Source organism: Lacimicrobium sp. SS2-24 (genome assembly GCF_002201535.1).
Classification (GTDB): Bacteria; Pseudomonadota; Gammaproteobacteria; order Enterobacterales; family Alteromonadaceae; genus Lacimicrobium.
This window is the reverse complement of the sequence record NZ_NIWW01000009.1, coordinates 115,343-168,268: the sequence shown is the minus strand read 5'-3', so window position 1 is coordinate 168,268 and position 52,926 is coordinate 115,343. Positions and strand designations below refer to the sequence as shown.

General features: G+C 50.6%; 49 protein-coding genes, 2 tRNA genes and 1 riboswitch (1 of these 52 running past the window's edge). Of the genes, 31 read left to right on the top strand and 20 right to left on the bottom strand.

Going from position 1 to position 52,926, the window contains the following annotated elements; translation table 11 throughout:
• Positions 1 to 371: 371 nt before the first annotated feature.
• The 11 genes from CCY32_RS14950 (at position 372) to CCY32_RS14905 (ending at position 11,608) form a co-directional block, all read left to right on the top strand.
• Complete coding sequence (locus tag CCY32_RS14950) at positions 372 to 1,211, top strand: DUF692 domain-containing protein (protein WP_088332077.1); 840 nt, start codon at positions 372 to 374, stop codon at positions 1,209 to 1,211.
• Positions 1,211 to 1,966 (top strand): putative DNA-binding domain-containing protein, encoded by a 756-nt coding sequence (locus CCY32_RS14945; RefSeq protein WP_088332075.1) that lies wholly within the window; start codon positions 1,211 to 1,213, stop codon positions 1,964 to 1,966. Before CCY32_RS14950 ends, CCY32_RS14945 begins: the two co-directional genes overlap by 1 nt.
• Positions 1,967 to 2,050: 84 nt before the next feature.
• On the top strand, positions 2,051 to 2,173 hold the full coding sequence (locus CCY32_RS17475) for a hypothetical protein (RefSeq protein ID WP_281492518.1): 123 nt from the start codon (positions 2,051 to 2,053) through the stop codon (positions 2,171 to 2,173).
• A gap of 33 nt (positions 2,174 to 2,206) precedes the next feature.
• A complete protein-coding gene (gene apt, locus CCY32_RS14940) occupies positions 2,207 to 2,743 on the top strand; it encodes an adenine phosphoribosyltransferase (RefSeq protein ID WP_088332073.1) in 537 nt (178 codons plus the stop codon).
• Between the two features lie 7 nt (positions 2,744 to 2,750).
• On the top strand, positions 2,751 to 5,141 hold the full coding sequence (gene dnaX / locus CCY32_RS14935) for a DNA polymerase III subunit gamma/tau (protein ID WP_088332071.1): 2,391 nt from the start codon (positions 2,751 to 2,753) through the stop codon (positions 5,139 to 5,141).
• 20 nt (positions 5,142 to 5,161) lie between these two features.
• A complete protein-coding gene (locus CCY32_RS14930; protein ID WP_088332069.1) occupies positions 5,162 to 5,488 on the top strand; it encodes a YbaB/EbfC family nucleoid-associated protein in 327 nt (108 codons plus the stop codon).
• A 76-nt stretch (positions 5,489 to 5,564) separates the two neighbouring features.
• Positions 5,565 to 6,164, top strand: a complete 600-nt coding sequence (recR, locus tag CCY32_RS14925) for a recombination mediator RecR (protein WP_088332067.1) — start codon at positions 5,565 to 5,567, stop codon at positions 6,162 to 6,164.
• 123 nt (positions 6,165 to 6,287) lie between these two features.
• The gene (gene htpG, locus CCY32_RS14920) at positions 6,288 to 8,210 is read left to right on the top strand and encodes a molecular chaperone HtpG (RefSeq protein ID WP_088332065.1); all 1,923 of its coding nucleotides are present in this window, start codon (positions 6,288 to 6,290) and stop codon (positions 8,208 to 8,210) included.
• A 188-nt stretch (positions 8,211 to 8,398) separates the two neighbouring features.
• Positions 8,399 to 9,043, top strand: a complete 645-nt coding sequence (gene adk, locus CCY32_RS14915; protein WP_088332063.1) for an adenylate kinase — start codon at positions 8,399 to 8,401, stop codon at positions 9,041 to 9,043.
• A 109-nt stretch (positions 9,044 to 9,152) separates the two neighbouring features.
• Positions 9,153 to 9,929, top strand: a complete 777-nt coding sequence (locus tag CCY32_RS14910) for an alpha/beta hydrolase (protein WP_088332061.1) — start codon at positions 9,153 to 9,155, stop codon at positions 9,927 to 9,929.
• A gap of 305 nt (positions 9,930 to 10,234) precedes the next feature.
• Entirely contained in the window at positions 10,235 to 11,608 is a 1,374-nt protein-coding gene (locus tag CCY32_RS14905; protein ID WP_088332059.1) for a Type 1 glutamine amidotransferase-like domain-containing protein, read from the top strand.
• Between the two features lie 69 nt (positions 11,609 to 11,677).
• On the opposite strand, the gene CCY32_RS14900 is transcribed toward CCY32_RS14905, so the two are convergent.
• Positions 11,678 to 12,121 (bottom strand): Hsp20 family protein, encoded by a 444-nt coding sequence (locus CCY32_RS14900; RefSeq protein WP_088332057.1) that lies wholly within the window; start codon positions 12,119 to 12,121, stop codon positions 11,678 to 11,680.
• Positions 12,122 to 12,278: 157 nt separating this feature from the next.
• On the opposite strand from CCY32_RS14900, the gene CCY32_RS14895 reads away from it, so the two are divergent.
• Together CCY32_RS14895 and CCY32_RS14890 are read left to right on the top strand one after the other, a co-directional pair.
• Entirely contained in the window at positions 12,279 to 12,890 is a 612-nt protein-coding gene (locus CCY32_RS14895) for a DUF924 family protein (protein WP_088332055.1), read from the top strand.
• A gap of 72 nt (positions 12,891 to 12,962) precedes the next feature.
• Entirely contained in the window at positions 12,963 to 14,039 is a 1,077-nt protein-coding gene (locus tag CCY32_RS14890; protein ID WP_088332053.1) for a putative zinc-binding metallopeptidase, read from the top strand.
• On the opposite strand, the gene CCY32_RS14885 is transcribed toward CCY32_RS14890, so the two are convergent.
• Positions 14,036 to 14,776, bottom strand: a complete 741-nt coding sequence (locus tag CCY32_RS14885; RefSeq protein ID WP_088332051.1) for a peptidase — start codon at positions 14,774 to 14,776, stop codon at positions 14,036 to 14,038. The two genes, CCY32_RS14890 and CCY32_RS14885, sit on opposite strands and share 4 nt — an antisense overlap.
• A gap of 143 nt (positions 14,777 to 14,919) precedes the next feature.
• Here CCY32_RS14885 and CCY32_RS14880 point away from each other — a divergent pair, with 143 nt between their 5' ends.
• Together CCY32_RS14880 and CCY32_RS14875 are read left to right on the top strand one after the other, a co-directional pair.
• Complete coding sequence (locus CCY32_RS14880; RefSeq protein WP_088332049.1) at positions 14,920 to 16,371, top strand: circularly permuted type 2 ATP-grasp protein; 1,452 nt, start codon at positions 14,920 to 14,922, stop codon at positions 16,369 to 16,371.
• 5 nt (positions 16,372 to 16,376) lie between these two features.
• On the top strand, positions 16,377 to 17,297 hold the full coding sequence (locus tag CCY32_RS14875; RefSeq protein WP_088332047.1) for an alpha-E domain-containing protein: 921 nt from the start codon (positions 16,377 to 16,379) through the stop codon (positions 17,295 to 17,297).
• Between the two features lie 94 nt (positions 17,298 to 17,391).
• On the opposite strand, the gene CCY32_RS14870 is transcribed toward CCY32_RS14875, so the two are convergent.
• Positions 17,392 to 18,051 (bottom strand): 2OG-Fe(II) oxygenase, encoded by a 660-nt coding sequence (locus CCY32_RS14870; protein WP_246840640.1) that lies wholly within the window; start codon positions 18,049 to 18,051, stop codon positions 17,392 to 17,394.
• Between the two features lie 32 nt (positions 18,052 to 18,083).
• Positions 18,084 to 20,228, bottom strand: coding sequence for a GNAT family N-acetyltransferase (locus tag CCY32_RS14865; protein WP_088332045.1), 2,145 nt, complete (start codon positions 20,226 to 20,228; stop codon positions 18,084 to 18,086).
• A gap of 65 nt (positions 20,229 to 20,293) precedes the next feature.
• Here CCY32_RS14865 and CCY32_RS14860 point away from each other — a divergent pair, with 65 nt between their 5' ends.
• Positions 20,294 to 20,710 (top strand): hotdog domain-containing protein, encoded by a 417-nt coding sequence (locus tag CCY32_RS14860; RefSeq protein ID WP_088332043.1) that lies wholly within the window; start codon positions 20,294 to 20,296, stop codon positions 20,708 to 20,710.
• Here CCY32_RS14860 and CCY32_RS14855 read toward each other — a convergent pair.
• The 7 genes from CCY32_RS14855 to CCY32_RS14825 all read right to left on the bottom strand — a co-directional run bounded on the left by CCY32_RS14855 (position 20,707) and on the right by CCY32_RS14825 (position 27,212).
• A complete protein-coding gene (locus CCY32_RS14855; RefSeq protein WP_246840639.1) occupies positions 20,707 to 21,009 on the bottom strand; it encodes a metalloregulator ArsR/SmtB family transcription factor in 303 nt (100 codons plus the stop codon). The two genes, CCY32_RS14860 and CCY32_RS14855, sit on opposite strands and share 4 nt — an antisense overlap.
• A gap of 21 nt (positions 21,010 to 21,030) precedes the next feature.
• Entirely contained in the window at positions 21,031 to 21,246 is a 216-nt protein-coding gene (locus CCY32_RS14850; protein ID WP_088332039.1) for a DUF2892 domain-containing protein, read from the bottom strand.
• Positions 21,247 to 21,319: 73 nt separating this feature from the next.
• Positions 21,320 to 22,603: a hypothetical protein gene (locus CCY32_RS14845; RefSeq protein WP_088332037.1), complete on the bottom strand. Its 1,284-nt coding sequence runs from the start codon at positions 22,601 to 22,603 to the stop codon at positions 21,320 to 21,322.
• 2 nt (positions 22,604 to 22,605) lie between these two features.
• On the bottom strand, positions 22,606 to 23,403 hold the full coding sequence (locus CCY32_RS14840) for an outer membrane lipoprotein-sorting protein (protein WP_088332035.1): 798 nt from the start codon (positions 23,401 to 23,403) through the stop codon (positions 22,606 to 22,608).
• An 11-nt stretch (positions 23,404 to 23,414) separates the two neighbouring features.
• A complete protein-coding gene (locus CCY32_RS14835) occupies positions 23,415 to 25,946 on the bottom strand; it encodes an MMPL family transporter (RefSeq protein WP_088332033.1) in 2,532 nt (843 codons plus the stop codon).
• A 120-nt stretch (positions 25,947 to 26,066) separates the two neighbouring features.
• Complete coding sequence (locus CCY32_RS14830) at positions 26,067 to 26,456, bottom strand: rhodanese-like domain-containing protein (RefSeq protein ID WP_246840638.1); 390 nt, start codon at positions 26,454 to 26,456, stop codon at positions 26,067 to 26,069.
• 12 nt (positions 26,457 to 26,468) lie between these two features.
• A complete protein-coding gene (locus CCY32_RS14825) occupies positions 26,469 to 27,212 on the bottom strand; it encodes a sulfite exporter TauE/SafE family protein (RefSeq protein WP_168171539.1) in 744 nt (247 codons plus the stop codon).
• A gap of 95 nt (positions 27,213 to 27,307) precedes the next feature.
• Here CCY32_RS14825 and CCY32_RS14820 point away from each other — a divergent pair, with 95 nt between their 5' ends.
• From CCY32_RS14820 to argS, 15 genes are all read left to right on the top strand, one after another.
• Positions 27,308 to 28,180, top strand: coding sequence for an MBL fold metallo-hydrolase (locus CCY32_RS14820; RefSeq protein ID WP_088332029.1), 873 nt, complete (start codon positions 27,308 to 27,310; stop codon positions 28,178 to 28,180).
• Positions 28,181 to 28,411: 231 nt separating this feature from the next.
• Positions 28,412 to 28,488 (top strand) — tRNA-Arg (locus CCY32_RS14815).
• A gap of 935 nt (positions 28,489 to 29,423) precedes the next feature.
• Entirely contained in the window at positions 29,424 to 30,587 is a 1,164-nt protein-coding gene (locus CCY32_RS14810) for a trypsin-like serine protease (RefSeq protein ID WP_088332107.1), read from the top strand.
• 181 nt (positions 30,588 to 30,768) lie between these two features.
• Complete coding sequence (locus CCY32_RS14805; RefSeq protein ID WP_088332027.1) at positions 30,769 to 31,047, top strand: energy transducer TonB; 279 nt, start codon at positions 30,769 to 30,771, stop codon at positions 31,045 to 31,047.
• Positions 31,048 to 31,119: 72 nt separating this feature from the next.
• Complete coding sequence (gene prsT / locus CCY32_RS14800; protein WP_168171538.1) at positions 31,120 to 33,882, top strand: XrtA/PEP-CTERM system TPR-repeat protein PrsT; 2,763 nt, start codon at positions 31,120 to 31,122, stop codon at positions 33,880 to 33,882.
• 107 nt (positions 33,883 to 33,989) lie between these two features.
• Positions 33,990 to 34,583 carry a DUF502 domain-containing protein gene (locus CCY32_RS14795; protein WP_168171537.1) on the top strand — a complete coding sequence of 198 codons (594 nt, stop codon included), beginning with the start codon at positions 33,990 to 33,992 and terminating at the stop codon, positions 34,581 to 34,583.
• A 78-nt stretch (positions 34,584 to 34,661) separates the two neighbouring features.
• Positions 34,662 to 34,776: riboswitch (TPP riboswitch) on the top strand.
• Positions 34,777 to 34,841: 65 nt separating this feature from the next.
• A complete protein-coding gene (locus tag CCY32_RS14790; protein ID WP_088332021.1) occupies positions 34,842 to 36,914 on the top strand; it encodes a TonB-dependent receptor in 2,073 nt (690 codons plus the stop codon).
• 10 nt (positions 36,915 to 36,924) lie between these two features.
• The gene (locus CCY32_RS14785) at positions 36,925 to 37,200 is read left to right on the top strand and encodes a hypothetical protein (RefSeq protein ID WP_088332019.1); all 276 of its coding nucleotides are present in this window, start codon (positions 36,925 to 36,927) and stop codon (positions 37,198 to 37,200) included.
• Positions 37,197 to 37,823 (top strand): nicotinamide riboside transporter PnuC, encoded by a 627-nt coding sequence (pnuC, locus tag CCY32_RS14780; RefSeq protein WP_088332017.1) that lies wholly within the window; start codon positions 37,197 to 37,199, stop codon positions 37,821 to 37,823. The genes CCY32_RS14785 and pnuC overlap by 4 nt, the downstream gene beginning before the upstream one ends.
• Complete coding sequence (locus tag CCY32_RS14775) at positions 37,813 to 38,604, top strand: phosphotransferase (protein WP_088332015.1); 792 nt, start codon at positions 37,813 to 37,815, stop codon at positions 38,602 to 38,604. Before pnuC ends, CCY32_RS14775 begins: the two co-directional genes overlap by 11 nt.
• A gap of 78 nt (positions 38,605 to 38,682) precedes the next feature.
• Positions 38,683 to 38,759, top strand: a tRNA-Trp gene (locus CCY32_RS14770).
• A 222-nt stretch (positions 38,760 to 38,981) separates the two neighbouring features.
• Positions 38,982 to 39,539: a hypothetical protein gene (locus tag CCY32_RS14760; RefSeq protein ID WP_141096242.1), complete on the top strand. Its 558-nt coding sequence runs from the start codon at positions 38,982 to 38,984 to the stop codon at positions 39,537 to 39,539.
• Positions 39,515 to 39,976 (top strand): ribosomal protein S18-alanine N-acetyltransferase, encoded by a 462-nt coding sequence (gene rimI / locus CCY32_RS14755; protein ID WP_088332009.1) that lies wholly within the window; start codon positions 39,515 to 39,517, stop codon positions 39,974 to 39,976. Before CCY32_RS14760 ends, rimI begins: the two co-directional genes overlap by 25 nt.
• A gap of 235 nt (positions 39,977 to 40,211) precedes the next feature.
• Positions 40,212 to 41,798: a peptide chain release factor 3 gene (prfC, locus tag CCY32_RS14750; RefSeq protein ID WP_246840637.1), complete on the top strand. Its 1,587-nt coding sequence runs from the start codon at positions 40,212 to 40,214 to the stop codon at positions 41,796 to 41,798.
• Between the two features lie 84 nt (positions 41,799 to 41,882).
• Complete coding sequence (argS, locus tag CCY32_RS14745; RefSeq protein ID WP_088332105.1) at positions 41,883 to 43,619, top strand: arginine--tRNA ligase; 1,737 nt, start codon at positions 41,883 to 41,885, stop codon at positions 43,617 to 43,619.
• 47 nt (positions 43,620 to 43,666) lie between these two features.
• Here argS and CCY32_RS14740 read toward each other — a convergent pair whose 3' ends face one another.
• The 9 genes from CCY32_RS14740 to CCY32_RS14700 all read right to left on the bottom strand — a co-directional run.
• Positions 43,667 to 44,368 (bottom strand): DUF3379 domain-containing protein, encoded by a 702-nt coding sequence (locus CCY32_RS14740; RefSeq protein ID WP_088332005.1) that lies wholly within the window; start codon positions 44,366 to 44,368, stop codon positions 43,667 to 43,669.
• A complete protein-coding gene (locus tag CCY32_RS14735; protein ID WP_088332103.1) occupies positions 44,361 to 44,918 on the bottom strand; it encodes a sigma-70 family RNA polymerase sigma factor in 558 nt (185 codons plus the stop codon). Before CCY32_RS14735 ends, CCY32_RS14740 begins: the two co-directional genes overlap by 8 nt.
• A 93-nt stretch (positions 44,919 to 45,011) precedes the next feature.
• On the bottom strand, positions 45,012 to 46,850 hold the full coding sequence (locus CCY32_RS14730; RefSeq protein WP_088332003.1) for a DUF885 domain-containing protein: 1,839 nt from the start codon (positions 46,848 to 46,850) through the stop codon (positions 45,012 to 45,014).
• A 29-nt stretch (positions 46,851 to 46,879) separates the two neighbouring features.
• Positions 46,880 to 48,625, bottom strand: a complete 1,746-nt coding sequence (locus CCY32_RS14725; protein WP_088332001.1) for a BatD family protein — start codon at positions 48,623 to 48,625, stop codon at positions 46,880 to 46,882.
• The gene (locus CCY32_RS14720) at positions 48,625 to 50,457 is read right to left on the bottom strand and encodes a VWA domain-containing protein (RefSeq protein ID WP_088331999.1); all 1,833 of its coding nucleotides are present in this window, start codon (positions 50,455 to 50,457) and stop codon (positions 48,625 to 48,627) included. The genes CCY32_RS14725 and CCY32_RS14720 overlap by 1 nt, the downstream gene beginning before the upstream one ends.
• Positions 50,454 to 51,455, bottom strand: coding sequence for a VWA domain-containing protein (locus CCY32_RS14715; RefSeq protein ID WP_088331997.1), 1,002 nt, complete (start codon positions 51,453 to 51,455; stop codon positions 50,454 to 50,456). Before CCY32_RS14715 ends, CCY32_RS14720 begins: the two co-directional genes overlap by 4 nt.
• Positions 51,448 to 51,939 carry a DUF4381 domain-containing protein gene (locus tag CCY32_RS14710; RefSeq protein WP_088331995.1) on the bottom strand — a complete coding sequence of 164 codons (492 nt, stop codon included), beginning with the start codon at positions 51,937 to 51,939 and terminating at the stop codon, positions 51,448 to 51,450. Before CCY32_RS14710 ends, CCY32_RS14715 begins: the two co-directional genes overlap by 8 nt.
• Positions 51,936 to 52,868, bottom strand: a complete 933-nt coding sequence (locus CCY32_RS14705) for a DUF58 domain-containing protein (protein WP_088331993.1) — start codon at positions 52,866 to 52,868, stop codon at positions 51,936 to 51,938. Before CCY32_RS14705 ends, CCY32_RS14710 begins: the two co-directional genes overlap by 4 nt.
• Positions 52,869 to 52,877: 9 nt before the next feature.
• Positions 52,878 to 52,926, bottom strand: the 3' end of a protein-coding gene (locus tag CCY32_RS14700) for a MoxR family ATPase (protein ID WP_088331991.1). Its footprint extends 908 nt past the window's final position; 49 of the gene's 957 nt are visible here — the last part of the coding sequence; its start codon lies off the right edge, out of view — the gene reads right to left on this strand; its stop codon occupies positions 52,878 to 52,880.

Here is a 52,926-nt window from a genome sequence, read left to right as displayed (position 1 = left end):
GACAAAGCCCACAAAGAAGGCAAGTGTGGCGAAGGTAAATGTGGCGGCGACAAAGCCCACAAAGAAGGCAAGTGTGGCGAAGGTAAATGCGGCGGCGATAAAGCTCACAAAGAGGGAAAATGTGGCGGCGATAAAGCTAAGAAAGAAGGCAAGTGCGGCTCAAAGTAATCGCGTTTAGCCGGTGGAGTCATAAAGGCCGGTTTTTACCGGCCTTTTCTATGACATCGTTGTGCAGTCAGATGTCGAAATAGCAACGGTTGCCACACTGTAAAACGAAGGTTCTGAACGTGGTGTCGGTCGGGTAGTGCTGATACATGCATGAGACATGGGTTCTAATAGAATGCAGGGTGCGACAGAGTGATGGAGATGGCATGGGTAATGAGAAGAATTTGGTAGGCTTGGGGCTGCGTCGTGAAATGCTGGATGAGCTGACTGAATCGGTTCCCGAGCAAGTTGATTTTTGGGAAGTGGCGCCGGAGAACTGGATTCCCATCGGTGGTCGATATGGTCGGCTTTTCAACGCATTGACGGCAAAACACCATTTCAAGACCCACGGATTATCTTTGTCTATTGGTAGTCCGGACCCGCTGGACATTGAATTTGTTAAATCGGTAAAGGGTTTTCTGGACCAACACGGTATCCAGCATTACAGCGAACATTTGAGTTATTGTTCAGCACAGGGGCATTTGTATGATCTGATGCCGATTCCGTTTACTGAAGAAGCCGTAAAGCATGTGGCTGAACGGGTAAAACGGGTACAGGATGTTATTGAGCGGCCACTGATACTGGAAAATGTCTCTTATTATGCTGCCCCCGGACAAGAACTCAGTGAATTGGAGTTTACGCTTGCAGTGTTGCAAGAGGCAGATTGTAAGTTGCTATTGGATATTAATAACATCTATGTCAACTCCGTTAATCACGGCTACGATGCAGAGGCATTTATGCGTTCACTTCCTACAAAACGCATTGCCTATGCGCACATTGCCGGTCATTACAATGAAGCCGAAGATTTGATTGTGGATACCCATGGTGCAGATGTTATTGAGCCAGTTTGGGACCTGCTGGAAAAAGCCTATGCCTGTCATGGCGTTTTTCCAACATTATTAGAAAGAGACTTTAATATTCCTCCGATGCAATCGCTGTTGCAGGAGGTCGATCGGATTCATCAGTTGCAACAACAATACAGTGCAACCCTTGGGAAGAGTGCATAATGCAGAAGTTTTCCGCGTTGCAGCAACAATTCGCAAAACATCTTAAGCACCCGGAGCTTGAACCGGCCCCAGCCGGCCTGGAAGAGCGCAGGTTGTCTATATACCGGGACTTATTCTTTAACAATATTGTGGGTTTCCTCAGTAATGGTTTTCCCGTTCTGCAGTCCTTGTATGAGCAGGATGAATGGCTAGATTTATGCAGAGCGTTTTATCATCAGCATGGCTGTCGCTCGCCTTATTTTGTTGATATCAGTAAAGAGTTTGTAGAATTTCTGGCGAATGAATACCAGCCATTGGCAACGGATCCTCCCTTTATGGCGGAGCTGGCGCATTATGAGTGGGTCGAATTGGCTCTGAGTATCAGCAAAGAAGATCCGGGTGGTGGTTATTGGCAAGAGGGGAAACCCTATACCACGCTGAAGGTCTCGGAACTTGCGTGGTTACTCAGTTATCAGTTTCCGGTGCATAAAATCTGTACTGAGTTTTATCCGCAACAGGCGGATGGCCCCTGGTACTTTGTCGTATGCAGAGATGAGCAGGATGAGGTGCGTTTCACTGAGATAGATCAGGTTAACGCTTATCTGCTCAATTACATTGAACAGCAGGGAGAGGTTAATCTCATGTCGCTCAATGAGCAGATGCATCAGGCCTTACCGCAATATCCACCAGAGCAGCTGGAACAGCAGGTTAATCAGGCGGTGCAAAGGTTTTTACTCAAGCGTATTCTGGTGGTGGTTCATCAAGAGGATAGCTAGCCTGGCAATAGCCGCTAGTTACGCCTATGAATTCACCTGGCTTTGGATTAAAATTTGCGGCTGTTGTAATTCAGGGTGAAAACCATGCATCAAGACAATGAATTCAAAGATCCTTTCAATATGAAGTACCTTCTCGGCGCACTGGTGGTGTTACTTGCACTGCCGCTGCTGCACGTCATCCTGGCCTGGGGTGTCTATTATCTCTAGTCATTATTGCAATACGTCTCAGAGGCAGGGTTGATGAGTGCCGAGTATATTAAATCCGTGATCACAACGGTGCCCGATTATCCCAAGCCCGGTGTGCAGTTTCGTGATGTCACCTCCGTGATGCAGGACAAAAAAGCTTTTGCCAGTTGTATTGATTTGCTGGCAGAGCATTACCGCTCTCATCAGTTTGATAAGATTGCTGGCACAGAGGCCCGTGGCTTCATTTTCGGCGCACCTCTGGCCAAAGCGCTGGGCGCAGGTTTCGTGCCTGTGCGTAAGTCTAATAAGCTTCCCCGTCCGGTTATTCAGCAGCGCTATGAGCTGGAGTATGGCTCGGATGTTCTCGAGTTACACCGGGATGCCATTGGCGAGGGCGAGAGAGTGTTGCTTCTGGATGATCTGTTGGCAACAGGCGGCACGATGCTGGCCACTGCGACCTTAGTTCGTCAACTGGGCGGCATTGTGGAACATGCCGCGTTTGTGATCAATCTACCCGACCTGGGCGGCGCAGCGAAGCTGTCAGGACAAGATATTACATGCCATTTTCTTTGCGAGTTTGAGGGAGATTGAAAACTCTATGAGTTATCAGGTATTGGCTCGAAAGTGGCGTCCCGCAAACTTTGCTCAGTTGGTTGGGCAGGAACATGTGGTCAGCGCGATTTCTAATGCGCTGGACAATGATCGTTTACATCACGCCTATTTGTTTACGGGCACCCGAGGGGTCGGTAAAACCACTATCGCACGGATTTTCTCTAAGAGCCTGAACTGTGAACAGGGACAGAGTGCGACGCCTTGTGGTCAGTGTTCTACCTGTCAGGAGATTGATGCGGGTAGTTTTGTCGACTTGCTGGAAATTGATGCGGCCTCCAGGACTAAAGTCGAAGATACCCGCGAACTGCTGGATAATGTGCAGTACCGGCCGACCCGTGGACGCTTTAAAGTGTACCTCATCGATGAAGTCCACATGCTCTCCAAGCATAGCTTTAATGCATTGCTTAAAACACTGGAAGAGCCACCGCCTCATGTGAAATTTTTACTGGCGACCACAGATCCCCAGAAGCTGCCGGTTACTATTTTATCCCGTTGTTTACAGTTCAATCTGAAGGCGCTCTCTCGTGAACAGATTGCCCAGCAACTTAAGCATATTCTTACGCAAGAGACATTGCAGTTCGAGCATGAAGCGCTTGCTCAGATTGCCCGGGCTGCGCAAGGCAGTATGCGCGATGCCCTAAGTCTGACCGATCAGGCGATTGCTCAGGGTAATGGGCAGGTTAGTGTCCGCGTGGTGGTCGATATGCTGGGCCTGATGGATAAGAACCAGGTACTCAAGCTATTGCACTCGGTGATAAAGGGAGAGTCCTCACAGGTACTTGAACAGGTAAACAGTCTATCCTATCAAGCTCCTGATTATGGGCAGCTATTGGCAGAGATCCTGAGCCTGCTGCACCAGATTGCGTTGACGCAATTGGTACCGGACAGCTGCAAACTTGAAACGGTGACCGCCCGTGCGGTGTATCAACTGGCAAAGAGTCTTGATGCAGAAAAAGTACAGTTGTTGTATCAGATAGCGTTGCAGGGCAGAAAGGATTTACCTTTTGCCGCAGATGGCCGTGCCGGGCTGGAAATGACCTTATTGCGGATGTTGGCGTTTACGCCATCAGCGCAAAAAAAAACTCTGGCAGACATTGAAGAATTAAGTATGTCGGTGAGCGACGCACCCTCTGTTGAGGCAGACAGCGACGCGCATCATCAGCAGCTGGAGAGCGAACAAGAGCAAATATGGCAACAGGCTGAGTATTTACATCAGCCGGCTATTGACCCTCAGTCTGATACTGAACAGGCTGATTTGCCAGAGCCAGAGCCAGAGCCAGAGCCAGAGCCAGAGCCAGAGCCAGAGCCAGAGCCAGAGCCAGAGCCAGAGCCAGAGCCAGAGCCAGAGCCAGAGCCAGAGCCAGAGCCAGCCTTGAGCAGGACAGAGCAAATTCTGGCGCTGAAAAGACAGTTGCGTAATCAGACTGAACACGCAGACAAGTCTGAGAAGGCGCCGTCTCAGAACGTTGCAAAGCCGACGGTCACTACCCAGTTAGCCGAACAGGACCAACCTGCCAGCGCTTTGAGTCAGCCACAGGACTTTGCGACGGAGGCGCCTGTACAGGAGACTGAGGCCGCTGTTTCGTCAGCAGCAGTTGCGGGTGAGGACGCAGGGCTAGACGATTCCATGGATGCGCCGCCGCCCTGGGATGACAGCGTTATTGATATGTTTGCTGAGCCGATGGCATTGGCGCAGCAAAATGTAGCCGAAGATCACCCAGTTGTTGAAGAACCTGTAGAGGCAAATCGCACGAGAGAACAGGATGATTCGCGTTCTCCACTGCCTGTTACTTCTCCTGCTGATAAGCAGGAAGAGATAGCAGGGGAGAATCAGCAAGGGCCAGCGGAACCGCCTGCAACGGAAAAAACAGATCAACAAACCGACGGTGAGAGAGAAACCGAGAGTATTCTGGCTGAATACCAGCAAGAAGATGCTGCGGTACTCAAGGTCGACATGCATATTCCGACCTTTGTCGGTGAGCAGGAAAAAGTGCTCAGTGCGGCGCAGCTGGATAGCTGGAGTCAGCTCATCGAAAAGATGTCGGTGAGTGGTCTGATAAAGCAGCTGGCGCTGCATAGCCGTTGTCATATCGCAGGTGAAGAGGTGACATTATCGTTGCAGCAAAGCAAGGCGCATTTGTATACGCCGTCCGCACATGAACAGCTGGAACAGTCATTGCAGGAGGTTTTGGGCCATGCTGTTAAGCTCAACGTGGAACTCACAGAGCCTGTGAACACGCCTTTTGCGCTGGGCGTGGCAATTCGGAAAATGCGACAGGAATTTGCTCGTCAGAGTATTGAATCAGATGAAGCCGTCAGCCGGCTCGTAAATGAATTTGGTGCGTCCGTGATGACGCAAAGTATTGAACCAAGATAACCATTGATGAAGAGGTAATTATGTTTAAAGGTGGTATGGGTAATATCATGAAGCAGGCGCAGCAAATGCAGGAGCGCATGCAGCAAGCTCAACAGGAACTCGCCGACCTGGAGGTAACCGGGGAAGCCGGTGCAGGTTTAGTCAAGATCACCATGACCTGTAATCACAATGTGCGCAAGGTCGAGATTGATGAGAGTCTGATGGAAGATGACAAGGACATGATTGAAGATCTGGTGGCAGCAGCAACCAATGATGCGGTCAGACGTGTGCAGGAAACAACCAAGGAAAAAATGTCATCAGTAACCGGTGGTATGCCGTTGCCTCCTGGTATGAAGATGCCATTTTAATTTATCTCTGATGGTGCCTGTGAGCGTTTTTCTAACGAACGTCCTGCTAATTGTCGGTTTATAGTCAGAAGTGTGAATGAAATTCAGTCCTTTACTCAGTGAGCTCATCACTACCCTAAAGTGCCTGCCCGGTGTCGGTCAGAAAACTGCACAGCGTATGGCGTTTCAGATGCTGGAGCGAAACCGCGATGGCGCACTGGCCCTGTCTGATGCGCTGCGTAACGCCATGGAGCATGTACAGCATTGTAGTCAGTGCCGAACATTCACCGAGTCAGAGCTGTGTGATATCTGTGCCAGTCCCAGCCGACAGCAGGCAGGGGTGCTGTGTGTGGTGGAAAGTCCGCAGGACGTGATGGCCGTGGAGCAAACCAGTGAGTTTAAAGGGCTGTATTTTGTGCTAATGGGGCATTTATCACCCATCGATGGGATTGGTCCCAATGAAATCGGCCTGGACAGACTAGCGACGATGCTGGACACCAATCCTGTCGAGGAAGTTATTCTGGCCACCAACCCCACCGTAGAGGGGGAGGCCACGGCTCATTATATTGCACAGATGTGCCGAACCCGCACCATAAAAGCCAGCCGTATCGCTCATGGTGTTCCGGTTGGCGGGGAACTGGAGTATCTTGATGGTTCCACACTCACCCATGCCTTCTCCGGGCGAAGAGTGCTCTAAACGCCCATAAATTGTCAGTGGGCCATTGATTTTCGGCGCCGCGTCCCTATCTCCTGAGTTGAATCATTTTTTTGCACCTGCAGCACCCGCGCAGGTTTTAATCGAACCAGGAGAGTAACGTTTATGGCCGAAACAGCCCATAAAGAAACCCATGGCTTTCAGACTGAAGTGAAACAGCTGCTTCAGTTGATGATCCATTCCTTATACTCAAATAAAGAAATCTTTTTACGTGAGTTGGTTTCCAATGCCGCCGATGCCTCGGATAAGCTGCGCTTTAAGGCATTGTCCGATGATAGCCTGTATGAAAACGATGGCGATCTCAGGGTACGCCTGTCGGTAGATAAAGACGCGGGTACGCTGACCATTTCTGATAACGGTATTGGCATGACCCGGGATGATGTGATTGAGCATCTGGGGACGATTGCAAAATCCGGTACGGCGGAATTTTTTAGCAAGCTCTCTGGCGACCAGGCCCGCGACTCACAACTGATTGGCCAATTCGGTGTGGGCTTTTACTCGGCCTTTATCGTTGCCGATAAAGTCACGGTACGCACCCGTGCTGCGGGTGAGACAGCGGATCGAGGCGTAGAGTGGCAAAGCGAAGGTGAAGGAAGCTTTACCGTTGCGGACATTGAGAAGCCTGGTCGGGGCACCGATGTCATTTTGCACCTAAAAGAGGACGAGAAAGAATTCCTGGATGACTGGCGTTTGCGTTCGATCATCGGCAAGTATTCCGACCATATCAGCGTTGCTGTGCAAATGTACAAAGACGAAGTGCCCGAACAGGATGGCCCGGATGGTGAAAAAATTGCCGCTGAGCCAGCTCACTGGGAAACCATTAACAAGGCCACGGCGCTTTGGACCAGAGACAAATCTGAGATCTCTGATGAAGAATACAAAGAGTTCTACAAACATATCTCCCACGATTTTGGCGACCCTCTGTTGTGGTCACACAATAAGGTGGAAGGTAAAACCGAATATACCAGCCTGCTCTATGTTCCTGCCAAAGCACCTTTTGATATGTGGAACCGTGAGCAGAAACACGGTCTGAAACTCTATGTTCAGCGTGTGTTTATTATGGACGACGCAGAGCAGTTTATGCCCACCTACCTGCGCTTCGTTAAGGGTGTGCTGGATTCCAATGACCTGCCATTGAACGTATCGAGAGAAATTCTGCAGGATAATCGCATTTCTCAGGCGATGCGTCAGGGTTGTACGAAAAAAGTGCTGCAGATGCTTGAACGCATGGCTAAGAACGATCCTGAGCAATACCAAAGCTTCTGGAAAGAATTTGGTAATGTGCTCAAAGAAGGGCCAGCGGAAGACTTCAGCAATAAAGAAAAGATCGCAGGTTTGCTGCGCTTTGCTTCCACGCATGAAGACAGTAGCGCTGAAACCGTCTCTCTGGATGATTACATCGCCCGCATGAAAGAGGGACAGGAGAAAATATACTTCATTACAGCGGATAGCTACGCCGCAGCCAAGACCAGCCCCCACCTTGAGATTTTCCGCAAGAAAGGCATTGAAGTCTTGCTGATGTCAGAGCGAATCGATGAGTGGCTGATGTCTCATCTTACTGACTATCAGGAAAAGTCGTTTCAGTCTGTCACCAAAGGTGATCTGGACCTAGGCGAGCTGGACGACGAGGAAAGTAAGAAAGCACAGGAAAAAGCAGAGAAAGAAGTCGAAGGTCTGACTGAACGGGTTAAGAAGGCCTTAGGTGATAAAGTGAAAGATGTGAAGCTGAGCCACCGCTTGATTGACTCTCCTGCGTGTGTGGTTGCCGACGATCAGGGCATGAGTACTCAGATGGTGAAGCTGATGCAGGCCGCAGGTCAGCCGGTCCCTGAAGTCAGTTATCACTTTGAAGTGAACCCGGAGCACCCATTGATTAAGACCCTGGCCAATATTCAGGATGAAACGCGTTTTGCCCAACTCACTGACATTCTGTTTGATCAGGCGTCGTTGACGGAGCAGGGCAGTATGAAAGACCCGGCCAGTTACGTGAGTAAAGTCAATCAATTGCTGGTGAGCCTGGTAAAGTAAAGGTTGATAAAACCTAAACAAACGGGCCTTCTGGCCCGTTTGTTGTCTGTGATGCGATAAAACCTCACACTATGGTCGGATAAGCACGCAGTTGGGGCATTTCGCCTTGTCACAACACACCTTAATGTGTAAAGTCCGTGTTTGTTTATCATTCATCTAATTGTCACACACCAGTAAGAGGACCAGGTATGCGCATTATTTTGCTTGGCGCGCCCGGAGCGGGTAAGGGCACCCAAGCCCAGTTTTTAATGGGTAAATTCGGGATCCCACAGATATCCACCGGAGATATGTTAAGAGCAGCGATAAAAGCGGGCACAGAATTGGGCCTGGAAGCGAAAAAGATCATGGACGAAGGGCGTCTCGTTTCTGATGAGCTGATTATCGGACTGGTGAAGGAGCGTATTGCGCAACCTGACTGTGAAAATGGTTTTTTACTGGATGGTTTCCCGCGTACCATTCCTCAGGCGGATGCCATGCAAGAGCACGGCATACGTGTTGACCATGTCATAGAATTTGATGTGGCTGACGATGTGATTGTCTCACGTATGGCGGGTCGCCGGGTTCATCCTGCATCGGGTCGTGTTTATCATATTCAACACAATCCACCTAAGGTAGAAGATAAAGATGATGTCACTGGCGAAGACCTGGTCGTGCGTCCAGATGACCAGGAAGATACCGTACGTAAGCGTCTGGCCATTTACCATGAACAGACCAAGCCGCTGGTAGATTATTATCAGCAGCAAGCGTCAAAAGGACACTGTGCTTACCACAAAATTGACGGGACTAAACCCGTTGAGCACGTGAGCGCTGAGTTAAGTCAGCTGCTCGATTAAGCGCTCAATAACGCCACAGGCAAGCGTTGAAACATGAATCATTACCGCGCCGGTACGGAGTTATCCCTACCGGCGTTGTTGTATCTGAACGAGTCGGATTGGAGGCAATATGCGCGGCGTGTATCAGTCAGGACCCACGGAGGCACCGGCCATTGTTTTGCTACACAGCTCCATGAGCAGTGCCAGACAGTGGCGTTCATTAAGTGCAAACATCGCGTCAGACTTTCGGGTGATTAATATCGATCTTTATGGTTATGGAGAAGCGCCAGCCGTAGAAGAGCCGAAGACATTCAGTCTGACAACAGAGGCGGAGCGCGTGATCCAGATTCTGGATAAACTGGAGGTGAACCAATATCACCTGTTGGGCCATTCTTATGGTGGCGCTCTGGCGCTTAAGCTTGCTCTTGAGCAGAATTCACGGCTGTGCTCGCTGATGCTGTTTGAGCCGGTGGCTTTCCATTTGCTCAATGATGAGGCGCCGGGTCGACGTGAGGTACAGAAGCTGGCCTCTGATGTCGCACAAAGCTCGGCGTCTGACGCTGCCGCGGCCTTTGTTAACTACTGGAATGGCGAGGGGTATTTCGACGCCCTGCCGGAATCTATGCAGGCCGCTTTTTCGTCCCAGGTGGAAAAGGTGAAACTGGACTTCCAGGCACTGCTCAGTGAACCTTATGCGCCGCAGGACTATGCCCGTATCATGCAGCCCACTCTGCTGATGACCGGGAAATACAGTCGCCCCCCCGCTCATGCGGTGGCCGCGGTTATTGGTCAGCAACTTCCACGGTTAACCGCGGTGTCTGTATCCGCAGGGCATATGGCGCCCATCTCCCATAGTGACAAAGTTAATCAACAAATTGTAGAATTTCTACACAGCCACTTGTCATAAGTGGGAAAGCGTGGCATTGTAAACAAAGTGTAAATATCTTCAGGTCATTCCTTTGTTTTCAGTTCGTCAACACGTGCTGCTATGTGCATTACATCACAGTACCACTGACTATCACTTGTCAGAGTGGTTTGACGAATAGCTCTATCCCCCCTCTTTGACTGCCTGAGTTCCACCCTGCATAGGTTTTAACATCCTTTATATGTTGTGTTGAGTCTGAGGCAGCCATTTAAGGCCGTTTTCGCGGCCACGCTCAAGCCGACCATCATCGGTTACCTTATGACACAATAAAAATCAGGAGCTTTGTAATGAAGCCTATGTTGAAAATCGCTGCTCTGCTCGCAGTTAGCTATGGTTTTCAGGCTCAGGCCTGCCTTACCATCGAATCAGAAAACAATGACAGCGAAACCAGTGCCAATGGTCCACTGTGTTCGTCAACGCCACTACAGGGCAACATCAGTAGTCGCCAGGATGTGGACTGGTATCAGTTTAATCTGGCCGAAGCCGGAGAGATCACCATTAGCCTCAGCCATGGTAGCCGAGCTGATTTTGACTGGGATCTGTATGAGGTGTCAGGTCCCGCGGTGCTCACTGGCGCCAGCAGTGCAAATCCCGAAACAGGCAGTTATGTTGCTGACGCGGGTGAGCATCTGATCAAAGTGACCCGTTATAGTGGTACCGGAGATTATCAGTTATTGGTTGATTATCCCGATGGTAGCAGTGGTTCCCCTGCTTGTAACGAATATGGCCCCCGGCCCTCCAAACCTCAGGGGCTAACCGCCAGCTTGGTGGGTAACGCCGAAGATAGCTGTCCGACGTTGCCTACCGGGGGAGCGGTATTACTTATGGGAGGTGGGACTGATGTGGACGATGCTTTCAGTTTACGGGTTAAGCCTCATATCAACGGTGGCGATATTGTGGTGTTGCGAACCACAGGGACGGATGCGTACAACGCGTATTTATCCGGCCTGACAGACGCCGACTCGGTAGAGACGCTGATTGTGGATTCCGTGTCGTTGGCTAATTCCGATTATGTAGAGTGGGCCATTAACTCTGCTGAATTTGTGTGGATATCCGGGGGCGATCAGTCAGACTACCTCAATCAATGGGCCGGAACCAAGGTCCAGGCCGCTATTGACGCAGTCTATCAGCGTGGCGGTGTCATCGGGGGGACTTCTGCCGGTAATGCAGTACAAAGTGAATACGTTTATGATCCAGATGGTGTGGCTGGCGCCATAAGCGACGACGCAGTCACAGACTTTTGTCACAACACCATCAACATTACGACACCCTTTTTGTCGACACCTGTCATGCAGGACGTGATCACCGACACCCATTTTTATGAGCGCGACAGAATGGGGCGTATGGCAGTATTTCTTGCCCATATCGGTATGGGCAAACGTGCTATTGGTGTCTCCGAAGCGACGTCTATGTTTGTCAGCGAAGATGGCAATAGCATCATTGATGGTCAATTTGAGGCTTATGTACTGGAGACAGATTCATTGACCCAGTTCACCCAGACTCAATGCGGTCAGCCGGTGATATTACGAGATCTATTGCGCTATCGCCTGGTCAGTGGTGATACCTTTAATCTCAGCACAGGGCAAAGCAACGTGACGCCGATTCGTTTAGATATCGACGGACGCAACACGACCTATTATGCCCCCTCAAACCCTTACTGATTGACCCATAAAAAACGGGCCCTGATTTAGGGCCCGTTTTTTTCAGGGAAACATGGTATCGTCGCGAACCTACGCGTTTTCGATTAGCTGACTACCAATTTCAATTTTTCTGGGTTTTTTCGACTCAGGAATAACGCGTTCCAGATCAATGTGCAACAAGCCATTTTTCAGATCTGCCGCCAGTACCTTGACATGATCGCCAAGCTGGAATTTGCGTTCAAAGCTGCGCTCGGAAATGCCTTTGTGTAAAAACTTACGTTCCTGTTCCTTTTCCTGCGCGTCTTTTTTACCAGTGACCTGCAAGGTATTTTCTTCAACCTGAATCTCGAGTTCAGATTCATCGAAGCCAGCCACTGCCATGGTAATTCTGTATTTGTCCTCACCCAAAAGTTCGACATTATAGGGTGGGTAAGAGGGTTGCTTCTCATTGCGTGATGCTGCATCAATCATGGATGCAAGATGGTCAAAACCAATGAAAGAGCGGTAAAGTGGAGAAAGATCTATATTACGCATAATCATATCCTCGTAAAGCAATATGTAATTGGGCCTGTGCCCCTTTGTGCCCCGATAATTCGGCGGCGGTTCGTTGTCGACCCTTTCGGCGCCGACAATACCTATATAGGGACAGGTGAACGGGTTTCAACAGGACAACGGGAAAAAGTGAAAAAAAATGATTGATATAGCATACGAACAAATTCTGGCGTTTTGGTTTGGTGATATTGAAGGCGAGCTCTCGTCCGCTGACAAGCAGAGAATGTGGTACCGGAGTAATCCAGAAACCGACCATCTTATTCGAGAGCGTTTTCACAATGTGCTGGAGTTGGCAGACAGAGGGGAACTAAAGCATTGGCTCGATAATCCGCAGGGTAGGTTAGCCATGATATTGCTGTTTGATCAGTTTACTCGAAATATCTACCGCGGCTCTGCACAGGCTTTTAGCTATGACGACAAGGCACTGGATTTATGTCAGCAAGGTATCGAGAAAGGTGAAGATAAACAATTACGACTGGTTGAACGGCTTTTTTTCTACCATCCTTTGGAACATGCTGAAGATAAACAGGTTCAGCAACAATCTGTTGCCTGCTTTGCGGCCCTGTTACAGGAGTATCCTGAAGGGGAACAACATCTGGCCGCATTAAATGCCTATCACTTTGCTGTCGAACATCGGGATATTGTGCATGAATTCGGTCGTTTTCCTCACCGCAATAAGGTGCTGGGACGGGTTTCATCCGAGCAGGAGCAGCGTTATTTACAGCAAGGCGGCAAACGCTTTGGTCAATAACAAGGTCATATTCTGACAACGTAGTAGAATGAACGGTGTCATCACAGTATAAATAAACAATAAGCGAGGCTTATGAAAACCTTTTCCTGTCAGTGTGGTAATACGCTGCATTTTTCTAATACCCAGTGCGTCAGCTGTAAGCTGACTCTGGGCTTTCTGCCGGACGAAAGAAAATTGAGCGCCCTTACCCACGCTGACAACAAAAGCTGGCGGGCGGCCGTTAACGGCAAGCTCTATCGGCAATGTAAAAACTATTCAATACATGACGTGTGTAACTGGATGATCCCTGTTGAACAGGAATCGGACTTGTGCCGTTCTTGCGAGATGACCCGTACTATCCCCAACCTGAATCAGCCGGAAAACCGTCGACTCTGGTTCCGAATGGAACAGGCTAAGCGTCGTCTCCTGTACACCCTGTTCAAGCTTGAGTTGCCTGTGGTATCACGGCAGCAGGATCCTCAGCAGGGCTTGGGTTTTGAGTTTCTCGAAGATCAGGTTGAAGATGAATACGGTAACGAATTGACTGTAAAGAACTTTGTTACGACCGGACATAATGCGGGCATTATCACCCTGAATCTCAAAGAAGCAGAGCACAGTTCAAGGATGAAAATGCGCGAAGAACTTAACGAGCAATATCGCACCTTACTTGGACATTTTCGACATGAGTCCGGTCATTATTATTGGGATAAGCTGGTTCGGGGAAGCCAATGGCTAACCGAATTCAGGCAGCTGTTTGGCGATGAGCGCTTAGATTATACCTACGCCCTGCAAAACTACTATGAACAAGGACCCGCGCCCGAATGGCATAAAGTCTGGGTCAGTGCCTACGCCAGTATGCACCCCTGGGAGGATTGGGCGGAAACCTGGGCTCATTACCTGCATATGGTTGATACTCTGGAGACCGCCAGTGATTTTGATTTCAGCGTGTCTTCCCACCAGGTGATTAATCCGCTTTTCCAGCTGCCGCAAAGCGACGCGTCAGAAAACGAAGCGCACTTTAATCAACTGTATAACGACTGGTGCCGCCTGACTTCTGTACTCAATGCCTTAAACCGCAGTATGGGACTGGAGGATGCGTATCCTTTTGTCATTTCCAGTGTCGCAACGGATAAGCTGCGTTTTGTGCACAAGGTTATTGGCGCCGGTTAATCCTCTTTTTCCCAATCAAATCGGGGAAGTCCCGAGAATGCTTGCCGCAGCCCCTCATTCCACTGTTTCTGCATAGACTTGTACATGGGGCTGAAGGCAGTATATTTATTATGCCATGGCGCTTCTATGCAGTTATTGGTATGAATGGCCAGTTCGATGGGTAATCCCACGCTGATATTACTGCGAAGTGTCGAGTCCAGGGATACCATGGCACAGCGAGCGGCATCCTCCAGAGAGGTGCTGGGGGTAATAATGCGATCTAAGATAGGCTTACCGTATTTGTTTTCACCTATCTGTAGATAAGGTGTCTCGTCTGAGGCACTGATGTAGTTTCCCTGCGGGTAGATCATATAGATTTCGCAGGCTTTACCGGCCACCTGTCCACCAAGAATAAAGCTGGCTTCAGCACTGGCATTACTTTTCTCAAGGGCAGGAGCGTGTAGCTGCTGTTCTTTCTGACTGAGTGAACCAATGTAACTGGCCACATCATACAGGTGTTTGCCTTTGCGCAGATTAAACGGGGCTTCGGGGTCTTCCAGATCGGAGTAAATCGCATTGACCACGGCTTGGGACGTCGCCAGACTGCCCGCTGTCAGTAACAGCACAGTGCGTTCTTCCGGCCATACAAAACGGTGCATCTTGCTGTAGGTGGCGACATAATCCACCCCCGCATTGGTGCGGGAGTCAGATGCAAAAACCAGCCCTTTGTTAACACGGATCGCCAGACAATACGTCACAGTTTTCTTCCTTATCAGCGGTTCATGCTCAAGGCATGAGTTTTCCACTAAGTTAAGTTAATTCCGACACTTTTTTGCATTTTGTCAGATGAATGCCACTATTTATAGCAGCTTAACTAAAACCCATGAAGGAGAATTAACGGATGGCAATTCGTTGGGGGAGCTACAAAGTAAAGGATCTGTATGATGAGCTGTTGCGCGCCGCCGGGCGCCCCCGGCCCCCTGCACAAACTCTGTGTGATCATCTGCGCGGATTAAATGACAGAGATATTGAAGAGTATAAGGCGGCAGCCGAGACCGCTATCCACGTTATGGGGATCAGTTTTCGGGTCTACCATGAGGAGGAGGGGTCAATAGACAGAGCCTGGCCTTTTGACATTATTCCGCGAATTATTGATAAATCTGAGTGGAACGAGATTGAAGCCGGGCTGAAGCAGCGCGTGAAAGCGCTGAACATGTTTATTAACGATTTGTATAACGATCAGAATATCATCAAGGATGGGGTATTCCCGGCTGACTTGCTCAGCAAGTCTAAAAACTTCCTGCACCAATGTAAGGGCATTACACCTCCTTTGGGTATATGGGCGCATATTTGTGGTTCTGACCTGGTCAGGGACGCGCAAGGTAAGGTGTATGTGCTTGAAGATAACCTCAGGGTTCCTTCCGGGGTGTCTTATATGCTGGAAAATCGTCATGTTATGAAGCGTGTTTTTCCCGAGATGTTTAATCAATACAATATTTTGCCTGTTGATGATTACCCCTCGCAGCTTTATGACATGCTGTGTCAGTTGTCTCCTCGACAAATCGAGCAACCCGAAATTGTCGTATTAACGCCGGGAATTTTTAACTCTGCCTATTTCGAACATGCTTATTTAGCACAGCAAATGGGGGCTGAGCTGGTGGAGGGCAGTGACCTGTTCGTTGATGATAACGATGTGGTCTACATGCGTACCATTGAGGGCCCAGCACGCGTCGATGTGATATACCGGCGTGTAGATGATCATTTTATCGATCCGGAAGCCTTTAATCCCGAGTCTATGCTGGGGGTGAGTGGATTGATGCGAGCGTGGAAAGCGGGAAATGTCGCCCTTGCCAATGCGCCGGGTTCCGGCGTGGCGGATGATAAGGTGGTGTATGCCTTCGTCCCGGAGATCATTCGTTACTATCTCAACGAAGAGATGACCTTAGCCAATGTGCCGACCTATAAATGCTTCGTTAAGGAAGATCGCGATTATGTGATGGAAAACATCGAGCAGCTGGTGGTCAAACCGGCCAATGAATCGGGTGGTTATGGCATGCTAATCGGACCCCATTCCACTAAAGCGGAGTGCGATAAATTCCGCCGTCTTATCCGCAGGGACCCACGGAATTATATCGCCCAGCCCATGCTGATGTTATCAACCGCGCCGACACTGATTGGCAATAAAGCGGAGCCTCGCCATTTGGATTTGCGTCCCTTCGTTCTCAGCGGAAAAGATATTCAGGTGACCACGGGCGGATTGACCAGGGTGGCGTTGCGTAAAGGCTCCATCGTCGTCAACTCCTCGCAAGGTGGTGGCAGTAAGGATACCTGGATCGTAGATATGGAGTCATAAGCATTATGTTATCAAGGGTAGCGAGTAATATCTTCTGGATGGCCAGATACCTGGAACGTGCCGAGAATACGGCCAGGTTAATCAACGTTAATTCCCATCTTTTGTTAGATTTGCCTAAGAGTGTGAAGTTAGGCTGGGAGCCCATTGTCGATATTCTGTCGGCACGGGAAGAGTTTTATCAGCATTATGAGCAGGCTGATGAACGCAGTGTCATCAAGTACATGGTGACAGATACCTTCAATCCCGGATCTATCATCAGTTCACTCACGGCCGCTCGGGAAAACGCGCGAACGGTGCGAGAGATTATGCCCCGTGAGTCCTGGGAACAAATCAACGGACTCTATTTAGAAGCCAAGAAACACTGTCAGTCGGTTCTGACTCACCGCCATCGCTATGATTCTTTGATCAGCATCATTCGTGGTAATCAGACCATAACCGGAATGCTAACCGGTACCATGACCCATGATGAGGGGTATGCCTTTTTACGCATGGGGCGCAACCTTGAGAGGGGGGATATGACCACCCGCATCATTGATGTGCGTTCCGCCAACCTGTTGCGTGAAGTTACCCACGAACAGTCGGCTTTTGAAAACATTCAGTGGATGGGTGTACTCAAGTCCATGTCTGCCTATCAGATGTACCGTCGGGAAATGCGGCTGAGAATTAATCGTGCTGATGTATTGAAGTTTTTGCTCCTTGAAGCTCGGTTTCCCCGTTCCTTGGGGCACGTTCTTGAGCAGCTACAGGCACTATTGATGGCGTTGCCCAGACATGACGGGCCGGTGGAGGAAGTGGAGAGGTTACAGGCACAATTGAATCAGGCTAAGCCACAAGCGCTGAAGCAGGAAAAGCTGCATGATTTCATTGATGACATGCAGTTAGGCCTGATCAAGATAGCCGAGCAGATCAGTAAGGCTTACTTCTAACACCTTATGTTGCATCACTGCCAGCTAAGGCGCTGGCCGGAAAACCCATTGGCGGCTCGTTTGCAACGGTCCAGGTGAGGTGGTCCTTTGACCCTTAGGCGGGGGGATCAATGGCTCCACCAATACTGGTGTTGACCCTGAACCACCCGGCAATGCTGTAACGGTCGCGCTGCGCGGGCATGACTTCGTGGGGAAAGCGCTCACTGAGAAAAATCAGCATCTGGCCAAACAATGGCGTGACCCTCAAAATGGGGTCGTTGCTATCACGCTCATACATCAGTAGCTCACCGCCATCCTTGTTTCCCCAGCCAGGATTTAAGTAGAGTACGGTACTGAGCACGCGATTGGTACGGCCCTTGAAGGCGTCCAGGTGTTTTTTATAAAAATCCCCTGGCCGGTAGTGAGCAAAATGACATTCGTAGTCAAATAATCCCATAAAAAGCCGGCGATTAATGGCCAAACGCAGGGTTTCCATCAGACCAAGGAATTCCTGTTGCGCCGGGGTGTGGCCATTCAACCAGTGAATGGCATCCGTGCGTACAAATTGATTGTGTTGCTGTTGACGCTCGCGACCAATCCCCGCAGGTTCAAAATGCTCATGATTAAGCTGGTGGACTTCCAATAACAGTTGCTCTGTAAGCTCAGGTGGCAGCACAGAGGGCGTCAGACAATAACCGTTTTCACTCAGTTCATCGGCGAGTCTGTCCAGTATGGTACTGGTAAGGGCGGGTTGCAGCAGGCTGACGGCGGTCACGGCATATACAGATAAAATTAACGTAGGGCTTTTTACTTCAATTTTATGTTGTTGTCATTAAAAATAATCTTTTCCTCAAGCAGTTGTCGCAGCGCCCGGGTGATGTCCCGTTTGCCCTTGAGATTAAAGGTTTCACACAGCTGTGCTGCATGGTGGTATTGCAGGGTCATTGCGATGAGCAGGTGCAGACGGACATCATCTTGTAGCTGCTGATGTTGACACAGCCACAGGCAGCATTGGCGCAGAGACACAAAAATGGCCTCAGCGGTGCCCATTCCCTTTGCAAAACGTCGTAATCTGGTCAGATCGCTGGCTTCAAGTGTATCCTGGCCGGAAAACGTCTGTAGTATTCCCCTCACCACGTCACCAGGCACCTGCCTGAAAGGCCCCGGGAGCTGGGTAACAAATTCGCGCTGAAACTCATGGCGAATCTCACTCATGGCAGTGGTCGCGGATTCAGATAAGGGACGTAACACCAGCATACTGTGTTCGCCGCTGGTCATGTCCTGCTTGAGTCCAAGTCGACTAAAATAAAACTGATTTTTCAACCAGAAGCTGGCCAGCTCTGCAGTGAGCCCAAAGGCACTGCCAATGAAATCTATCTGTTGAGCTTTGGCAACGTCATATAATTCATTCAGACAACGACTGCCGAGGCCTTTTCCCCATAATGAAGGGGAAACGGCAATGCGCACAATGCGAAGATAACGTAATCTGGCGAGGGCGGCGCTGCTGACCCAGTGACTGAGGTTCTGGGCCAGAAGATGCCCCTGAACCCTACGTGTACCCTGACTGATTTCCTCTGCCAGTGGGTGTAGTGGAGCACCTCCCTCCTCGTCGGCGAGGACAGCGGCTACCACTTGATCGGCCTGGGCCAAAACAAAGAGTCGGCTTTGGGGGGCATCTAACAGACGCATCAGATCGTCAGGGCTGGTCTGATAATGCGCATTGATCAATAGCTGAAAAACTTGCCTGAATAAATCAGGTTGCTGAATCAGTTGCTGTGCAGCGACAGGTACAAAGGATAAGGTTTCACCGATAAGTGTTTCGCCGCCGTGAGTGGTGGCGGGGCTGTCCATCAGCGTGATGTTAAACCAAAATCTTTCCAGACTGTCACCGCTTTGCCACCGCACGGGCTGCTCAAGCTTCACCTGTCGGTACTGGGGGTGCAGTGATGCCAAAGCGGGCTTAAAGCGCAATTCGAAGCCGCGACCACATCCCTCATAGCCATGCACAGTACTGCTAAAAACAATGCGGCTGTAGCGCGTGGTCAGGGTTTTAAGTAATGGGGCCGGAATGGCCGCGGCTTCGTCCACCAACAGCATGTCAGCGGCGGTACGTGTTTTGATAATCTGATCAACAGGCTGGAATAGCAGACTACCGCCAGTTGCCGAGATTAAATGTGAAGGGGTTTGCTCTGAGACCGTCATATGTTGTTTGGCGTGTTCAAACACCTTTTGCGTTTGTGCCAATGTGGGAGCCGTTATCAGAATCTTCTTGCCAGTACGCTCTATGATTTGTGTGGCGGCGATCCCTAAGGCTGAAGATTTGCCCCTGCCGCGATCTGCTGTGATTACCAGTGGACGATTTCGGTGACCGGTGGCGACCTTAACAATGGCTTCAACGGCGTATTGCTGGTCTTCAGTGGCAAAGGGCCCCGTGCCAGGCGGACGCGGACTTTTGGCTGGTGCCGGACATCCCCATTGACCTTCAGGGGTTAATAATAAAACCTGTGGGTCGGTTTCAGCCTGGCGCAATAGCCACTCCACAAACAACAGACGCGTATCATCCTGTTTAAAACCAAAGGAAACACGTTTTGTGGCTTGTGGATCTGGCATATCAGGCCAGCAAGTGAGATCCGGGCACAATAACAGCATCAGGCCGCTATGGGTTACGGTACCCGACAAGGCCATCAGCGCATTGGCTCTGATCCCGGAGTACACATTGTAAATCAGCAGCTCGTATTCCCGCCCGAGATACTGTCGATAATCACCGCAATCTGCACCAATGCCTTCGGGGTGTTCGCCGACCCACAGAACGTTGTCGGAGAACTGCTGCTGTATTGCTCTTGCCTGTTCAATGGCCCATGGTTGGTCGCCACTGATCAAGACCAGCTGACGGTGATAATGCCCTTTCAGGCGCTGTGTTATCCAGCTGTCCGCGAGTGGTGGTTTTGACACATGGTCCCCGGTTTTAAAAGATACCTGATATAATTGATTTTATTGAAATTACACAAGGAATACGAATGCGCTTTTTATCCCGCCGCCTGGTCATGCCTAACGATCTCAATTATGCCAACGCCCTTTTCGGTGGCCGTGCTCTGGAATGGATCGATGAAGAAGCCGCAATTTATGCCATTTGCCAGTTAGAAAGCAATTATCTGGTGACCAAGCATATTGGTGAAATTAGCTTCGAGAGCCCTGCGTTATCTGGCGATGTGGTGGAATTTGGTCTGGAAACAAAAAAGGTCGGGCGCACCTCCATTACCGTCTCTTGCCTGGTACGCAACAAAGCGACCAAGAAAACCATCTGCTTTGCTGATGACATTGTCTTTGTGCGGGTGGATCCTGAAACCAAAGCCCCCATGCCTCACGGCAAGACCATGGAAGAGCTGCAAAAGCAGACCGAACAGGAGTTGCGCCGGTTAAATATGAACACTTAATAATCCGGGCAAAACTTAGCCTGCAAGAGCTGCATAAACTTCATGGTATCGGGGTCTTTTATCCGGTAAAACACGGTTTGCGCTTCTTTGCGGCATTCCACCAGACCTTGCTGGCGCAATACCGCCAGATGCTGTGAAAAAGCCGAAGGGCTTAAATCAAAGCTCTGGTGCAGCGCACCCACGTGAAGCTCGCCGTTTGCCAGTTTGCAAAGGATTTGCAGCCGGTGTTCATTGCCTAAAGAGCGTAAAAAGGCTGCCGCTTGTGCGGCTTCCTTTTCATGTAAAGTGATCGTTTCCACTTGTGTTACCTGCAACAAGGGTTAATGCTTTGTAGCCAGTTCGGCCTCGGTTTTAAAACCAAAGACTTTACGCAGCACGATGGTGGCCGGACAGAATCCGGTAAAGGATTGCTGAAATAAATTGGCGCCAATAAACACCGTCAACCACACAAAGTTAGGGTGTACCCATACTGTTAAGGCGACGGATAATAACACCATAAAACCGGCAAAGGCAGTCAGAGCTCTTTCTGCACTCATGATCATCACTCCTGGGTTAAGGTTAATTCACTGTTTCACAAACTGACCACTTAAATGTGTTCACCTAAAGTGGTTAGAAACTGTATCGAATCCGGGCATACACGTTGTTGTTATCCTTAAACTGGCCAAAAAAGCTGTGCTCCTGCTCAGCAAAAAACAAATTCATCCCGGCGCTCATGCTCCAGTTATCATCCAGGCGATAGTCCAGGCCAGGGCGCAAATAACCATCCTGATCTGTAGGAGAATAGAACGTGAATAAGGACAGGGTCAGGTCGTCGCGTTGGTTACGCCAGGTTAGCCGGTTGGTCAGCACTACGCGGTTTTGCTCCACTTCCCAGTCTGAAAAAGGTGAGTTTGCCAATAACGCGTCATGGTTTTGTGTATGTTCCAGATAAAACTGAAAACTGCCTGTCAGGCGGGTGACCACTTCCAATTCATACCCCAGCAGGGCGCGCCATTCGCTATTGGGAATGCGAGGGTTTTCACCTTTGCCATCTTCTTTGCTGCGATGATGACTGATTTCAGCATTAAACAGACCGCTGCCTAAAGCCATTCGAAACGACGCCCCCAACGTCTGTAACCCACTAAAGGTTGGCAAACCGTCAATACTCAGGGCTTCAGGGCTCTTGACGTAGCCATCATAGGCATAAAAGGCGATTTCTTTACCTTCAATGTTGCGAAACAGGCGCATGGCCCATTCATCGCCAGAGGGGCGTTTTGCATTAAAGCCAGGCTGCGGGGCAATCACGCCGCCGGCCCAGGGGTTAAAGAAGGAAAAGTAGTCACCGCTGATATAATTGTCGCTGTCAAACTGCGGGCTATAAACCAGATCCAGATTAAACCAGTCAAAGTAAGCCGATACTTTAATGGCATCGGAGGGTGCCTTGAGGTATTCATCGGCGCGGCCGGCAAAAAAGGATTGCCAGTCTTTGGGAAACAGATCATTCAGAAACAGGTAGTCTCCGGTGCCCCAGGTCAGAATTTGCCGGCCCGCTTTTACATCCAGTCGACTGCCCACACTAAATTGTGCGGAAAGCTCACGAATTCGTCCCTGCCAGGCGGATAATACGGCGTCGTAGCGGCCTTCTGCCTTAGCCTCAATGTTAATATCGTGCCACAGGTAACTGGTTTCCAGTCGCAGCCTTGCATCGCCAAGACTCAGAGCGTCATGGAAGGGACTGGATACTGTGCGCCGCCCGAGAGCCAGCTCGGCAAAGCCGTGCAGCGGTAATCCGGCAGGTTCTTCTGCCACGCCCCATTCATCATCCTCCCAGTCCCAGTCATCTTGCTGTTGTGCACTTACGCTAAAGCTGATGATCAGGGCTGTCAGCACCTGTGCTATTGCTCTTATTCCCATGGTTAGTCCCTGAGCTCCAGCCAGTCACGGGGTGGGTTACGCAAACTGCGTTCAGAGAATACCTCATCAGGCAGGCCCAGATCGTAACTGATAAAGCGAAACTGCATTTCGGTTTCACCACCGCTGCGCAGATCCTGTACACGGGAATGGGTGACAGTCGGGTAGCCTTGTATCGTCTCAATCTTCAGCGCTTCTACGCGTCGGTAGTTTTCGCCTTTGGCATCAAAGAAATCGATTTTGACCGGCAGCATGGTGCCTTTATCGATACTCACTTTGTAGCGGGCGAATTCAACAGCAGCTGGGTCATTGGGTTTAGCCTCCAACAAGTACTGTTCATCGGTTTCTTCTATCAGCGTAAAGTCATCCTGAGAGGTGCTGCGTCCTGATACGTCTTCATAGAAAAAATGGGAGCCCACAAAAGAAGTGCGTTTATCTCCGGCTGAAATACGTTTAACCAGGTCCAGGCCTGGCAGGTAGAGCCAGCGATCATCATCACGCTCGGTGTTTTTGACTACCCGGAAAACCGTATCGCGCACATCGGCAGGGCGGGAGAAAAACACCATCATATCCTGTGAACCGCCATCCTCACGATCTTTGCGCAGGATGACAAACTGGCGCATTTGCTTGCGGCCCTGGGGATCGGTGATCAGCATGCGCGCGGCACTGCGGCCGTCATCGCCGGCATAGTAAGCGGCCAGTTCGGCCCGCTTAACAATTTCCTGCACATCCACTTCCTGTGTCTGCGCTAAAGGGCTGAGCATCAGTGACAGGGGCACCAACCATTTGTATGTGAATCTCATCGCATTTCTCCTTAAGACTTAGTGGTTCTGAACAGCCAGTTTCGCGTCAGTGCCATCACTGAAGGCAGCATGACGAGGGTAACCAGTGCTGAAATGGCCATAATCGAAGCCAGAAATACACCCACAGTGATGTAAGGTACCAGTGGTGCAAATAACAAGGGCGTGAAGCCCATGGCAATCACAATGGCGTTACGTGATATGGCCCGGGCGGGTTCTTCAAACATAAGCTTGAGGGTGTTTTGCCAGTTTTGTTCGGTGGCCCAGGTAGCGCGGAAACGCTCAATAAAATGGATAGCAAAATCGACTGACAATCCCAGGGTCAGCGCAGAGAGCACGGCGATTGGCATGTCATAATCTTTGCCTACCCAACCAATCAGCCCATAGATAAGGGAAATGGTTAAGGTCAGAGGCAGCATGGCCAGAATACCAAAGGCGACGGATCTGAACAGCAACATCATCATGACCATGACAATGACAAAAGCACTGATCAGACTGTCGAGCATGCCAGCGACCATTTGTTGTTGCCAAACCACATTTAAGTAAGCCTTACCGGCCCAGTCTACCTTCAGGCCGTCGGGAAGAGGGTTAGCAGAAATATAATCCTTCACCAGGGTCACGACCGCCGTCATATCTTTATTATCGCCACTGGTCAGTTGCAGCCAAATCAGACTTTGGCGATAGTCAGGCGTGACAAAGTGCCAGAGATCCTGAGGCCGATGAGAAGATTGATATTGTAGCAGCGTCTGAGATACGCCACTCGCGGTATCTGGCAGGGCAAAGTCTGGGTCCTCACCGCTGCGTAGCTCGCGATTAACGGTTTTGACGATATCGCTCAGTGAGTTGGACTTACCCACCAGACCGCTGTCTTTAAGATATTGCTGTAAACTGCTCATATAGCTAAGCACAGCCGGGTTTAAAAAGGCTTTGCTCTGGCTCTCGATGCTTTCCAGAGCAAGGGCCAGTTCAGTGAGGCGATCCGACTCATCCATATCCAGCTCAAAACCTTTATCATAGATGGCACTGATTAGCGTCGACAGACTGATGCTGGCATCAAATTGCTGTTGCTGCTGGAGCAACCAGTTGGCGGTATTTTGTGACAGTGCTTCACTATTCGCCGTTTCTTCCAAAAGGGCTTTAACATCTGCACTGACATCCCCCTGAGATTGCATCACCAGATAAGCATCATAGGTGCCAGCGAAATGCTCATTCAGTACCCGGTCGGCGATACGCAGTTCGTGGTCGGCTTTGAACCAGCGTACCGGGTTATCGTTGATCTGGATCTGACTGATGCCCCACAAGGCTAAGAAAAACAAGGCAATAAAACCAGCCAACCAGAGTTTGGCATGGCTGCCTGCCAGCCTGCCAAGGCGGACCAGGGCTGGGGCCAGTTTTGACTGACTTTCGTCAGGCAGTCTCTGGGTCAGGTTGAGCAGCGTTTTTTCACTCAGGCCACTTAAATACGCCGGTACAAAGATCACAGTCAGCAAATAAGCCAGCATAATCCCAAAGCCCACAAAAGCACCGAAGATCTGTACCGGCGGGATAGGGGTGATCATCAGCGATAGAAAGCCCACAGTAGAAGTAATGGAAGTAAAAAGCATCGGCGTAAACAGGTGGCCCATGACTTCTTTTAGGACGGTTTTAACCTTGTCGCCGGGTTTATAGCGATCGGCAAACTCAGACAGAATGTGTACCGAGTCCACCACCGCGATGGGCATCAGAAAAATCGCAATCATGGAGGACATAATATGCACGGTAAAGCCCATGCCTATCAGCAGGCCCATGGTGATCAACACTGTTGCCATGGCGACGATCATCGGAGCGACAATAAAGGGAATATTGCGGAAAAACACCCACAGCAGAATAAAGATGGTTAACCCTGCCAGCGGCGCACTGATCCCCATCTGTACAAACATCTCATAGCCGAAACGGTCTTCTGCTACCGGCAAACCGGTAATATGCCATTCATCCTGACTGTCTAATTCACTGATTTTACTGCGCAGTTGCTGGGCAATGGCGTAGCTTTTGTTTTTATCGGTAATGGGCACATAGAGTGCGGCAGCCTGACCGTCACCAGATACCAAGGTGTTATACAAAAGTGGCAGGCGCTCGGCTTTATCTTGGATTGCTTTGGCTTGCTCAATGGTTTTTGGTGCGGTTTTCATCATCCACTCAAAGCGGATAGTGCCAGGCTCTTGCTGGTCGATATTGTCTACATTTGCCAGTGACATTAAATCTGCTTCGACCACGCCATCAATACCGGCAGCAAACTCTGTCAGCGTGACCAGATGCGCCAATGTCTGCGGGTTATATATACCAGCTGGATTAACGACACCTACCACCACCATATCGTGCATGGCAAAGCGGGTCTTGGTCTGATTATGGAATTGTCGCTGCGCATTATCTGCCGGCAGCATGTTTTCCGGGTCTGTATCGATCTGGATGCCCGGCAACTGAACGACAAAAACCAGGGTCAGAATCAATAAGCCCCAAAACACCAGCTTGCGTTTCGCCGTGACCAGTTCGATGAGTTTGTCCGCCATAACCACCCTCAAGTACAGTAATTGCTAATTTAGAAATAATCGAAATATAGTTCAAAAAAACAGGCTGTCAATGATTAATTTAGATTTCTCTAAATTACACGACAGCCTTTTCAGATAGTGTTAAGGGGTCTCAATCCGAAGATCCGCTTTCTTCCAGGCTTCAAAGCCGCCGTCTACCGAGTAGACTTTATCAAAGCCCATTCGCATCAATGACTCCGTCGCCAGAGCGCTGCGAGCGCCGCTACGACAATAAAGATAGAGTTCTTTTTCAGCCAGTTCTTCCAGAGGGGATTCGGCGCCTTTTATCTGCGGCAACTCAGTCAGGCTGGTTTCCAGAATACCCCGTGGCAGATTGATGGCCCCGGGAATAAATCCCTGGGCATATTCCTGCGGCTCTCGCACATCAATGATGACAATCTGATGGGCAAGTTGTTGTTCCAGCTCATTGATGGGGATTTCTTTAATTCCAGCTTTGGCTTCGGCCACTAATTGTGGTGCGGTTTTAATCATAATGAGGCTCCTTCATGAAAGGTTTTGATAAAGAATAAAACAGGCCAGCGTTAGCAATAATAGTGCAAAGCCTTTACGTAAATTGTGTTGAGGCCAGTTTGCCGACCAGCGTTGTCCTAGCAGGCTGCCGGCTACGCCCATGGCAGCAATGATCAGTAGTAATGTCCAGTCCAGTTGGCTGGCACTGGGTAATAGCCAGGCGCTTTTTGAAAATCCCGTCCAGGCGCTGACACTGATTAGCACCAGGCTGGTGGCTCTGGCCCGAAAAAAATCAAGGGAGGTAAACCTGAGTATGGCGGGCACCAGTAAAAATCCCCCGCCAACGCCGGTAAAACCCGTGAGCATGCCCACGACGGTGCCCACACCAAGCATCAAGGGCAGGCTGGTTTGTTTATCATTCAGACGGATTTTACCCCTGTACATAAAGCCGCTGGCCATAAGCATCAGTAAAGCAAATACTGATAATTGCACTAGACCAGAAACCAGGCTGCCTAGCCAGGCACCCATATAGGCGCCGAGCATACCGGTTATGCCAAGGCGTAACGCCAGTTGCCAGTCAACCAGACGTTTGCTGTGACTAAGCAATAATGAGAGGGTGCTGATGGCCGCCACAATAAAGAGTGCGCCGGTAATCGCCAGTTTGGGCTCATGACCAGCCAGATATACCAGTACCGGCAATGCCAGCACGGCGCCGCCGGAGCCAAAAATACCCAGGCTCAGACCAATACTGGATGCGGCAAGGATTACCAGTGTCACCAAACCTCCAAAAAGGAATAAGATATAACAATTGGTTGTATGGTAATTCGTATTTTGCTAAATTACAAGGGCATTCAGTTACTGAGGAGCAACAGATGTCATTACAGGTACAGACATTTTTTCATCAGGACACCTCAACCTTGTCCTATCTGATTTTTGATTCGCAAGCCAAAGAGGCGGCAATCATCGATCCTGCACTGGATTTTGATTACGCCGCCGGCAAAACGAATACGACGTCTGCTGATCAACTTATTCAGGCAGTGAAAGAGAATCAACTGACATTGAAATGGATTCTGGAAACCCATGCTCATGCGGACCATCTGACGGCAGCCCAGCATATCCGGGCAGAACTGGGCGGTAAAATTGCCATCGGCAGTGGCATTACAAAAGTACAAGAGAACTTTCAACGCCTGTTTAACCTAGGTGATAAGCAGGACGTACAGGGGCAGGATTTCGACCATCTTTTTGTCGAGGGTGATACCTTCACTGTAGGGCGTTTTCATGGCCAAGTGATTACCACGCCGGGTCATACCAATGACAGTCTGACCTACCTGATTGACGGCAATGCCTTTGTGGGGGACAGTTTGTTTATGCCTGATGCCGGTACGGCCCGTTGTGATTTTCCCGGCGGTAGTGCCGAACTGCTATTTGAATCCGTACAAAAGCTCTATGCGCTGGATGATGAAACCAGAATTTTTGTCTGTCATGACTATCAGCCCGAGGGAAGGTCGCTGCGTTATGTAGCTACAGTGGCCGAGCACAAGGCCAATAATATTCATATTAATAAAGATACGACTGTCGAGGAGTTTGTGCAAAAACGCGTGAAGCGGGATAAAACACTGGGTATGCCAAAACTGATTATTCCCAGCATTCAGGTCAATATTCGTGCCGGCGAACTGCCGCCGGCGGAAGATAACGGCGTCCACTACCTGAAAGTACCGATAAACCTGCTTGGCAATAAGGCCTGAAAAAGGCTATTCGAATCGCTTGAATAAATTCGGACATTCTGTAAAATGCGCCCTCGCTTGATAGCAAAGCGGAACAAGTTTCAGGACGCATAGCTCAGCTGGGTGATTTGCCGGTGAGTGAAGCGAACGAGGGGTGACTTAACGTCACGCCGAGAGGCAAGAACGCGAGGCTTGGATGGCCGAGCTGGAATCAGATTACAGGATGTAATTTAGCAAGTAGACACAATTTCAGGACGCATAGCTCAGCTGGATAGAGTACTCGGCTACGAACCGAGCGGTCGGAGGTTCGAATCCTCCTGCGTCCGCCATATAAACGAAAAAGCCCCGGTGTTGTTCACCGGGGCTTTTTCGTTTATGCGCGGCCCAATGGGGTGAGAACCTCCTCAGGTTCGACCGATTTGCCGGGAGCAAATCAGAACAGCCGAAGGCTGGCCCCGAAGGGGCGTAGGGCAGGGATAGCCCGGAGTAATCCTCCTCCTGCAACAAATTAAACATCTCAGCCCATGCGCAGTTTGCATGGGCTTTTTTTGTTCGCCTCATCCCTGAGGCTCACCCGCTTCACGGGCCAGCTAATAGCTGTCCTAAAATACTCCCGGTATTTTAGTGTTTATGTGCGGCCCAATGGGGTGAGAACCTCCCAGGTTCGACCATTTTGTCAGGAACAAAATGGAACAGCCGAAGGCTGGCCCTGAAGGGGTGAAGGGCAGGAAGCCCGGAATAATCCTCCTGCATGCAAATTCAGCTTAGAAGCCGACGGCCATGCGCAGTTTGCATGCGCTTTTTTGTTCGCCTCATCTCTGAGGCTCACCCGCTTCGCGGGCCAGCTAAAGCTGTCCTAAAATACTCCCGGTAATTTAGTGTTTATGCGCGGCCCAATGGGAAGAGAACCTCCCAGGTTCGACCATCTTGTCAGGAACAAAATGGAACAGCCGAAGGCAGGCCCGATGTCATCCTCTGCTGTCAGATTAAACTCCGCGATCTGAAGTTAACCAGCAAACAGATGCACTATACCGAGGCTATTTTATTTGCGCCCGATAACATCGGGCTGACCACTTAATTCATCCCAAGTCATTAAGACTCAAAATTGTCAGATAATTTTACAGTCAGATACATTGTTAAAGTGAGAATGTTGTTAACTATTTGATATAAAAGCATTAATCATTCTGGCGTACTTCCTGCTTCCATCGGCCGAGGCTATCATAGCTATCGGCTTTTTTTATAATAAATCCTAAAAGGCAGGAAAATGATAAAACAAAAACTAAAACTCCTAGCGTCAGCCACGTTACTCGCATCCCTTGCCGGTACCAGCATCAGTGCTGTTGCGGGTCAGTCTTTGATCAGTGCTCAAGGTCTTAGTCCCGAAGCTTACATTTCTGGTGGTGGTGAAAATTCCGGCTGGGAAGGTCGCGTCGACCCCAATGTATCCGGCTCAAGATTCACCGGCGTAGTCAGTCTATCCATGAATATCGATGGTGCTTTTTATATATGTACTGGTACGGCGATTTCCAGTCGTCATATTCTGACAGCGGCCCACTGTGTAGACGCCGATGGTCAGGGAACCGTGATGGACCTGAGTCAGGCCAATTACAGTCTGACGGCAGTACTTAATGATGATGGCAATTATTATGAAACTCCCGGTAGTTTAATTGCCGCCTCGGATGTGCAGATCCATCCTGACTATGAAGGGTTTAATATTTGTCCCGACGGCACCAGTGGCTGCGTTGGTGATGATGTTGCGGTTGTTACACTCTCTGAAGATTTGCCTGCGGGCGTAGAGATTTATGATTTTTATTCCGGTTCGATTACCAATACTCTTGAATCTGGTACCGACGGAACTCAGCTCACCATGGTGGGCTATGGTACGCGCGGCGATGGTTCCGGTTATACAGGTGGGCCAGATTTTGCCTCAAAACTGACCGGTGGCAATATTGTCGATTTTGTTGATGGCAATGACGAAGAAGGCTTCGGTGGTGCACAGGAAGTCTGGTACGCCGATTTTGACGGTACTATCACTGAGGGTGACTTTGCCGGTGTCTACGATACCCTGTGTGGCTTTGGGCTGGGTTGTAGCTCGGTGTTGCCAGAGGATAATGACCTGTCTGACCCGTCTAATCCCATCTATGGTGAGGCGAATATCGGTGGCGGTGACTCTGGTGGTCCCTCTTTTGTTTACGATGCGCTGAATGATAAATACTGGTTGGCTGCGATTAATACCTTTGGTATTGGTTTGGGATTTGCCGATGGGTCATTTGGTGATGTCCTGGGGGGGATTATTATTGAGTCTTACCTGGGCTGGGTGAATGCCGTCATGGCTGGCAGCGTGCCGGTTCCTGAGCCATCCACTATCGTGCTGTTTGCTCTTGGTGTGTTAGGCGTATCTGTCGCTCGCAAGCGCAAAGCCCTTTAAAGACGATTTAGTGTCGTCATGTAGTCAAAAAGCCGGTTTCTGCCGGCTTTTATTTTTGCCGATTTTGAAGTAATTTTTCTTTATGACAATACGAATCATCGCTTTGATGTGCGCGAGTATCATCCTTCTCAGCTGGTCTCTATCGATATCAGCACGGGAGGAGGTGAAACAGGAGATATTGATGGAAGCCAACCCCAGAGCGTTGGAACAAAAAGTGACGGTTCTGGTCGATGTGCTGGTGGATGAAAAGGGACAGGTGGTCGAAGCAAGGCTGACCGAAAGCAATAAGCGCTCAGCGATGATGAGTCGCCTGGCGTTGGCCCAGGTGCAGCAGCTCAGCTTTCCGGTGCGTATGCAACATGGCGTCCCCGTCTTGTATTGGAAGCAGTCTCATCCTGTAGACATAGCAGTGCAGAGTAAATTAACACCCGCCCCGCCGCTAAATAAATCTCATCCGTAACCCTGAAAAGCGAATTCGTGCTAGCGTTATTGGTTTATTTTATTTGAGCGCCATCGTTCAGGAGTGCTTACCGTGTTTTTTGGCAGAATCAGACAACTTATCTTCATTGGATGTGTTGCCGCAGTGCTTGTGGGCTGTGGTAACGCCGACCCGCAGCAAAAAATGGCATCGGCCAGACAGTTTATGCTGGAGCAGGACACCGATGCAGCCATCATTGAACTCAAGCAAGTGATCAGGGCAGAACCTAGCAATAGAGAGGCCAGGCTGCTGTTGGGTACCGCTTATCTTGCACAAGGGTCATCTCTGCTGGCAATTAAAGAGCTCGGTAAGGCTGACAAATTTGGTGCGCGCAAAGCTGAGACGGTGCCGTTGATGGTGCAGGCGCTGTTTATGTCTCAGGACTTCGAGGCGTTGCTGGGTTATATCGAGGAAATGCCGCAGGAAGATCAGGAAACGTACAGACAGCTCATTGGGTTTTATAGCGGATGGGCGCTGCTCAAGCTGCAACGGTTTGAGCAGAGTATGGAAACGCTCGGCAAGTTGGAACCTGTCGAAGACAAACCCTACTATCTGGCGGGACGTGCCTTGTCTGCTTTTTTGAATCAGGACTGGCAGGCTTTTTCCGGGTATGAGGCGCAACTGTCAGAGCAGTATGCTGAATACGCCGATGTGCAGTTATTGCTGGGCCAGCTTAATTATGTAAAAGGTCAGTTTGATAAGGCCGTTGCGCAACTACAAACCTATGAAAGGATGTATCCAAAGTCTATCGCGGGCACAGATACACTGGCGCTGGCTTTTATGCGGCTCAGTCAGTTAAATGAAGCGCAGCGTCGCGTTGACCGTTTACTGCAAATCTCGCCAGGGAGTGCCATTGTCAATCGCGTTGCTGCGATGCTGGCGTTCCAGAAACAGCAGTATACACAGGCATCAGACTATGCGAAAAGGGCGATACAACAGGGTGACAGTTCGGCACAAAACTATGTGATTGCAGGGGTGTCTGGATTCAGAAATAAAGAATTCGAGCAGGCCTATTTTTATCTTCATCCTATCCATAACCATCTTAGTCAGGGACATACCGCCAAGCGCATCTATCATGCTACTCAGCTGATGTTAGGCTATCACGACGCGGCTTTCGCCGATCTGGTTGAGCAGCAGGCCCTCAGCGGTGGGGATGTGTCGATGATTAACTATGTCAGCCAGGCGCTACTGCAAAATAAACAGGCAGACAAGGCCCGGGCCCTGATGGCGTTAACCGCTCCGCTTTCTTTGACAGCACAACAAATGCATCAACAAGGCTTGTTAAAGTTGGCCATGGGTGATGACAGTGGCCTGGACATGTTAAAAGCCGCAGCTCATGCCAATGATGATGGCGGTGTCAGTCAACTGGCCTATGCAGTAGCACTCTACCAGGCGCGCGAATATGAGCAGGCCCGCAATGCATTGATGCCACTGGAGCAGAAGCCGGAGTTTGCTGAACAGGTTCAGAACGTAAAAGCGCTGATCGCGATACAGGAAAAAGAAACTGATGTGGCTGAAAGACACTTTTCTGAAGCGCTGAAAGCGGATTCTGGCAGCCTGATGGCTAATTTGTTCTTTGCCCGAAAGGCCCTTAACGACTACCAGCCGCAAGAGGCGGTGAGCTTTCTGGAGTCGGCACTTGCCAGCCATCCGGCCAACGCAAAGGCTCTGACTCTCTATTATGTGGCACAGCGGATCTTGGGAGAGCCGGAAAAAGCCTTTATCCGTACCCGTAAGGTTTATGCTGATAATAAGGGCAATGAATCTGTTGCGCTGATTCTGGCGGTGATCCACGCTAACAAAGGCGAGCTGGACAATGCGTTGCGGGTGTTGACAGGGCTGAGAAAAGAACTGGCCACCCATTCCCGGGATTATTGGCGCTTGCTCTCAGCATTTTCCGCGCGCAATGACAATATTCAACAAAGTATCGACTATCTTAACCAATGGCAGAATGTGGAGCCTGATTTCGCAGAGAGTTATCTGAAGTTAGCGGCACACTATGAGTCTCAGGGACAGCTGGATAAGGCGTTAACGGAGGTGTTGGAAGGGCGCGAAAGACTTCCGGAAGAACCGGCCTTGGCACTTAATCATGCTCATCTTTTGATAGAAAAAAAGAACTATGAACATGCCCGTCGTATTCTGGAAGAGTTTGACTTTGCCGAGCATCATCGAACGAGCGCAGAAGGACTCTATGGTGACATGCTTTTAGCCCAGGGAGATCTTGACGCGGCGCAACCTAAACTGAGTGCGCTGTATCAGGCCAGGCCCACAGCCCGTAATCTGGCTAAATTATTCAATCTCTATTTTCGACAACAGGATCATAAGGCCGCGATTGATCTGCTGAAGGGGCATGTTGAAGCGTTTCCAGACGACAATGCGGTGCGTCTGACACTTGCCAATGAGCTGATTCGTAAGCAGCCTCAACAAGCCATTGCCTTGTTTGAGCAGGCATTGTCATACGAGCCGAAGAATATTGATGCATTGCACAAATTGGCCTGGTTGATGAAAGAACAAGGTCAATTAGCATCGGCTCTTAAATATGCTGAACAGGCAGTTGAGCTTGCTCCGCAGAACCCTGTTCTTCTCAATCTTGTTGGTATGATTCACGCGCAACACAAAGAATATGGGCTTGCCAGAGCACCGTTGTCAGCCGCCTACAAATTGAATCCTAAGGACATTGATGCAGCGCTGAACTACGCTGAAGTGCTTATAGAGCTCGACGCGTTTGACGAAGCAAAGGCAATACTCGACTCCTTTGCAAATCCTCTGCCCGTGTTTGCGCGACGAATTGAGGCATTAAGAGAACGAATGGGCTAATAACCGAGGCGTCAGTGCCTTTACTCAGCGAAACGCTCTGGGCGCATTTCGCTTTGTGCTGAGCAGTGCTACATTGGCGCCAGTCAATGGCGTCACCGGAAGATCTGATGAAATCTATTTCTCAAACATTTGCACGAGGGCTGCTGTTTGCCCTGCCCATTGCCATTACCCTTGGCGCACTATATTGGTTTTTTAGCTGGGCGGAGTCTCTGCTCAGCCCGCTGCTGGAATACTTGCTCCCGCAGGGATGGTATATCACCGGCATGGGCGTGTTGTCTGGCCTGGTCATTATTTTTATGCTGGGGTTGCTGGTGCAGGCCTACCTGCTAAGACAGTTGTTTGAGTGGTTGGAGCGCAGCCTCAATCGCATTCCTCTGGTGAAAACCTTGTATGGTAGTGCTCGCGATATCCTGAAGCTGTTCTCCGGCTCTGAAGAGCAGGAATTACAAAAGGTAGTGCTGGTGACCTTACACGAAGATATTCGAATGATTGGCTTTGTCACCAACGAGCATATTGACCTAATTGACGATGAGGATGTGATTGCTGTGTATGTGCCACTTAGCTATCAGGTGGGCGGGCACTTACTTTATCTGCCTCGTCACCGATGTGAGCCGCTGGACATTCCGGTCAAAGCAGCGATGCAGCAGGTACTCACGGCCCATATTAGCCAGTCGCCACAGCCTGGCGCACCGCGCGTCTGATTTTTATGGGCTAGGGTGCTTGCGCTTCGGCGCGTTATTGTTACAATCCGCAGCGGATTTGCCTCCAAGCAGGCAAATCAGTTAACCAAGGGGTGTCGAAAGGCTGAGATCCGCACCAGCATAGAACGCTGAAACGGGAACCCTTAAACCTGATCCGGATAATACCGGCGTAGGAATGGTTAGGGGCTACCCCCGCTACAACTCCCATTGACCTGCCGTAGTACCGGATCTTTTCATGCACCAACGAGAAGATCCCTGATGATAGTAAGAAAAACCGTTTTATCCCTCTCCCTCGCACTGGCCTTTTCGGGTACCTGTGCGGCGAATGACGCTAAGCTGACTGATATCGAACATATCCTTGTAAGTTCAGACTTTACTGTCCAAAACCTGATGGTCGTGCCGTCCAGTGTCTCTGTGATTGGAGAGAAGCAGATCCAGGCCCGCCAGGCGCAGTACCTCGATCAGATCCTGAATGTGGCCCCTAATGTGAATTTTGCTGCCGGCGCTTCCCGTGGACGCTTTATACAGATTCGCGGTATTGGTGAGCGAAGCCAGTTTTCTGAGCCGGTTAATCCCTCGGTCGGGGTGGTCGTCGATGACGTGGACTTTTCCGGTATCGCCGCCATCGGTACCCTGTTTGATGTGCAACAGGTTGAAGTGCTAAAGGGCCCGCAAGCCACTGAGTTTGGCGCCAATGCGCTGGCCGGCGCGATCAAGATTCAGACCACACCAGCCGGGGCTGATCAGGCATCGCGCCTGAGTCTGAGCCTGGCAGAGCAAAATACCTGGTCCGCCGGTGTCGCCCACGGCGGTACTTTGACTGACAGGCTGGATTATCGAGTGGCATTGCAGCAATACAAAAGCGATGGCTTTATTGAAAATATCCATCTGGGTCGTGATGATACCGGCAATCGCGACGAGCTGACGTCCAGAATCAAGCTGGCTTTTCAGGCTACACAACAGCTGAAACTGGATCTGAACTACCAATACTTTGACATCGACAATGGCTATGATGCCTTTTCACTGGATAATGATAACAAGACCCGCTCCGATGAGCCCGGGTTTGACCGCCAGAAATCCCATGCCCTGAGCCTGAAGGCCGACTGGCAACTGTCCTGGGGGAGGCTGCTGGTTATCGGCGCACTGTCCGATTCGGATATGGATTATGGTTACGATGAAGACTGGACCTATGTGGGTTTTCACCCTTGGGAATACAGCTCTTTCGATGCCTATTATCGCCAGCGCGATACAAAATCTGTGGAGCTTCGGGCCATCTCCGATGACAGTTCACGGTTGTTTGCCGATACTACAGACTGGGTGGTGGGGCTGTATGGAAAATCTGTGGATGAGACCCTGCTGCGCCAGTACACCTATGCTGAGACAGATTTTGGTAGCCGCTATGAGCCAGACAACATGGCGCTTTATGCCCAGACCATCACCCATTTTAATGACCGTACCCGCCTGACAGCAGGACTGCGAGTCGATCGCTTCCGCATTGATTATGATAACAACAGTGGCTTTGCAGAATCACTGCAAGATACGATTGTTGGCGGCAAGCTGGTGCTTGACCATACTGTCAGCAGCGGCACCATGGTTTACGCTGGCCTTTACCGCGGCTATAAGGCCAGCGGTTTTAACCCTGATGAGCGTGTTAGTGAGACGCAAAGACTGTTTGCACCTGAATATAACTGGAACTATGAGATTGGCGTCAAGGGCACTGCCGGTAATAGCCATATTCGACTGGCCGCGTTCTATATGGAGCGCAAAGACACCCAGATCAGTGACTATGACTTGCAGTTCCGAGACGACGGTACCGCAACCTTTATCGATATTATCGATAATGCTGATAACGGCACAAACTATGGTCTGGAACTGGAGACGGGCTGGCAGCCCCATGCTGATGTCACGCTGTTTGCTAATCTGGGATGGTTGCGCGCTACGTTCAAGGGATACGAACGCGCCGATGGTTCCTTTGTGGATGAGCGGGATCAGGCTCAGGCACCACGCTATACTTTTAACTTCGGTGCTGACTGGGATATTTCCGACAACCTGCGCTGGCATATCGAAGCCGATGGTAAAGACAGCTTCTATTTTTCAGACGGCCATGATGAACGTTCCGACAGTATGGTACTGTTTAACAGTCGTCTGAGTTTTGTGCAGCAGAACTGGACTCTGTCACTTTGGGGGCGCAATATCTTCGATCGTGAATATCAGGTGCGCGGGTTTGGCGGGTTTAGTAATGACCCCAGAGAGTTTTATGAAATTCCCAAACCCTACTATCAGTTCGGTGATGGCAGGATGCTGGGAATCAGTCTGGATTATATCTTTTAAGGGATGAACTATGCAGAACAATGGGGCAAATAAACTGGTGGCAGAGATTTCGCTCTACCCCTTGATGGAAAAATATATCGCACCGATTCAGTCTTTTATTGATCGGTTAAACACTTACCCGCAACTGGAAGTCGATACCACCATGACCAGTACACGGGTCAGCGGAGAGTATCTGGCAACCATGGAGATTTTGGCGAAGGAAATGCAGCGCAGTCATCAACAGATAGGCCAGGCCATCTTTGTGTGTAAGTTTCTAAATGGTGACGCCATGGGAAGTGGTAAGTGAGCCAGACCATTGAGTTGCTGGCCCAACAATGGGCCAGCCAGTCAGGCTGGGAGCTGTTGGCCGTTGTTCTGGCGCTGGCGTATGTCTACCTTGCGGCAAGACAGAATATCTGGTGTTGGCCTTGTGCCTTGGTCAGTACCGCTATTTACAGTTGGCTGTTCTGGGAACATACCCTGCCATTACAGACCGTGCTGAATGTGTATTATCTGGGTATGGCGGTCTACGGCTGGTGGCAATGGCGCGCGATGTCCAGGGCACCTGACACCGAAGTGGAAGTCAAAACTCACTCCTGGAGCTATCACTTGGTTGCCCTGGTCACACTGTTATTCATCTCGGTGCTGCTGGCGGGTGTGTTGCGTCCCTATTTTAATGCGCAGTATCTGTATGTGGATGCCTTGGTAACGGTGTTCAGCCTGTTTACCACATATCTTGTGACCCAAAAGGTACTGGAGAACTGGTTATATTGGATCGTGATCAATATGTTGGCAGCCTGGCTTTACTGGCAATCGGGTCTGTTGCTGACCGCTCTTCTGTTTGTTGGCTACTTTGGCTTTGCTGTGTATGGATACATTAAATGGCGCAGCAGTTATCAGGAACAGGTTGTGAATCCTTATGCTGCCTGAGGCTATACTCGATGCATTGGCAAAACTGGATTTTATCGGAGACGATATCCAGTTGCAGCGTATTAATGCCGGTGAGATTAACCATAACTACCGCCTTACCACAGGGCAGCGTCACTATTTTTTGAAATGCTTCGCTGACAATACGCCCACTCGTCTGGATCGCCAGGCGCTATTCAGGTTGCAGCAACAACTGGCCGTGGCAGGGCTTGCCCCCGAACCTCTCTTTCTCAGCCTTCAGCACGGATTTTTGCTGGAGACCTGGCATGACATCAAAACGCTGGAAGAGGTGGATGTGACGTCTGAGGATAAGGTGTCAATACTGGCGGCAAGACTGGCGCGCATTCATCATCAACCGGTTGATTGCGCCGAGTTAAATCTGGTGGATGACTGGCAAGGGTACCTGGCGCAGTTAGGTCTTACCAGCGGCCCGTTGTTTGAAAAGGCGCAGGCTTATCAGGAATACTGGCAGCAGGCGCCTAAAAACACCCTATGTCATCATGATTTAGCCTTTGAACACTTATGTATCGAGCCTCAGGGCATGGTGCTGGACTGGGAATATGCTGCCTGTTCCGTGGCAGAATTCGATTTGGCCTCGGCAATGATGATCAACCAGCTCGATGATCAGCAATCCCGGGTTTTGACGGAACGCTACGCCAGAGTGATGCAACGAAATGAGCAGTCAGTATGGCTGCAGGTTCAGGCGATGTTACCCCTTGCCCAGCTGACTTATGAGCTGTGGTATCGCAGCGTAAATCAGACCAAAGCAGCAGGCAGTGATTAAGTTTTACGCAATCGAAAACACAGAGGGTGAATTTGCTTTACCTTTGTTCATCCATGGGTATAATTCTGCCTCCATTGCAGGGGTGTAGTTCCAATTGGTAGAACAGCGGTCTCCAAAACCGATGGTTGGGGGTTCGAGTCCCTCCACCCCTGCCACAAATCTCAGAAACCAGCCAAAGTGGCTGGTTTTTTTATGTCCTGAAAAAGAGAAAGGCATTGGAAATGTGGAGGGCGAGAAGCCCCATGGGTTCGACATCTTTGTCGGGAACAAAGTGTACCGCGTCAGCGCCGCTTGCGGTCAGGCACAGGGACGTGCCTGAGGAAATCCCTCCACCCCTGCCAGCTTTTTTAAGAACCTGCTTGATTGCAGGTTTTTTTATGTCCGCACAGGCGCTGATGCCTGAAAAGCCTGGTTTCAGCGACACGCAATATTTGTGCTCTGAAGCCGAAACGCTTCATGCTAAGCTATCGCCCATGAAAACCTTGAGCCCTTATCAATCCGCTATGCTCACTGAAATGGGAATTGTTCAGTGGCAATTGCGTGCGCCTGAAAAGCTGGTGCTGCTGTCTCAGTCCAACGATAGCAAAACAGTTCCGCAGCACGACGTTCAGGCGCATGTGGCTGTGGAGCCATCACCGCGTGAGTCAGCGACCCCCACGGAGCCGTTAGCGGCGCATAACGCAGCCGAGAGCGCACACACGCCAGAATCGCAAAACCAGGAGCCTTTAGCCTTGCCACAGGCTGATCAGCACCATCCACTGTTTAACGATATTCAGCTGGCCTTGGCATGGCTTGATAAGGATCAGCAAATAGACTGGATGATTGCAGAAAGTCTCAGTTTTGATGGCCAGTTATTGCTTGCGCCTGCACCCCAAGACCTGAGCCTGGCACCGGCAATGAAGAAACAATTATGGCAACGCTTGCAGCAGCACTGACATTCAGCGTTATCGACGCCCAAAACTACGATGATGCCTTTGGTCTGCAATGCGCCTGTCACGCTTATCCCTGGAGCCGGGCCACCTTTGCCAGTTGCCTCACCTCTCCCTATTTTGCCTGGCAGCTGGTCAACGACAATGAGGTGGTGGGATTCTATGTGGGGTTGCAGGTGCTCAAAGAAGTGACATTGATGGATATTGGCCTGGCACGCGCCGTCAGAGGGAGGGGGCTGTCGCATCTGTTACTCGAACATTTTTTCGCACAGTGCAGAGCAAGACAATGTGAAGAAGTCTGGCTGGAAGTGCGTGTGTCCAATGTTGCAGCCATTCATCTTTATAAAAAAAGTGGCTTTGAGGTAATGGAGATACGTAAAAATTATTACCCCAGCGCACAGGGGCGCGAAGACGCCATGATGATGAAGTTAACACTGACCTAACCGGCCAATCCTGTCCGGTACAGGCTTGCGGTAATCTCTGTACTGATGGCGGGGAGTCAGCAAAAGGCGTACACAGCTGCATAGTGCATTAAAGGGCTGACTTTGTGCCCGGGTAAGGTGAATAATGCCTCGCCACAGGGCGACACAGAACCAGTATTCGGCTACAATCCGCGCCCATATCATTTCGTTTCTGAACGCTGCCATTTTTGGCGCTGTAATATCAACAGAGAGTAACGTGGCCAGTAAAAGCTATCTTGAACAACTGAATAAACGCAGAACCTTTGCCATCATTTCGCACCCGGATGCCGGTAAAACTACCATCACCGAGAAGGTGCTGCTTTTTGGTAAGGCCCTGCAAAAGGCCGGAACAGTCAAAGGCAAAAAATCCGGTCAACACGCCAAGTCAGACTGGATGGAAATGGAAAAGGAGCGGGGGATCTCCGTTACCACCTCAGTCATGCAGTTTCCTTATCATGAGCATCTGGTTAACTTGCTGGATACGCCCGGACACGAAGACTTCTCAGAAGACACTTACCGTACGCTGACAGCGGTGGATTCGTGCCTCATGGTGATCGATTCGGCAAAAGGGGTTGAGGCCAGAACCATTAAGTTGATGGAGGTTACCCGGCTGCGTGATACGCCCATCATTACCTTCATGAACAAGCTGGATCGTGATACCCGCGATCCGGTGGAACTGCTTGATGAAGTCGAAGACGTGCTGAAAATTAAATGTGCGCCTGTTACCTGGCCTATCGGTATGGGCAAAGAATTTAAAGGGGTCTATCACCTGCTCAGAGATGAAACCATTTTATATCAGACGGGGCAGGGACATACGATTCAGGATAGCCGTATCATCAAGGGATTGGATAACCCCGAACTGGATGACGCCATCGGCAGTTACGCAGCAGAGTTGCGAGATGTCCTGGAGCTGGTGCAAGGGGCATCCCATGAGTTCGACCAGCAGGAATTTTTGCGCGGCGAGCTGACACCGGTATTTTTTGGTACCGCGTTGGGTAACTTTGGTGTCGATCATATGCTGGATGGTCTGGTGGAATGGGCTCCACGCCCTCTGAACCGCCAGGCCGAGCAACGTGAAGTCAGTGTTGAAGAAGAAAAGTTCAGCGGCTTCGTGTTTAAAATTCAGGCGAATATGGATCCCAAACACCGCGATCGCATTGCATTTTGTCGTATTGTCTCGGGTACCTTTGAAAAAGGCATGAAGTTATTTCAGAGTCGGATTGGTAAGGATGTGCGTATTTCCGATGCTCTCACCTTTATGGCCGGCGACCGTGAAGCGCTGGAAAAGGCTTACGCGGGCGATATTATCGGCCTGCATAATCACGGATCTATTCAGATAGGTGACACCTTCAGCGAAGGAGAAATGCTCAAATTTACTGGCATTCCCAACTTTGCCCCGGAGCTGTTTAAACGCATTCGCTTACGGGATCCGCTAAAACAAAAGCAGCTGCTCAAAGGCCTGATTCAGCTGGCTGAAGAAGGCGCCGTGCAGGTGTTCAGACCCTTACAAAACAACGATTTAATTGTTGGCGCAGTGGGAGTGTTGCAGTTTGATGTGGTTGTGGCACGACTCAAAGCTGAATATAAGGTAGAGGCCATTTATGAGCCGGTTAACGTCAGTACCGCGCGCTGGGTGTATTGCGATGACGCCAAAAAGCTGGATGAGTTTAAGCGCAAAGCCGAGGTCAACCTGGCTTTAGATGGTGGTGATAATCTGACTTACATTGCTCCCACCATGGTCAATTTGTCGCTGGCACAGGAGCGTCACCCGGACATTAAGTTTGTACAGACCCGAGAGCATTAGTTCTGACGTGTAGTAATTGTACCTGAGCGTTAAAGACGCCTGAGCCGTCTCAATGCCGACCATGAGAAGAATTGGATGATGATAATGAATATACAACAGCAGTTACTGGACAGATTTAAGCAGGCACTACAAACGATGGATGCCCCTACAGGAACCAGCCTGCCTTTGACTCGCAGTACGCGCCCCGAATTCGGTGATTATCAGTTTAATGGTGCGATGGCACTGGCGAAAGTGCTGAAGCAGAAACCCCGCGATATTGCAGAAAAAATTGTATCGGCGGTCAATCTGGATGATATGGCAGAGAAGCTGGAAGTGGCGGGGCCCGGTTTTATCAATATTCATTTACGTCCTCAGTGGTTGGCGCAAAGGCTCTGCGCCGCTCTGAAAGATCCGCATCTGGGAATTATGCAGGAGACACCCAAAACGGTAGTGGTGGATTATTCTTCTCCAAACCTGGCCAAAGAGATGCATGTCGGACATCTGCGCTCCACCATTATCGGTGATGCCGTGGTCAGAACCCTGGAATTTATGGGGCACAAGGTGCTGCGACAGAATCATATGGGAGACTGGGGCACGCAGTTTGGCATGCTGCTGGCGCATCTGAACGATAAGCTGGCTTCTGATCAGGTTGCAGAGACGGCGCTGTCTGATCTGGAAGACTTTTATCGGCAAGCCAAGGTGCGGTTTGATGAAGAAGAGGGCTTTGCTGATCGTGCCCGGGAGTACGTGGTGCGCCTGCAAAGTGGCGATACCCAATGCAGCCAGCTTTGGCAAAAGTTTATTGATGTTTCCATTACGCACAGTGAAGAGGTTTATAACAAACTGAATGTGACGCTGCGCCGTGAACACATCATGGGCGAGAGTGCTTACAACAAAGAACTGGCCAATATCGTTGCCGAACTCAAAGAAAAAGGCATCGCCGTTGAAGACCAGGGGGCGCAGGTGGTGTTCTTACCCGAATTAGCCGATAAAGAGGGCAAGCCTGCGGTTTACATTATCCAAAAGTCCGGAGGCGGATACCTTTACTCCACCACGGACCTCGCTGCCATGCGTTATCGGTCTTTTGATTTGGCGGCAGACAGAATCCTGATCTTTACCGATGCGCGACAGGCACTGCACTTTAAACAGACGGAGATCGTCGGACGCAAGGCGGGTTTGCTGCGTGACGACACCACCTATGAGTATTGTCCTTTTGGCATGATGCTGGGCAGCGATGGTAAGCCTTTCAAGACGCGCAGCGGCGGTACCATTAAACTTGCCGACCTGCTGGATGAAGCCGTACAGCGTTCGGCTACCTTGTTGGCGACACGTGAATCAGAACTTAATGATCAACAGCGGGATGAGATCGTGCGTAAGGTTGGCATCGGTGCCGTCAAGTACGCCGATTTAAGTAAAAACCGTACCACGGATTACATTTTTAACTGGGACACCATGCTCAGTTTTGAGGGGAATACGGCGCCATATCTGCAGTATGCCTATACCCGTGTGCAGAGTATCTTCCGCAAGGCCGAAGTCGCTCAGGAAGGCTTAACCGGAGAGATTGTTATCCGCGAGGCACAGGAGCGCGCATTAGCCGTGCAGCTGACCCAGTTTGTTGAGGCGCTGCAACAGGTTGAAAAAGACGCCGCGCCCCATGTGCTGTGCAGTTACCTGTTTGAATTGGCCAGTGCTTTTATGACCTTTTATGAGGCCTGCCCGATTCTCAAATCTGACGTGGATGCAGATCTTCGACAGAGTCGCCTGCTTTTAGCCAGCCTGACCGCCAGAACACTGAAAACGGGTTTGGAGTTGCTGGGCATTGAAGTGATGGAGAAGATGTAAGAGGCACCACAATAAAAGAAAAGCCCATCATTTGATGGGCTTTTTTATTAGGCAGAGAACAACATTCGGCCCTGCAATTTGTCCTGTACTTTTTGTAAGGACTGCTGGTCTTCACCTACCAAAATCAGGTTTGCCTGTTGCAGTGCCATTCCCCGGCCCTGATACTGCCTGTCATTAAACCGTGCTTCCAGTGTCTGATTGTCTTTGTGGGGGATCACAAACACGGTCACTTTACCATGTTCGCCCTCAATCACCATATGCAGACTTTTGACCCGGTTAAAATCACAGAAATTGGCATAGTAAACTTTGCCGATATCGTCGGTAAACTGGCCACCAAAACTGGCCAGCTTTGCATTGATCTGCTCCAGGGGAACATTCTCATCAACCTGTAATGCATTGGCGTCGTGATAAACATGAGCCAGGGCATGCTGACTCAAATCCACATCCTGCTTCTGCCAGAGCGTCAAACTGACACTAAACAATACAATCACCGAGGCGGCAATGGAGAGGTGCCAGCGACGTCGTCTCTGTTGCTGCTTATGGGCCTGCATGGATTGTTTGAGCATCAGTCGCTGAGCAAGACCATCGGGCAGCGGTACACGGGCTGTTTGCAGCAACTCTTTGTCCAGCTGTTTCATTTCCTCCCAGAACTGCTGCTTTGCCGGGTCATTGGCGGCGGCATCCCTGAGCGCTTTGCTATCACAATTCGGGTCGGCATAAATGGTGCGACGGAATTCTAAATCATCCATTTTTACGCCCTCTTGCTGAGTCATGACTGTCTAAGGCCTCTTTAATCTGATTTCTGGCCCGGAATAAACGGGTCATGACGGTGTTTTTATTCAGGTCCAGCTGAGCGGCAATTTCGTCACCACTGAAACCAAACATGATTTGTAAAATAAGGGGTTCACGGTATTCTTCACTCAGGCCGGCCATCAGTCTGTGCAATTCCCGATGCTCTAACTGGGTCTCATGGCCCGGCCCGTCATCAGACAGAGTCACATCATCCATATCGACCAAATCAAACTGTTTGCGCTCGAAACGACGGGCATTCTCGCGCCGCAGGATGGTAATCAGCCAGGATTTTGCCGCTTTTTCATCATTCAGCGAATCCAGTGATTTCCACGCCCTTAAGAACGTCTCCTGAGTAATGTCCTCAGCTACCGCTTTGTTTCCCACAAGCCAGTAGGCGTAGCGATAAATATCGCCATGCAGTGCCTGCACCAGCGTCTCGTAGCGTTTTTGTTTGCTTATCATGTGGGTATTGACCGGGGTCGATCCACTTTGCTTTCGTGAAAACATAAAGTTTGTTACCAGATTGCTGTTATCGCAGTATACGGGCATCATTCCCTGATACAAAAAAGTCCGGCATTCACCGGACTTTTTTCGACTGAATTATCTCTGCTTGATGTTTTCTATCCAGTTGCGCAGTTTTGTCTCCAGGATATCCATGGGGACGGGACCATCCTTGAGGATTTCATCATGAAAACCACGGTAGTCAAAGTTCTCGCCTAAGGCATCCATGGCCGACTGTCTCAGCTCCATGATCTTGAGTTTGCCAATCATATACGCGGTTGCCTGCCCTGGCATAGCGATATAACGTTCGATAGCTTTGGTTGCGTCGCCAGCCGGGTTAGGGGTATTTTTGATCAGGTAGTCAATGGCTTGCTCACGGCTCCACTGTTTGGCGTGGATACCGGTATCCACCACCAGGCGACAGGCTCGCCACAATTCCATTGCCAGTCGACCGAAATCAGAATAGGGGTCTTTATAAAAGCCCATATCTTTGGCCAGTTCTTCGGTGTATAACCCCCATCCTTCGGTATAAGCGGTAAACGACACGTACTTCTGAAACTCAGGAATGCCGTCTAATTCCTGAGCGATAGCCCGTTGCATATGATGCCCGGGGATACCCTCATGATAGGCCAGGGCCTCCATCTGATAAGTGGGCATATCACGCATGTTGTAGAGGTTGGCATAGTAAATACCCGGTCGACTGCCGTCTTTGGCCGGGCTTTGATAGAACGCCTTACCAGCAGATTTTTCTCTGAAGGGCTCGACCCGTTTCACGATCATGTCCGCCTTAGGCAGCAAGCCGAAATACGCCGGAATCTCTTTTTCCATGGTGTCAATCAGGGCTTTGGCTTCACTGAGGTAGCGCTGACGGCCCTCGGGGGTGGCCGGATAGTAGAACTGTTCGTCGCTGCGCATGAACTCAAAAAATTCACTCAGGTCACCGTTAAAGTTCACTTGCTCCATGATGTCACGCATTTGGTTGTGGATACGCGCGACATTGTCCAGACCAATCTGGTGCACCTGTTCGGCATTCAGGTCGGTGGTGGTAAACCAGGCAAGACGGTTTTTATACCACTCGTCACCCTTTGGCAGTCGCCACACGCCGTCACCTTCAGGTGATAAAGCCTGTTGATGGGCGAGTTCGTCAATCAATTTTTCGTAGGCCGGTCCCACTTTCGTGATCAGGGCGGTTCTGGCCTGTTCCATCAGATCGTCTTTTTCGGTTTGATCTATTTCCAGTGCGGCCACTTTCTGAGAAAAATCTTCCCACAGGGTTGAGGGTTCCTGCATTTGTGCAAAGGGCACGCCGGTGATCACATTTCTGGCGGCAACAATCATTTGCTCGTAGGACCATTTAGGTGGAAAGACACCCAGCTTTTCACGGATTTTTAATTGGTTAATCACCTGGTCAAACAGCTGCTCTACTCCTTGCAGGCGGCCGATATAGGCTTGTGCATCATCGAGACTTTTCACACTGTGAATATTGATCAGGAAACTGGGAACGGTGGTGTGCCAGGCGCGGAACTGATCCATGATATAGGTATGATGGCGAAAGTCGTCATTGGCTAGTTTGCGCTCAACGTCAGCTTTGAAAACACTGTGGCTGAGTTGTTCCTGTTTACTGAGTTTACTCAGATCAAAGCTTTCCAGTGTCGCCAGGCGGGCTTTGAGAAGGGCTGCAGTTTCCTCATTAAAGGCTTCTGAAACATCATCCCATTTATCATAATCGGATTTCAGGCCACGGTAGCTTTGCAGCATTGGTGAGCGTTGCAGATCCTGCTCATAGCTTTGTTCAAAAAAAGCGGCCAGGCGCTGAGATTCACTTTGTTGCTGCGCTGTCTGAGGTTGTTCTGGTTGCTGAGATTGTGGAGCTGGACTGCAGCCAGCAACGGCCAGGGCAATCAGACTGGCCTGCAATATCGGTTTAGCATTCATCATTATAATCCTGTTTCTGTCGGGAAAAGTGGTCATTCAATTTTCAGCGAAACCAGTTTATGGCCCGGCCGATGTGTTGACTGTCTGGATGTTTTACGGTGTTGTTGCAATAAAGCGATCAGTTTGTTTCCTTGCCAATGACCAGTCTGTTTACCATAACGACTGGCCAGAAGATGATTGATCTGTTCGTTGAGTTCTGGGTCATTGAGGTGTTGCTGACACTCGGCCAGGGTTCCCTGCATGTTGAGATGATGACATAACCAGGGTGTGAGAGCGTCGATAACCGCCTTGCTGTCTTGTTGTTTTACAGCCTGTTGCAGACTCTGCCAAAGTTTCGCTTCGTCTTGCTTTGTGGCACCCGCCTCGCTCCGTTGTGTTGTCACGGGGCTGGTACGTTTGTATCTCCACCACAGTCCTAGTGTCAGCACCCACAGCACCAGTAAGATCCCACTGGTGAGCGCCCACCAATTGATGCCGGTTGTGGTCTCCAACTCTGTATTGTGGCTGCGATCAGTGGCTGGCGGCTCCTGTGCATCGGTAGCAGCATCCTTTGGCGCTGCAGCGGGCGTCTGTGCTGAAGAGCCCTGCACAGGTCCACCCTGAGGCATTTGTGCCGGGGCAACGCTGAGAGTCTGTGCCGGTAGCCGGGCATACTCGGTCTGCCCGGTGAGGGTGTTAAACCAGGGCACACGGATTTCCGGCAGGGTTAACTCGCCAGGTTGTGTGGGGATGATTGCGATGGTTTCACGGCGCTGCGCTACCAGGGTATCGTCTTTTTCAACGGTGCTGGTACTGGCCTGATCCGGATAACTTTTTACTGTGGCCGGGTATTGGCTGTTGATTTCGGGTAACTGTTCTTCAACGACACCTAATGCGGTTAACGTCAGGATGCGGGTAATAGGCTCGCCAACACGGTATTCGTCGCCGCCATTTTGCCATTCCTGATGTAATTCCACATACTCACTGGGTAACCAGTGCTGCTGATAATTATCCGGCATCGGTAGCACTTCAATGTCGATGGCATTACCAACCCGGCTGACGGCTTTCGACTGGTTAAAAAAGCCGTAAGAACGGTTACTGGGCTGAGACACCTCACCATCAAAAATCGGGCCTTCAATGGTAAAGTTGCCGCTGGACTGAGGGATGATGGCAAAACGGCGCTCTATCACCCGATAGCGCTGTCCTTTTGCAATTTCAGAGTATTCTTTGTCTTTACCTATCTGGCGAATATCCGCATTTTCCAGCTGCGGCGCGGTCAGGCTTCCGCGCTGCAGGTCACGGGACAAATACAACTTAGCAACATAGTGTATTTGTTGCTGCAGATACACTTTTGTCAAGTCGACTTCGGCTTCGATATAGATATCTCTGGCCTGATCCGCCGTAGCCTGGCTGGCGGGTAGTACCATCAGCTCAATCGGAGCAGAGCGCTGTCCGGCGATATCAAACGCCGGAATGGTATAACGCCCGGGCTTACGCGGGATCAGTCGTGTGGTCCATCGTGTGGTGCGGGTCATATCGAAATTGATAATTTGTGTCTGAGTACTGACGGAAGTGCGTCCAACCACAAAATCCTTAAGCAGTGGTGACGCATCGAACAGGTTGTTGTCCACCACATCATTCGCCGTCACCTCAAGAATAATGGCTTCATCGACCATGGCCGGGTTTTTGTCCACACTTGCGGTGACCTCGGTTACGTCAGCGTACGAGGTGGCGCACAGCAGTGCCCACAAGGTGAGTGGTAGCCACAAGAATTGCTTGGGTCGGAATACATTCTGCATTACCAGTTCCTTTGTAACCTGTTTGGAAGTGATTGGCGACGACGTTGCTGATTTTCCAGCAGCATTTTGCGTTTGAGCAGGTAAGCCGGATCATCGGGCACGCGGCGTAGCAGTTTTTCGAGTCGCTGTTGTTGTTCACGCTCTTCATCGGTTAGCGGCTGCTCCTGCGCCTGTGTCGCCTGGGGTTGTTCAGAGGACTCTTCATTGTCAGATGCATTCTTTTCTTCAGCCTGCTGCTGGCTGTCCTGCTGCTCTTGTTGTTCGGGTTGTGATTCTGTTTGCTGCTCTGACTGCTCTGACTGCTCTGACTCCGGTGGTGCATTCTGGTCTTGTTGATCAGACGACTTTTGACTCTGCTGCCCCTGTTGGTCCTGACTTTCACCTTGCTGGTCTTTGTCTTGTTGCTGATTCTGATCAGAAGACTGCTGCTGCTGTGATTGCTGTTCTTCCTGCTGCTGTTTTTGTTTTTCCAGCAAGGCTTTGTTGAAACGAGCATCCTCGTGTCCGGGTTGTGCTTCCAGGGCTTTGTCATAGGCCTCTATAGCCTCCTCAAGCTGACCAAGCTGTGCCAGAGCGTTGCCCCGGTTGTACCAGGCTTGCGGTCCCTCGGCCCGAGCGAAGGCTTCCAGCGCCTTGTCATAGTCACCATTTCGATAATGAGCACTACCTTGCCAAAGTGGGTCGTCAAATTTTTCTGCGGCGCTCTCATACTCTTGCTGGTTAAACGCCTGTTGTCCCTGTTGATCGGCACGTTGCCACAGGTCCTCCCACACACTGGCCTGTACCTGAGGCGTGTATACAGTGGGGAACAGCAAGCAGGCCAGGCCTATACCCAATAATCCCCGTCTGAATCCATATGCAGCAAGGGGTAACAGCAGCAGGATAAGGTAGGGACCGGCTTCGTACCACTGATCCCCCTGATGGTCTTCTTTTTGTTGCTCCTCGGTCTTGTCGCGACTCAAAAGTGCCTGGTTGACCAACCGTTCAATATCACTGTCATCCGCTCGCAATGCGCTATAGACGCCGCCTCCCTGGCGTGCGATCAGTTGCAGGTTGTCGGCCTCAAGTTTGGGGATCACAATGCTGCCACTGCCGTCTTTCATCAGTTCTCCATTTTGCAGGGAGATTGGCGCACCTTCTTCTGTGCCAACGGCCAGCACCGAAAGACGATAGTCACTCTGATTAATCAGACGCGTTATCGGAGCTACCTGGGCCATTTCCACACCGTCGGTGAGCCAGAATATTTCGCCTTCCTGGTAGCCGGCGCTTTGCAGCAACTCGATAGCCAATTGAATACCGCTTTGCGGATCACTGCCCGGGACCGGCATGATCTCGGGGGATAGCGCAGGGATAAGACTGATCAGGGTTTCACTGTCAGTGCTTAATGGGCTGATCACAAAGGCATCGCCGGCATAGGCCACCAGACCGGTTTCCCCCTCGGTGATCTGCTTAATCAAGTCGATGGCTTTATATCTGGCCCGGGTGAGACGATCCGGGGTGATATCTGTCGCCCGCATTGAAAAGGACATGTCCATGACCACGACTTTACCGGTGTGTAACTGGTAGACGGGTTGCGGCAGACGTTCCCAGGTGGGACCTGCCAGCGCCAGACAGGCAATGACCCAGGCCAGTCCCAACAGGTATAAAGGAGGCTTGTTTCTTAATCCACCACGAGCGCTCAGCAGGTGTTGATAGAGGTGGGGGGCCAACACGTTTTGCCAGCCACTGCGATGGCGTTGCAGATAGCGCAACAACAGAAAAATCAGTAACAGTGGGATCAGTGCCAGCAGCCATGCCGGACGAAGAAAATGAAATGCATCGAGCCACATCATACTGCGCTTCTCCTCCTCAGACGAAGCCATTGCCAGAGGGAGGGCAGACAGAGCGCGACACTGAGCAACAAGGCCAGCGCCAGCGGATAGTAAAATAAGGCGCTCTGTGGTCGCATTTGACGACTTTCCCGGGCAATGGGTTCGAGTTCATCCAGCCGTGAATAGATGGCTTCGAGACTCTGTGTGTCGCGGGCCCGGAAATACTGTCCACCGGTGCTTTTCGCCAGCTCAGTAAGCATATCCTCGTCCAGATCTGCAGAGGGATTGACCCGACGATTGCCAAAGAAGCTCTGTACCAGCATTTGATCTGCACCCACACCAATGGGGTAAATGGTCACCTTGTTCGCCACCGCCAGTTCATTGGCCTGCTCAGGACTGATGTTCCCTGCCGTGTTCTGACCGTCTGTGAGCAAAATCAGTATGCGATTAGACTCCTCGCGGGTTTCAAAGCGTTTAACCGCCAGGCCGATGGCATCGCCAATGGCCGTCTGATCGCCCACTAAGCCGATGACAGTCTCATCCAGAAGCTGGGCAACTGTGTCTCTGTCGTAGGTAAGGGGAGCTTGCAGATACGCGGTATCCGCAAACAATATCAGTCCAAGACGGTCACCCACGCGACGTTGAATGAAATCGCCCAATACGTGTTTGATCATTTTTAGTCGGTCCACTTGCTGGCCATTAACCACCATGTCTTCAACTTTCATGCTGCCGGACAAGTCCACCGCAACCATCAGGTCGCGGCCTTTTGCGGGAATATTTATCGGTTCACCCAACCATTGTGGCCGTGCCGCGGCGAGGACCAGGCAAATCCAGGCCAGGGCCGCCAGTCCAAGACGGGCAGGGTGTGTTCCCGTTCTAAAGGTTACTCCGGGCAGGTCGCTGTCTACCTGAGGCACTCGCAGGGCCGCTGTCTGCACTTGTCCACGGGATGGCAGCAGTCTAATCAAAAGTGGAAGAGGCAAGGCAAGCAACGCCCAAAGCCAGGCAAATTCAAACATGGCTCGCCTCCTTTTTGGCAGGTGGCAGGGCCCGGCGTATCCAGTCTTTGGCCAGTGTCTTATAAAGTTTGATATCCAGCTCGCTTGGCTGGCGTTGATAAAGACTATTCAGCAGCAGCTGGTAGCGGTCTGCAAAGTCAGATTGTTTGGCTTTGGGTAATCTTTCCACTAAAAAATCCAGCCACTGCTGCTGATGCAATGAGGCCGTCTGCTCGCGCGGGAAATAGCTTAGTGCGAGACGCTTTAACAGGCTATTGAGGTGTTGTGGCCAGTTCGGCTGCTCGGCACTGATCTGCTCCAGTTCCTGCAATGCCTGACGGATGGCGCAGCGATAACGATAGGCTCTCAACTGCCAGCGAGCGATAAGTATCACTATTACGATGAGGAACAGGGCCAGCAACCACCAGCCTGGTGCCGGTGGCCACCATCCGACGGTTTCGGGCAGATGAATATCCCGCAGCTGCGCAGTGGCTGGCGTATTCATAGCTTACCTCCCAACTGCAATTCCAGTGATAACCCTGAGCTGATGGGTAAGACCTGACAGCGACACTGTTTCAATTGGGTGTGGAGGTATGCCAGTTGCTGCTGATGGCGCTGGCGGTACAGGGTCTCAGTCTTCTCCTCCCCTAAGATCAACGAACGCGTGACCTGATCGTCGGTAATACTGACTTGTTGGGGCACCTGAACCTGCGGCAATTCATGTTCGAATGGATCGCTGATGGGATAGGCCACCAGCTCGCAGTGGCGACTGAGTTGGAATAAATGCTGTCGGGCTTGTTCATCAAACTGACGAAAATCACTGATGATAAAAATCAGGCTGCCGGGGTGTGCCATGCGCCGCATTCTTGCGCAGGCCTCGGTAAAATTGACTTGGGGCGATTGGGTCGACCGGGCATGCAGTTTAAGCAGGCCATTGAGCAGTGACAGTACCGCCTTTTGCCGCGTCATGGGCTTGTATTCTAGATGTTCTGTCTGATTATAAATTAGGCCACCAATACGATCGCCGCGCTTTCTTGCTGACCAGGCAATCAGGGCACTCAAATGGGCAGCCTGAACCGACTTAAACACGAACTGGGTGCCGAAATGCATGCTGGCACTGAGATCGGTGAGCACGAAAATGGGGCGCTCTTTCTCTTCCTGGTACAGCTTGGTATGAGTCTTACCGGTGCGTGCCGTCACGCGCCAGTCTATGGCGCGGATATCATCCCCGGGTTGGTAATGGCGGGCCTCATCAAACTCCATGCCACGACCACGGGTTTTAGCCAGATAGGTGCCAGCAAGCTTGGACTGAATGGTTTTTCTGGGACTCAGATCCAGCATGGCTGTCTTGCTCTGATAATGAAGCAACTCGGTCAATGTCAGATTGACGCCATCGGTCTGATGTCGCTCAAGCCATTGGGTTATCTCCTGCACAGACAACTCCTATGGTACCGGAACCAGTTCCAGGATTCGGGCCAGGACAGTATTTGCG

Bases quoted from the DNA above. Each gene is read 5' to 3' on its own strand.
- CCY32_RS14845 (WP_088332037.1), bottom strand. From the start codon at position 22,603: ATGGGAATAAGAGCAATAGCACAGGTGCTGACAGCCCTGATCATCAGC.
- CCY32_RS14830 (WP_246840638.1), bottom strand. From the start codon at position 26,456: ATGATTAAAACCGCACCACAATTAGTGGCCGAAGCCAAAGCTGGAATT.
- CCY32_RS14910 (WP_088332061.1), top strand. From the start codon at position 9,153: ATGCGCGGCGTGTATCAGTCAGGACCCACGGAGGCACCGGCCATTGTT.
- CCY32_RS14950 (WP_088332077.1), top strand. From the start codon at position 372: ATGGGTAATGAGAAGAATTTGGTAGGCTTGGGGCTGCGTCGTGAAATG.
- argS (WP_088332105.1), top strand. From the start codon at position 41,883: ATGAATATACAACAGCAGTTACTGGACAGATTTAAGCAGGCACTACAA.
- CCY32_RS14880 (WP_088332049.1), top strand. From the start codon at position 14,920: ATGGCAATTCGTTGGGGGAGCTACAAAGTAAAGGATCTGTATGATGAG.
- dnaX (WP_088332071.1), top strand. From the start codon at position 2,751: ATGAGTTATCAGGTATTGGCTCGAAAGTGGCGTCCCGCAAACTTTGCT.
- CCY32_RS14840 (WP_088332035.1), bottom strand. From the start codon at position 23,403: ATGAGATTCACATACAAATGGTTGGTGCCCCTGTCACTGATGCTCAGC.
- CCY32_RS14730 (WP_088332003.1), bottom strand. From the start codon at position 46,850: ATGATGAATGCTAAACCGATATTGCAGGCCAGTCTGATTGCCCTGGCC.
- CCY32_RS14790 (WP_088332021.1), top strand. From the start codon at position 34,842: ATGATAGTAAGAAAAACCGTTTTATCCCTCTCCCTCGCACTGGCCTTT.
- CCY32_RS14895 (WP_088332055.1), top strand. From the start codon at position 12,279: ATGATTGATATAGCATACGAACAAATTCTGGCGTTTTGGTTTGGTGAT.
- apt (WP_088332073.1), top strand. From the start codon at position 2,207: ATGAGTGCCGAGTATATTAAATCCGTGATCACAACGGTGCCCGATTAT.
- CCY32_RS14900 (WP_088332057.1), bottom strand. From the start codon at position 12,121: ATGCGTAATATAGATCTTTCTCCACTTTACCGCTCTTTCATTGGTTTT.
- CCY32_RS14945 (WP_088332075.1), top strand. From the start codon at position 1,211: ATGCAGAAGTTTTCCGCGTTGCAGCAACAATTCGCAAAACATCTTAAG.
- CCY32_RS14890 (WP_088332053.1), top strand. From the start codon at position 12,963: ATGAAAACCTTTTCCTGTCAGTGTGGTAATACGCTGCATTTTTCTAAT.
- CCY32_RS14795 (WP_168171537.1), top strand. From the start codon at position 33,990: ATGAAATCTATTTCTCAAACATTTGCACGAGGGCTGCTGTTTGCCCTG.
- CCY32_RS14740 (WP_088332005.1), bottom strand. From the start codon at position 44,368: ATGGATGATTTAGAATTCCGTCGCACCATTTATGCCGACCCGAATTGT.
- CCY32_RS14905 (WP_088332059.1), top strand. From the start codon at position 10,235: ATGAAGCCTATGTTGAAAATCGCTGCTCTGCTCGCAGTTAGCTATGGT.
- CCY32_RS17475 (WP_281492518.1), top strand. From the start codon at position 2,051: ATGCATCAAGACAATGAATTCAAAGATCCTTTCAATATGAAGTACCTT.
- CCY32_RS14725 (WP_088332001.1), bottom strand. From the start codon at position 48,625: ATGCAGAATGTATTCCGACCCAAGCAATTCTTGTGGCTACCACTCACC.
- CCY32_RS14720 (WP_088331999.1), bottom strand. From the start codon at position 50,457: ATGATGTGGCTCGATGCATTTCATTTTCTTCGTCCGGCATGGCTGCTG.
- CCY32_RS14875 (WP_088332047.1), top strand. From the start codon at position 16,377: ATGTTATCAAGGGTAGCGAGTAATATCTTCTGGATGGCCAGATACCTG.
- htpG (WP_088332065.1), top strand. From the start codon at position 6,288: ATGGCCGAAACAGCCCATAAAGAAACCCATGGCTTTCAGACTGAAGTG.
- CCY32_RS14810 (WP_088332107.1), top strand. From the start codon at position 29,424: ATGATAAAACAAAAACTAAAACTCCTAGCGTCAGCCACGTTACTCGCA.
- CCY32_RS14820 (WP_088332029.1), top strand. From the start codon at position 27,308: ATGTCATTACAGGTACAGACATTTTTTCATCAGGACACCTCAACCTTG.
- CCY32_RS14785 (WP_088332019.1), top strand. From the start codon at position 36,925: ATGCAGAACAATGGGGCAAATAAACTGGTGGCAGAGATTTCGCTCTAC.
- CCY32_RS14710 (WP_088331995.1), bottom strand. From the start codon at position 51,939: ATGAATACGCCAGCCACTGCGCAGCTGCGGGATATTCATCTGCCCGAA.
- CCY32_RS14735 (WP_088332103.1), bottom strand. From the start codon at position 44,918: ATGTTTTCACGAAAGCAAAGTGGATCGACCCCGGTCAATACCCACATG.
- CCY32_RS14715 (WP_088331997.1), bottom strand. From the start codon at position 51,455: ATGTTTGAATTTGCCTGGCTTTGGGCGTTGCTTGCCTTGCCTCTTCCA.
- rimI (WP_088332009.1), top strand. From the start codon at position 39,515: ATGGCAACGCTTGCAGCAGCACTGACATTCAGCGTTATCGACGCCCAA.
- CCY32_RS14850 (WP_088332039.1), bottom strand. From the start codon at position 21,246: ATGAGTGCAGAAAGAGCTCTGACTGCCTTTGCCGGTTTTATGGTGTTA.
- adk (WP_088332063.1), top strand. From the start codon at position 8,399: ATGCGCATTATTTTGCTTGGCGCGCCCGGAGCGGGTAAGGGCACCCAA.
- CCY32_RS14835 (WP_088332033.1), bottom strand. From the start codon at position 25,946: ATGGCGGACAAACTCATCGAACTGGTCACGGCGAAACGCAAGCTGGTG.
- CCY32_RS14805 (WP_088332027.1), top strand. From the start codon at position 30,769: ATGGAAGCCAACCCCAGAGCGTTGGAACAAAAAGTGACGGTTCTGGTC.
- recR (WP_088332067.1), top strand. From the start codon at position 5,565: ATGAAATTCAGTCCTTTACTCAGTGAGCTCATCACTACCCTAAAGTGC.
- CCY32_RS14860 (WP_088332043.1), top strand. From the start codon at position 20,294: ATGCGCTTTTTATCCCGCCGCCTGGTCATGCCTAACGATCTCAATTAT.
- CCY32_RS14930 (WP_088332069.1), top strand. From the start codon at position 5,162: ATGTTTAAAGGTGGTATGGGTAATATCATGAAGCAGGCGCAGCAAATG.
- CCY32_RS14760 (WP_141096242.1), top strand. From the start codon at position 38,982: ATGTCCGCACAGGCGCTGATGCCTGAAAAGCCTGGTTTCAGCGACACG.
- CCY32_RS14775 (WP_088332015.1), top strand. From the start codon at position 37,813: ATGCTGCCTGAGGCTATACTCGATGCATTGGCAAAACTGGATTTTATC.